Consider the following 55,350-nt stretch of genomic DNA (forward strand, 5'->3'; position numbering starts at 1 on the left):
CAGTAACTCCTTTAAAAAGCTCAAATTCGCATGCTTTTATTGTAACAGAAAGGCAGGACCAAAAAAAGGCCAGGACGCTTTGCCCGGACCCTTTTTCTCTTACTCTTCCGCCTGAAATTCAGGCTCCGCTTTTTGCGTATCAAATTGAATGCCGACAATATGAATATTCACTTCAGACGCTTCCAGGGCTGTCATATTGAGCAAAGCCTGGCGGATATTATCCTGGACTTCCTGGGCAACTGCCGGAATGGAAACGCCAAAATTCATGGTGCAATAGACATCGACTTTAATGCCGTCATCATTCAGTTCCACTTTTACGCCTTTTCCGTGGTTTTTCCTTCCAAGGCGCTCCACAACGCCGCTTGCGAAATTGCCGCGCATTTGGGCAACCCCCTCGACTTCGGAAGCAGCAATGCCCGCAATAACTTCAATCACCTCAGGGGCAATTTCCACTTTTCCGAGGCCGTCTTCATCATGATGCATCTCCAACATTTGGTTATCTTCTGCCATCTTCAACACCTCCTCTATTTACACGTTATTTCATTACATCATATTTTTCAAGGAATTTCGTGTTGAAATCCCCTTCGACAAAAACTTCATGCTCGAGGAGGCGCTGATGGAACGGAATCGTTGTGTGGACGCCTTCCACGGCAAATTCGCTGAGCGCGCGCCTCATGCGGGCAATTGCCTCATCGCGCGTCGCCCCGTAGGCAATGAGCTTGGCAATCATGGAATCATAATACGGCGGAATGCTGTAACCCGGATATACGGCCGATTCCACGCGGATGCCGATCCCGCCCGGCGGCAGATAAAAATTAATTTTGCCCGCAGACGGCATAAAATTCTTTTCAGGATTTTCGGCATTGATTCGGCATTCGATTGCCCAGCCGCTCCATGTGACCTCATCCTGCTTTAAGGATAACGGTTCACCGGATGCCACAAGGATCTGTTCTTTGACGAGATCCACGCCGGTGACCATTTCTGTAACCGGGTGTTCCACCTGGATGCGGGTATTCATTTCCATAAAGTAAAACTTCTGGTTGCGGTGGTCGAAAATAAACTCGATTGTGCCGGCCCCCGTATAGTCAACAGCTTTTGCCGCTTTCACGGCAGCCTGCCCCATTTCTTCGCGCATTTCGCTCGATAGCGCCGGGGACGGGGATTCTTCAAGCAGTTTTTGCAGCCGCCGCTGGATGGTGCAATCCCGTTCGCCCAGGTGGATCACATTGCCGAATTTGTCAGCCATGACCTGGATTTCAACATGGCGGAAGTCTTCAATATATTTTTCAAGGTAAACACCCGGGTTGCCGAAAGCAGTCGCGGCTTCCTGCTGGGTGATGTGGATGCCTTTTACAAGCTCTTCATCATTCAAGGCCACGCGGATCCCTTTGCCGCCGCCGCCGGCCGTTGCCTTAATAATCACCGGATAGCCGATTCTTTGTGCGACTACTTTTGCTTCTTCTGCATCTTTTACAAGCCCGTCCGAACCCGGGACAATCGGCACGCCCGCTTTTTTCATGGTTTCGCGTGCCACATCTTTCGCGCCCATTTTCGCAATGGCTTCCGGGCTTGGCCCGATAAACTCAATATTGCATTCTCGGCAAAGCTCGGCAAAATCGGCATTTTCGGCAAGGAATCCGTAACCGGGATGGATCGCGTCACAGCCTGTCAAAGTTGCTGCGCTGATGATGTTGGCAAAATTTAAATAACTGTCTTTCGATGCTTTCGGGCCGATGCAGTACGCTTCATCGGCAAGCTGGACATGCAGCGCATTTTTGTCCGCTTCCGAATAAACGGCAACGGCTTCGATCCCGAGGTCGCGGCAGGCACGAATAATCCGGACCGCAATTTCGCCCCGGTTTGCAATCAAAACTTTTTTAATCATGAAAGTCCGCTCCTTACTTTGTCTTTACCAAAAATAACGGCTGGCCAAATTCAACCAGCTGCCCGTCTTTGACGAGGATATCTACAATTTCGCCTTCCACTTCCGCTTCGATTTCGTTAAACAGCTTCATCGCTTCAATCATGCATACAACCGTATTCGGGCTGACTTTGGAGCCGATTTGCACATACGGTTCATCTTCCGGGGAACCCGCCTGGTAAAAGGTGCCGACCATCGGCGACACGATTTTATGCAGATTTTCGTCGGCTGCTTGCGCCGGGGCTTCAGGCTGCAGGTTTTCTGCAAGCTGGCGGGGCTCAGCAGGCATTTGCGGGGGTGCGGAAACCTGGGCCATTTCGCGCACCGGGCGTTCAATGACTTGAACGCCGGTGTTTTTCTTCATTTTGATGACGGTCCCGTCATTTTCAAATTCAAATTCATCGAGGTTTGAACGGTCCACAAGCTCGATCAAAGCCTGGATTTCCTCTACTTTTAGCATATATGACACTCCTTCGTTTTTTCAGCTTCCAAAATTGTTAACAATTTATGAATAACTATCCATATCATACGATAACCGGAGGCAAAAATTCAATGATTTGTATAAAAAACGGATTTCCGGCACGTTGCAAAAATGCCCTTCCCTGCTTGGAGCAAAAGGAATGAAGCGTTTTACGGAAATTTAAAATCACGCGCAAATCTATTTTTCAATCATTTTTTAAATATAGAAAAAAGCCCGGCAAAAAAGCGGGGCCCCCTTGTTATTCCGCACAGAAAAAAGGGCTGTAACCGCCCCCTATTCTGGCTTTTCTTAATTTGTCTGAAATTCCACAGCCAGTTTTGGCGTATTGCCCAACTCCTGGTTCACAAGCTTGACAATCTCATTTGCAGCCGCTTTATCATGCTTTTTCGATTTGACGGTTACGACCACTTCATCGCCGTCCGCCTGAACGAGCGCATCCTCATATCCTTTTGCTTTGATCAGGCTTTCTAAAACCTGTTCTTTATTCGCCGTCTCCGTCAATTTTTTCATTTCATCCATCGCCTTGCTTTTTTCATCCGGCGTCAGGTCGGTCGATGCAAGTTTATTGGTCAGTTCTTCCTGCTTTTTGCTCATTTCATCCTGCCGCTCAAGGCGGAGCGTCTCAAACACTTCATCACTGGCAGACTTTGTTGTCAGTTTGATTTTTTGCGAACCGGAAGCCTTTTCCTTTGTTGCCGCCGATTCCTTTTCTTTCTCTTGCCGGGTAACCTGATTCGTTGTTTTCGGTTCCGCCGTCACATAGTACACGGACAAAACCACAACAAGGCTTAACATGGTCAACAGCCAGACTGTTTGTTTTTTCAAAAGCATACCCATCCTCCTCATTCTTTTTTTGGCATGACGGAAACACGGTAACTTGCGATGTCAAGGGCGCTTGCAACAGCTTCTTTTACCGATTTTTGGATGGAGACATCGCCGCCGCCGCTGCAAACGACTAACACCCCTGTGATCTCTGGCTTCCTTGTTTCCGTTACAAGGGGCACTTCCTTGTCCCCGTTTTGGACGATGACGACTTTATCATCCTTTGAAATGCTGTCAATTTTCCGTTCCCCGCCGTTTTTATCTGTTTCGGTTGTTGTTTCATTCCGGATGGTGGCGTTTTTCTCATACACTTTGCTTTCTGATGCGGCCACATTCACCCGTACGTTTACGGAGCCGACGCCCTTGATTTGTTCCAGAATGCTTTTCAGTTCTTTCTCATATTGGTTTTCGTACGTGGAGATCGATTTTGATTTTTTGGAAGTGCCTGCACCGAATGCGGCTGTCCCTTTTCCGCCTGCCGTTTTTACGGGTGAAGATGCAGTCAGCGCTTCGTTTTTTTCGCTTGAATGTCCGAAAAGGTCATTGATAAACATCATCCCGAGACCGGAAATCAGTAGTACGGTTAACAGCACAAGCTTTTTCTTTTTATCAGGCGGGCCAGATGGCAGCCATTTTTCTTTCAGTTTTTTGAACGGTCCCTGGTTACGATCCATTTTCGTTTTCAAGCCCCCCTTCGAAACGGAGATCAATTTTTTCTTTATTGATTTTCCAGCGGTTCGACAACATGGCAATGATCGATTGCTGCTCGCGTGTGCTTTGTTTTTCTGTTTGTTTATCCGCCCCGATTTCAACCGGTTTAACGGCAGCAACAGCTTCTTTTTCGTTTTGCGCTTTCAGATAGACACGGACTTTTTTTACATCCGAAGCTTTTAAAGCGGTAAGATCCCCGCTTTTGGCCCCGTCTTTCCACTCGACCGTGATTTTTGAAATTGATTTTCCAAACGCTTCCTCTACCTCCCCTTCCGCATCTTGCTTCAGTTGGACAGCCATTTGTTGTAATGTATATTCCTGCTGTATGGCATTTATTTCTTTTTTCTTCGTTTCAAGCGCATTTTCTTCCGCAGACGGGCTTGAAATTCCGGAATTCCCCAATTTTTCCATCCAAATGGCAGGATCGGCGGAAAAAAGCCGGAATATCGGTGTGACAATAATGGCAATGAGCAAAAGCCCGGTCACAAGCTTTGTATATTTCCGCATCCCGGAGTCGGGCAGAAGCATGTCCGTTATGGCCGCCAAAAGGATAAAAATGATGATGTTCAGCACCCATTTTGTCAAAACGTCCACAAGGTCTCCCCCCTTAACGCATCATCATCGTAAGATTGCCCGCCGTAACGATGATCGTAATGCTGAGAAAAAACATGATGGTCACAATCGCGAGGGCGGCAAATACGTACAGCATGTTTTTGCTGATGATATCAAGGCAGCTGATGACCGGCCCCCCGCCGAGCGGCTGCAAAAGGGCGGAAGCAAGCTTGAACATGAACGACATGGCGAAAATTTTGATGGCTGGAAACGCCGCAATGAGCAGCACAATGGCAACCCCGGCAATGCCGAGCGTATTTTTCAAAAGGACGGAAGCGCTGATCACCGTATCGGCGGCATCCGTCAGCATCCGCCCGACAACCGGGACAAAATTGCCGGTCACAAATTTTGCGGTACGGACCGCAAGCCCGTCCATCACCGCCGTTGCCGTCCCCTGAACGGACAAGGCGCCTAAAAACACAGCCATAAAAGCGCCGAGTATGCCGATCCCGATATTGCGCAACAGACCGGCCAGCTGTGTTGCTTTATGCTGTTCCGAGAGGGTGCTGACGACGCCTAAGAGTGTTGAAAGCAGCAGAAGCGGCAGCACGATGATCTCGACCAGCATGCCGCTTGTGCTGGAGAGAAAAATAATGGCCGGGTGAAAAAAGGCTGCCGAGCCGGCGCCGCCTGATGTGGAAAGCACAGCCAGCAAGAGCGGCATCAGCGCCAGGATAAAACCTTTCATTGTCCGGATCGCCTCAAGCGCGTATTGAAGGGCGACATGAAAACTGTTCAGGGCAATAATGACGAGCACCATGAAAACAACCGCGTACGCAATTTTGCTGATCGTCCCTTGCTGGAATGAATGATGCAGGTTTTCCAGCAGGATGCTTAAAATCGTAAGGATGATAAGGGAGCCTAATAGTTTTGCGTTGATCAGCAGCTCCTGGAAAATATACGAAAGCAGCCCTTTCAGCCAGGCTTGCAAGGAAAAATGCTTCTCGCCTTTCATAAAATCCATAAAGCTCCCTTTCTGGCTTTCCGGCAAGTATCCGCCGTATTTGCTGACAATGTCGTCCCAGTAGTTTTTCAGTTCTGATAAGTCCAATTGATTCAATTGTTCATCGACCATTTTTTCCGGAATATTCTCCTGTTTGTCCGTATTTTCCGAAGCGGCGGATGCCGACTGTGCGAAGAAACAGAAGGCAAACAGAATGAAAAGTGCGATGCATATTTTTTTGTGCCCCATATCCTCAACTCCCTGCACGCGGAACGAGATTGACAATCGTTTCGATCAGCACGGTAAGAATGGGGATGGCCATTGTCAAAATAATGATTTTGCCGGCCAGCTCCACCTTTGCCGCAAGTGCCCCCTGCCCGGCATCTTTTGTAATATTGGCTGCAAAATCGGCAATATAAGCGACGCCGATGATTTTCAGGATCGTTTCGATATACATCGTGTCGACATTCCCTTTTTGGGCAATTTTTTGCAGCAGGTGGATGATTTCGTATATCTTGTCCACCAGAAAAAGAAAAATAAAACAGCCGGCAAAAAGCGTCAGCAAAAAGGCAAAATTCGGTTTCTGCTCTTTTAATATGAGCGCAAGGAAAGTCGTGATGAGCGCCACACCCGCAATTTGCAAAATTTCAATGGGAAATCCCCCCTTTTTTCCCGGCTTATTGAAAAAGAAAGACCGTTTTGATTTTGGAAAACAAATCCCCTACGATGGATGCCACTAAAAACAAAATGTAAAGAAAACCGAGAAGCGTGACCCATTGCGCATATTCTTTTTTGCCGACCTGGTCCAGAATCGTGTGGAGAAATGCCACAACAATCCCGACCCCGGCAATTTTAAAAATGATGTCCACATCAATGCCCATTGCTTTTCCCCCAATATGATCCGTGAGACTTTAGATCAGTAAAATAGCGATCAGTAAACCCGTGAGGACGCCAAGGCTTTTTGCCATTTTTTCATAGCGGAGCTGCCTTTCGTGCGCTTCTTTTTCTTCCCTTTCTAAATGTGAAAGGGTCAGGAGCAGCTGCTTTTGCTCGGTATAGCGGTCATGTTTGCCCAGGTTTTCCCCGAGCTGCCGCAATACTTCATACTCGTTTTCTTTCAGGGCCGTCAGTTTCCAAATTCCGTCAAGGCTTTTTTCCCACGCTTCTTTGACCGTTGTTTCCAATGTGGTCAACTGGCTGGCAAAGGAACGGAAGAAGGCGGCAGCCGGATCCGGGAGCTGGCCTGATAGTTTTCTTGCCGCTTCATGCAGCGGGGTATGCCCGTACATGATTTCCACTTCCAGTGCCTGAAGCGCGTTTTGAAAAATTCTCAGCTGGCGGGGGCGTTCGCTTAACCGTTTTGCTGCCTCAAAGCCGATGAAACTGGTGGCGAGCACAATCAGTGCTGCTCCAAAAAGTTTAAGCACGGGAAACACCTTCACCGGTACGGATGATGTTCCCTTCCGCATCGCGGACCGCTGTTACCCTTCCCGGCCGGCTCCCCCGCGACAGTTCGAGAAAGCGGTCAAACGCATACGATTCGAGGATTTTCTTTAAAATCGGGCGTTTTTGGATATCCCGGAAGTTTTCCCCGTGCGTTGTCATGACGAGCGAAATGCCCGCATTTACCGCCTCCATAATCGCCGCCGCATCTTCTTCGCGGCCGATCTCATCCACGACAATGACATCCGGGCTCATCGACCGGATCAGCATCATCATCCCTTCCGCTTTCGGACAGGCATCCAGCACATCGACCCTTGGCCCGAAATGGAGTTGCGGGATGCCGTGGACGCAGCCGGCAATTTCAGACCGTTCGTCGACAATCCCCACTTTGGCAGGCGAAATCCCGCGTTCCGGGATGCCGCTTGAAATCAGCCGCGCGATATCCCTTAAAAAAGTCGTTTTTCCGGTCTGGGGCGCCCCGATGATCATCGCGGACAGCCAGCGCCCGTTGTGAAGGGCGAAAAGATAAGGATCCGCAGTCCCGATTTTTTCCCGGGCAATCCGGATATTAAAAGATGAAAAATAGCGGATCGCCTTTACTTGTCCATTTTCAAGAATGACTTTCCCCGCGAATCCGACACGGTGCCCGCCGCTGATCGTGACGTATCCCTTTTTCAGCTCTTCTTCAAGGGCGTAAAAAGAGAAATTCGCAAGCCGGTTGATCAGCTGCTCAGCATCGCTCTCCGTTGGCGTATAGCGCAAAAAATGCGGGATTCCTTTTGAAGTAATTTCAAGCGGGCGGTTTACGCGGATGCGGATTTCTTCCACATCTTCGAGCATGTCCCCCAACTTTTCCAGCTGTTTGGATAAGGTTTTCGGCAAAATGCCCAGCAAATCTTCCATCTTCATCCCTGCTTTCAAAACATACAGTTTGGTTCATGGATAGTACAATCTATTCGCCGGGTTTGAAAACTATGACAAAGAAGCGAGGCAGATGCTGAAAGTTTAAGTTATTTATAACATTATTATGTAAACTTATTTTTGCCTGTCTCTTGCCGGAAAAGCAAAAAAGCTTGGCGCCGTTTGGGACGCCAAGCTTTTTTCAAAGAAATCAGGCACGGGACACGTATGAACCGTCCGTTGTATTGATGATCACTTTATCGCCTTCATTGACAAAGAAAGGCACCTGTACCGTCAGGCCGGTTTCAAGCGTGGCCGGTTTGGACCCGCCTGTTGCCGTATCGCCCTTTACCCCCGGTTCCGTATGGGTAACTGTCAGTGTGACCGTATTGGGGAGTTCAATGCCGAGCGTTTCTCCCTGGTACATGATCATTTGCACTTCCATGTTTTCCAGCAAGTATTGCAGCTCATCTTTAATTTGGGCGCTGCTCAGCTCGATTTGTTCATACGTTTCCGTATCCATAAATACGTGCTGGTCGCCGTTTGCATATAAATACTGCATTCTCCGGTTGTCGATCTGTGCCCTTTCAACTTTTTCGCCGGCACGGAACGTTTTTTCCTGGATAGCGCCGGTACGCAAATTGCGAAGCTTCGAGCGCACAAAAGCGGCGCCTTTTCCCGGCTTAACATGCTGGAAATCGAGGACGCGCCAGATGCCGCCGTCCACTTCAATCGTTAAGCCGGTGCGAAAATCGTTTACTGAAATCATATTTTTCCTCCTACATGTTCATTCGATCCCCTGTTGAGGGCTGTAACTATTATAATATAATCAGTTCTTTTGCGGAATGCGTCAGCAATTCATTCGAATTTTCGGTAATCACCGTATCGTCTTCAATCCGGACGCCGCCGACACCCGGCACATAAATGCCCGGTTCGATGGTGACAACCATGCCCGGTTCCAAAGTATAGGCCGAGCGCATGGAAAGATTCGGGCCTTCGTGGATTTCAAGGCCGATCCCGTGCCCAAGGGAATGGCCGAACGCATCGCCATAACCTTCCCGGGCGATATAATCGCGGGAAATGGCGTCTGCTTCAATACCGGACATGCCCGGTTTGATGTTTTGGACGGCAAGCAGCTGCGATTCCAGCACAATATTGTAGATTTTCTTCAATTGCCCGGAAGGCTCGCCGACCGCAACCGTCCTTGTAATATCCGAACAATAGCCTTTATAGAGCGCGCCGTAATCCATCGTAACCAAATCGCCTTTTTCGATCACCTTGTCCGTCGCCACCCCGTGCGGCATGGCAGAGCGGAGGCCGGATGCGACAATGGTATCAAATGAAGAAGCAGTCGCGCCGCATTTCCTCATGAAAAATTCCAGTTCATTGGAAACTTCCAATTCCGTGACGCCCGGTTTTAAGAAGTCAAGGATATGTTTAAAGGCAGCATCCGCAATATCCGCAGCCTCTTTTAATATCTTAATTTCCGCATCTGTTTTGATCAAGCGCAAATTTTCAACAAGGCCGGAAACCGGGACCAGTTCCGCATCGAGCAGCCCTTCATACGTTTTAAAAAGCGCATAGCTCATATGGTCCTGCTCAAACCCGAGCCGTTTGATCCCCATTGCTTCCACCTGTTTGGCCACTTCCTGTTCCACCGGCCCCTGATGCTGGACGATTTCGTAGCCTTCACACTCTTTCGATGCCTGCTCGACATAGCGGAAGTCCGTAATAAATTTTGCCGCTTCCCCGGATATAAGGACAATCCCGGTAGTCCCCGTAAAATTGGACATATAGCGGCGGTTATACGGGCTTGTAATGAGCAAGCCGTCAATACCGGCCTGCGGAAATGTTTCTCTCAGTTTCTCCAGTTTTAACATCTTTCTTCCTCTCCCTTTTCTGCCTCAAGCAAGGCCATGAGGGCAAGCTCATAGCCGAACAGCCCGAAGCCTGCAATTTGCCCCTGCGCAACAGCCGCCGTTACAGAATGGTGGCGGAATTCCTCGCGGGCATGGATGTTCGAAATATGAACTTCAATCACCGGTAGGCGGATGGCACTGATCGCGTCCCGCAAAGCATAGCTGTAATGCGTGAACGCGCCCGGATTGAAAATAATCCCTGCAAAGCCTTCATCCCCGGCAGCGTGCAGCTTGTCAATCAGGGCGCCTTCATGGTTGGATTGAAAAAAACCGATGGCGACGCCGTGCTTTCGGGCCGCCGCTTCCATGCGCGCCATCAGGGTTTTTAACGAATCTTTCCCGTAAGTGCCGGGTTCCCTTTGCCCGAGCAAATTCAGATTTGGGCCGTTTAATACGAGGTATTTTTTCATTTCAAGCACCTTTTTCCCATATTTAACGTGCCCATTTTACCATAAATTGAAGAAAATTTCTATTTTTTAACTTTCCGGCCGGCACCCGCCCGTTTCGATTTATGGGAGCGGGTTCGACTGCCTCTCCAGTTTTCTTTTAAAAACCCGGCTTCTTTCATACTCAAAAGAAATCGAATAACCGATAAACACCCCGTAGAGAATGTAAATGCAACAGCAGGTAATGATCGTATTGGCATCCAGTTTGAGAAAAGGTTTCATGCCGGGAAAAATCGGATTCAGCACAATCAGGACGGCTGCGCACAGGCAAAGCCCGTAGATCGCGCCCACCCACATCGATTTCAATTTTTTAAAGAAAAGATAATAGACAAGGGCGCAGCCGGTAGAAAACAATCCGTATGCCAATATGGAAACGATTTTTCCGATCCACATTTTGCGCCAAGATCCTACTGTAAATGGTTCAAGCAGGACATTCGGTTCAATCGCCGTAAAATGAAAAGAAAAGCATAAATAGGCAACCAGGCTCCAAATGATCCCGCCCGCAAATCCGGTCACAAGCACCATTTGAAAAAAGGTCATGGAATGCTCCTGGTTTTTTAATACTTTGCTGCCATTTTCCATATTTTCCACCCCTTCACATGTGACGGCATGCATCTTTTCTTTCTTATCTTTCCCACAAGTCTTTCCCCTAGTCGTATTTAAAATGATTTAGTAAAATAAGAGTGAATATCGTTTCGGAAATCCACTCCGTTTTCAGGTTAAACGGGAAAGAAGCATTTGAAGTTCAGGTTTGGGGGAAAAGAAATTGACAAAACCAGCTTATGGCGGCCAGGCAGTCGTGGAAGGGGTCATGTTCGGCGGAAAGCGGCATTCGGTCACTGCCATCCGCCGCAAAAACAACCGGATTGACTTCTTTTATCTGCCAAAAGAGACGCGCCCGTCCATTCAAAAATTGAAAAAAATTCCGTTTTTGCGCGGGATCATTGCCATCATTGAATCATCCGCAAACGGAGCAAAGCATTTGAATTTTGCAAGCGAGCGGTATGATGTTGACCCGGAAGAAGACGAAAAACGGCAGGAAGCAGCCCCCGCAAGAACAACGGTGGTGCTCGGCGTGGCTGCTGCCGGCGTCTTGTCCTTTTTGTTTGCCAAATTTTTCATGACGCTTATTCCCGTCTTTCTGGCAGAACTGGCAAGGCCGTTTTTTCCCGGGGATGCCGCGCAAATTCTCATTGAAGGCGCGTTTAAACTGCTGCTCGTGCTTTCGTATATTTATTTGATTTCTTTAACGCCGTTTATCAAGCGGGTATTCCAATACCACGGGGCTGAACATAAAGTCATCAATACATTTGAAAACGGGCTTGCCCTGACCGTTGAAAACGTCCGCTCGCAATCGAGGCTGCATTACCGGTGCGGCAGCAGTTTTATTCTGTTTACCGTGATTGTGAGCGTCCTGATTTATACGCTTGTCCCGACAGATCCGCTCTGGCTCCGCATCACCGACCGGATTTTGCTCATTCCGGTCGTGCTCGGCACGGCGTTTGAAGTCCTTCAGCTGACCAATAAAGTCCGCCATATTCCGGTTCTGAAGTATCTTGGCTATCCGGGCCTGTGGCTGCAGCTGTTAACGACAAAAGAGCCGGATGACAAGCAAATTGAAGTCGCGATTTCCTCCTTTCAGGCGCTGCTTGAACTGGAATCGGGTGATACGGCTTCTGCCGCCCGTTAAAAACGGCGTTTGAAATTTCCAGCGCATGGGAATACATTTACTATCACAAGCTTGTTTGTGCGACGGGGAATCAACCTCAAAATAAAAACGGCCGGATCCGTATAAACTGATAGAATGATGGAAAAAATGGTTGGGAAAACATGTGGAGGTGGCTTTTGTTGAAGACGCGTCAATGGATCATCGCCGGCATTTTTCTTTTGGCCCTGGTCGGCCTGGGTTCCTCTTTGTTTCATGAGCCGGTTGTATTCTTGAAAAGGGTGTTGATAGCCTTCATTTTTGCGGCAGTGCTTTTGGCTGGCATGCGTTTCCTGCTCAAGAGAAGCACGAATGTTTCCAACCAGGAACAAAAAGCATTTTTAAAAGCCGCCCGCAAATCCAGGAAAAGAATGAAAAAAAGGAATATGAAGGTCCATACTGTCCACACGGCTAAATTTTCAAAACGGCCGCTGCGCAAAAAATCCAATGTCCAGTTAACCGTGATTGAAGGCAAAAAGGGCAAAAAGAAAAATCGAGCTGTCTACTAAGCTCGATTCTTTTTTATTAATAGGACCACGTTTTCAGAAACGTTTCTGTTTTTTTCCGGCCCGCCTCGATTAAGGCTGCTTTTTGTGCGGCGGAAAGCTGAAAATCTGTAGCAGTCACGCCATCTGCAGCGATAAAAATAATGTCTTTTTCCAGTTTTCTTGAAATATAGCGGGCATCATGGGCGTCTTTCATCGTCTTGAACAGGGCATCGAACAGCTGGATCGCATTTTTTATCTCCACATCCGGCTCTTCCTGTGGTTTCGGGCTGAGCGTAATGCCGAGCACCGGCCGCGCCTTTTTTTCTTCCGGTTTGACAAACAACCACATCGGAAAATTGCTTAATACCCCGCCGTCTACAATGAGGCTTGTGCCTTCCAGCGAGCGCAACCGTACCGGTTCGAAAAAATATGGAATGCTGCAGCTCATCCGAATGGCCTTTGCCACCGGAAAGGTTTGCCATGGAACCCCGTAACGTTCCAGGTCATCCGGCAAAACAACAAGCCGGTTATGGGTAAGATCGGATGCCGTGAAATAAAGGGAGCCTTTTGGAACATCTTTGAACGTGTACACACCTTTAGATGCGAGTTTTTCCCCGATCCATTCCTCAAACGCGGTGCCCCTGTACAACCCGAGCCGCCAATACAGCAGCAGCCATTTCGCAAACGGCACCGGCAGCAGCGGTTTTCGCTGGTCAAGAAACGCGGCCGTGTCTGTTTCCGCAAGCATTTGCTTCATTTCGCCGCTTGTATAGCCTGCAGCCCGCAGCCCTGCAAAAACGGAGCCGACGCTTGTGCCGGCCAGCCGTTTAAACGTAAATCCTTTTTTTTCCAAAACTTCCAATGCCCCGATGAGCGCAAGGCCTTTTATGCCTCCGCCGGAAAACACCGCGTCAATCTCCATGGAAATCCACCCTTGGATTTGCACCGGGCGTTTCGGTTTGTTGGTCAGAAAAAATGCGGAATGTTGGCAGGATGCCCCGCTTGAACGAAAGATGAAAAAAATGCTTTTTTATTATTTTAGCGCATAAGGAAAGGAATTAGAACAAAGAGTTCATACGGGATTATAACCGCGCCATGCTCCTGGTTAGCACAGCCCGTGCTTCTTTTACCATTTCTTCTAATAATTGGGCAACAGACGGGCAGTCCTCAATAAGGCCGGCAATTTGGCCCCCTACAAAAAGCGGTTTCAACCTTGCCAGTTTTTCCGGCGTAGTATCGGGGCGGGGATGCTCATCCCGGATGACAGATACGGATTCCCCCTTCTGATCCGTATACACGACAGGCACGATTTCATCTTGAAAGCGGTTTGCTTCCATGGCCGCTTTCGCCCTCATTTGGCTCGTAAAAGCAAAGGCATCCTGCGCTTCCCGGCTGATGTGGAATTGCTTTGCGACATTTTCCGCTGTTTCCGGCATGCTGTCTGTCCCGTACATTTTCTTCAATTTTTCATTTACAAATCTCCATCCGATCGTTGTGTCAAACATTTCCAGATTTCCCCTCGGATAGCCGTTTTCCGGCACTGCCTCGATGATCACATCTTCAGAACCGGCTACTGCCGGCAAATCAACGGTATATTCGATATTTGCCTTTATCCTTTCAGCGTCTGCCCCGTTGATTTTCCCCCTCTCCAGCCCTTTTTCCATGTCGGATCCGATTATGTTTTCCGCTTGATGCAGGATGTCAGGCCGGACATCTACCAGCCTGACTTTGAAACCGCCGAGTGCGGCCGGATCGAGATAAACTTTTGCGCTTGCAATGGCTGTCGCTGCTTCTCCAAATCCCGTGGCGATCAGCTTTACCTTGCCGTCAAACGTTGTTACATCACCCGCCGCAAATATGCCTTCGATGTTTGTCCGCATCGCCGAATCTACGACAATCGCATTCTTATCAAAATTCAATCCAATCTTTTTCATCACGTTTTTGCTGTCAATATTCGAATTAAAGTTTTTTAACCATTTTTCCGATTATTCTTTTAACCGGTGTTTTGTAAGCAGAAAAAAACGGAGCATCGCTTTGCTCCGTTTTTTCTCAACTATTCCGTTTACAAGCCGCATTTTAATTGCGCGCCGCAGTTATCGCATGTATTGCAGCCGCCGATTTCCTTCACTTTCCCTTTCCGGCAGATCGGGCAGGTATCGCCGATTTCGTTGCCGTATGTGACGTTTGTTGACCGGATATCCGGGATTGTATCAACCAGGACGACATGCTGTTTCGCATGTTTCACTTCCGCTTTTTCCTGTTTTTCTTCCTGCGGTTCTTCTGCTTTCAATGTCAGGACTTGCGAATCCCGGCTGCCGTCCACATAAACGGTTCCGCCTTTCGCGCCGCCCTTATACAGGCGTTCGTACACTTTTTCCACCTGTTCAACCGTGTAACCGCGCGGGGCGTTGACCGTTTTCGAAATCGAGCTGTCCACCCAGCGCTGGATGACGCATTGGACATCGGCATGGGCTTCCGGTGCAAGATCCATCGCGGTTACAAACCAGTTCGGCAGATGGTCTTTGTCCGCTTCAGGATGCTGATCCAGATATTCCTGGACGATGTCCGCATTGACCTCGATAAATTTGCCGAGGCGCCCGCTGCGGAAATAGGAAAAGGAAAAATACGGCTCAAGCCCGGTGGAAACGCCAACCATGGTGCCGGTGGATCCGGTTGGTGCAACGGTCAGCAAATGGGAGTTCCGGATGCCGTGTTTTAAAATTGCCTTGCGGATGTCTTCCGGCATGTTTTTCATATAACCGGTTTCCGTGAATGCACGGCGCAGGCGGTTTGTCTCTTCTTCGGTTTCCCCCGTTAAAAATGGGAAGCTCCCTTTTTCTTTTGCGATCTCAATGGATGCACGGTATGCTTCGGTCGCGATTGTTTCAAACACTTTGTCGACAAGTTTGTTGCCTTCTTCGGATCCGTATTCTTTTTCCATATAAATGAGAAGGTCGGCTAAGCCCATAACGCCAAGGCCGACACGCCGTTCCCCGAGCGCCTGTTTTTTGTTTTCTTTCAGGAAGTACGGGGTCGCGTCAATGACATTGTCCTGCATGCGGACGCCGGTATGGACGGTTTGTTTCAATTGATCCCAGCGCACTTCTTTCGTTTCTTTGTCGACCATTTTTGCAAGATTGACCGCTGCGAGGTTGCAGACGGAATAGGGCGCGAGCGGTTGCTCTCCGCAAGGATTCGTTGCGACGACTTTCTGGCCGTATGCTTTTGCGTTTGTCATGTCGTTGGCGTTGTCGATAAAGAAGACGCCCGGTTCCGCCGAGTAAGTCGCGCAGATGTTAATCAAATTCCAAAGTTCTTTTGCTTTGATTTTGCGGTAGACGCGCACTTTGCGGCCGAGTTTTTCCCATTCGCGCACATCGCCGATTTTATGCCATTCTTCATTATATATGCGCATTTCTTCTTCGCTGTAATTTTCCACATCCGGAAATTTCAGTTCGAATTCCGCGTCTTGTTCAACTGCTTCCATAAATTCTTTTGTGAGGCAGACGGAAATATTGGCGCCGGTTAAAAATTCCGGATTATGGACGGTGTAATGCCCGCCTGTTGCCAGTTTTTCTTCCGCCTCTTTCATGACTTCGTCCGTAAAGCCGCCCTGTCCCGGAATATGTTTGTAGTTCACAATCCCATGGTACATTTGCCTTTCCATTTCGGAAAGCGGCGTGAATTTCAATTTGTCGTGGGCTAGCTTGCGGATCCACTCATCGTTCGTATTTTCGATCAGGAAACGCAAAATCTGCGGATTCTGCATTTTCGAAATGATAAATTCGACAATGTCCGGATGCCAGACAGCCAGCATGATCATTTGTGCTCCCCTGCGACTGCCGCCCTGTTCGACCAGGTGCGTGAGTTTGGCGATGTCATCGAGCCATGAGACAGAGCCGCTTGATTTGCCGTTGACGCCCCTTGCCAGCGTATTGCGCGGGCGCAGCGTCGAACCGTTTGTCCCAACCCCGCCGCCGCGGCTCATAATTTCCATCACTTGTTTGCGGTGTTCGGAAATGCCTTCCCGCGAATCCGGTACAAACGGCATCACATAACAATTAAAATAAGTAACTTCCGTTTCCGACCCTGCGCCGTAGAGGACGCGGCCTGCCGGGATGAAGTTTAAGTTTACCAGTTCATTGTAAAACTTCCCAAACCATTCTTTCCGTTTCTCTTCTGTTTTTTCCACTGCCGCTAAGCCGGTTGCATTCCGTTTTGCGATTTGTTCGTAGTAGACTTCAAGCGGCTTCTCAATGATATCAAGCGGCCTTTTGATGACCCCTGTTTCTCTTTCATCCGGGTGTTCCAGCGCCTGGCGGTAATCTTCTTCAATTAAGACTTCCGCTTCATTTTTTTCCCAGTCGATTTCTTTGATGACGCCGAGCCCCCTGGCCGGAAATTTCGGGTCTTCTTTAATCGTGAGGACAACAAAATCGCCCTTGCCCAATGTGACTTTTTCCGTGTCTTTAAACGCGTATCTGTCAATCATGACAAGCCTTGAAACGCCTTTGTACGTGATGTTCATATCCGGTGTAATCGGATGGACCTGCGGAAATAAGCGGATATCTTCGTTCAGCTTCTCCACATCCCATAATTTTTCTGTCGAAGCAACAGACATAACGACAACTCCTTCTCTATTTCTCCATGCAAATTCTCTGGTGGTTCTGCCTCCTTTAAAATAGCACACCGCAGGCAAAAATTGCAAGCAAAAACACTAGATATTGTATTGATATTTTGTTTTTATATACTATATATTGTAGTTAGGTCAAACCTCTTTCTTTTTGTCAAATAAAAAAAAGAATAAGACATGCTGAAAATGCGAGAAATCCCCCGAAAAAGCAGGCAAATCCGGGCATAACGAAAAAATTTGCCGCTTGCATCAAAAAAGCAGCCATAAAAAGCGCGGCACAAAAGGAAATAGCGAAAAAGCATGCCTCTGGCCGCTAAAAAAACAAATGTTCATTTATCTCTTAAAATTCCATTCATCCGACCTGTACCGCCTGTCTGCCAGTTCTTCCACATACGCCTGTTGCGCCGGCGTCAAGGTGTACGGTTCCAGCCGGATGCCGAGCCCTTCTTCAAACCCCTTATGGAAAGCCTCTTTTGCTTCCCCGTATGTGACGGGAACGGTGCGTAGTTCATTGATTGCAACCGCCTTCTGCTTAAAACTCCGCTGCATTCTTTCCCTCACCCTGTCACTCGGATATTTAAACAGGCTGAACAGCTTCTCCTCATCCATATCGAGCAAAATCGAGCCGTGCTGCAAAATGACGCCTTTCTGCCGCGTCTGCGCGCTGCCGGCGACTTTTCTCCCTTCCACGACCAGTTCGTACCAGCTCGGCGTATCAAAACAAACCGAAGAATGCGGGGATCTTAGCGCCTCCCGTTCTGCTTCCGTCCGCGGCACCGCAAAATACGCCTCAAGGCCGAGCGCACGAAATCCCCTGACAAGCCCTTCCGAAATCACACGGTAGGCTTCCGTGACCGTTTTCGGCATATCCGGATGCGCTTCCGATACGATCACGCTGTAGGTCAGCTCGTGCTCGTGCAAAACAGCCCTTCCCCCTGTCGGACGCCGGACAAAGCCGAGCCCGTATCGTTTTACCGCTTCGAGATCGATTTCCTGTTTTGCCCGCTGGAAATACCCGATTGAAAGGGTGGCCGGATCCCAGCCGTAAAAGCGGATGGCGGGCGGGATCTCCCCTTTGCTGTGCCAGTCGAGCAGGGCCTCATCCAGCGCCATGTTAAAAAACGGCGGACAGTGGCCTGAATCTACAAACAACCAGGTTTCTTTTCCCATATGAACCCCTCTTCTTAAAAATATCACTTTACCAGTTTACCAAAAAACGACGAAAAACGGCAAAGCCCCGCTCACGTTTGTGCCGGTTTTTCCGCTAACATTAAAAACTCAAGGGCTACAGGCTTTTCAGGCGGAAAAACTGAAAAAATAGCGGTGACATGGCTTTCTGAAAAAAAGATTTTGATTCAGAAGCGCAACACGAATATAATAGTAGATAGCGCATCAGGTAAGAAAGGGGGCATGCAGATGTCACAATCGTGGTACACAGTCATCATTGTTATTGTTGCGGTAGCGGCGTATACACTCGCCAGATACTACCGGCAGAAAAAAATCCTGAAAAGCTTGACGGAAGAAGAATTCAAGGCGGGTTACCGCAAAGCGCAGCTCATTGATGTGCGCGAACCGAATGAATTTGCAAACGGACATATTTTAGGCGCCCGCAATATTCCGCTGTCTCAGCTGAAAATGAGATTAAAAGAGATCCGGACCGATAAACCGGTTTATTTATATTGCCAGAACGGGACGCGCACCGGGCGCGCCGCTGAAATGCTTTATAAAAACGGCTGCCGCGACCTTTACCAGTTGAAAGGCGGCTTTAAAAACTGGACAGGCAAAATCAAATCAGGGAACTAAAAAAATGCCGCGGCTTTGCCGCGGCATTTTTCCTTTTATTTTTTCACATAACGCAAAACCGGTTTTCGCGCCGCCCGCGTTTCATCCAGGCGTTTGACAATGGTTGTATGCGGGGCTTCCTGGACGATTTCCGGATTTTCCTCCGCTTCTTTTGCGATTTGGATCATCGCATCAATAAAGGCATCCAGCGTTTCCTTCGACTCGGTTTCCGTCGGCTCAATCATCATGCACTCTTCCACGTTGAGCGGAAAATACACGGTTGGCGGATGGAAGCCAAAATCAAGCAGCCGCTTGGCGATATCAAACGTCCGCACCCCGAGTTTTTTCTGGCGCCTGCCGCTTAACACAAATTCATGCTTACAATGGCGGTCATATGGTAGGTCGTAGTACGGCGCCAGCTTCCGCATCATATAATTGGCATTGATCACCGCATTCTCGGTCACTTCCCGCAAGCCGTCCGGCCCCATTGAACGGATATACGTATAGGCCCGGACATTGATGCCGAAATTGCCGTAAAACGGCTTCACCCTGCCGATTGATTGCGGCCGGTCTTCATCCAGATAATAGCGGCCGCCTTTTTTCGCAACAACCGGCACCGGCAAAAACGGGACCAGCTCTTTTTTGACGCCGACCGGACCCGAACCCGGGCCGCCGCCGCCGTGCGGGCCTGTAAATGTTTTATGAAGATTCAGGTGAACAACATCGAATCCCATATCGCCCGGGCGCGCCTTCGCAAGCACGGCATTCAGGTTGGCGCCGTCATAATACAGTTTGCCGCCCGCCTCATGGATAATTTCTGCAATTTCAAGAATATGCGCTTCAAACAGCCCGAGCGTATTCGGATTGGTAAGCATGAGCGCTGCGGTATCTTCCCCGGCAATTTTTCTTAAGTCGTCGAGATCCACAAGCCCTTCTTCATTCGACTTCACAGTGACCGTTTCGAAGCCGGCAACGGTCGCGGAAGCCGGGTTGGTGCCGTGGGCGGAGTCGGGAATGATCACTTTTGTCCGCTTTGTATCCCCGTTTGCTTCATGGAAAGCGCGGATCAGCATCAGCCCGGTCCATTCCCCGTGGGCGCCGGCAGCAGGCTGCAAGGTCACTTCATCCATGCCGGTAATCTCTTTTAAATGTTCCTGCAGGTCATACATCAGCCCGAGCGCCCCCTGGACGGTGCTTTCATCCTGAAGCGGATGGATATGGGCAAATCCCGGAAAGCGCGCAACCGTTTCATTGATTTTCGGATTGTATTTCATCGTGCAGGATCCGAGCGGGTAAAAACCGGAATCGACGCCGTGGTTGTTTTCTGACAGCTTTGTGTAGTGCCGCATTAAATCCAGTTCCGACACTTCCGGCAGTTCCGCATCCTGTTTGCGGATGTATTCAGGCGGAAAAAGGCCAGCAGCATCCACTTCCGGCACGTCCATTTCCGGCAGGCTATACGCGATCCGGCCTGGTTTGGACCGTTCAAAAATCAGCGACATTTCTTCATTTGCCATAGCACACGACCCCCATTTCTTCAGCCAATTGGTCAATCTCTTCTTTTGACCGCAATTCCGTCACGGCAATAAGCATGCAACCGGCAAATTCCGGGTAATCCTTGCCCGCATCATAGCCGCCGATGATTTTTTTCTGTAATAAATGTTCATTTACTTCTTGAACGCTTTTTGGCAATTTCACGGGAAACTCATTGAAAAAAGGAGACGAAAACGGGATTTCAAACCCTTTTTCCGCCAATTTCCTTTTCGCGTACTGTGCTTTTGCAATATTGGCCAGTGCCATTTCTTTTACGCCCTTTTTGCCGAGGGCGCTCATTGCCACCGATGCGGCAAGGGCATTGAGCGCCTGGTTTGAGCAAATATTGGACGTCGCTTTGTCGCGGCGGATATGCTGTTCGCGCGCCTGGAGCGTCAGCACATACCCCCTTTTCCCGTCCTCATCGACTGTTTCGCCAACAAGCCGGCCGGGTATTTTCCGCATCAGTTTTGACGTTGTCGCAAAGTAGCCGCAATGCGGGCCGCCGAATGCAGCCGGAATGCCGAAGACCTGGCAGTCGCCGGTTGTGATATCGGCGCCGAAATCGCCCGGCGGCGCAAGCACCCCTAAGGCAAGCAGATTGGCGGATACAACAAACAAAGCTTTTTCGCCATGGGCCAGTTCGCCGATTTCTTTTAACCGTTCAAGCGAACCGAAAAAGTTCGGGTATTGGACGATGACGGCAGCTGTCCCGCCGTCTATTTGTTTTTTGGCCGCTTCCAGGTCGGTACAGCCGTCTGCGAGCGGTATTTCTTCCACGGTGATGCCCTGTCCCCTGGCATACGTATGTAAAACGGCCCGGTATTCCGGATGGACAGCTTTTGAAACCAATATTTTCTTCCTCTTCGTCTGCCCGGCCGCAAGCATGGCCGCTTCAGCCATGGACGTGCCGCCGTCATACATCGAGGAATTGGCCACATCCATGCCGGTCAGCCCGCAAATCATCGTCTGGAATTCAAAGATGGCCTGCAGTTCCCCTTGCGAGATTTCCGGCTGGTAAGGGGTATAGGCCGTATAAAATTCGGATCTTGAGATCACATGGTCCACGACCGTTGGAATATAGTGGTCATAAACCCCCGCCCCCAAAAAAGAGGCATATTCTTTTAAATTGGCATTTTTCCCGGCAAGTTCTGACAGTTCTTTTAACAGCGCCGTTTCCGATTTTGCTTTTTTGATCCGGTAATCCCCTTTAAACCGCACTTTTTCGGGGATGTCGGAAAACAGTTCCCCGGCACTTCGGACCCCGATCGCATCCAGCATCTCGCGTTTATCTTCTTCCGTCATCGGCAGGTAACGGTGCATCACTTTTCCCCCTCCCCGTTTTTTTGCTTTTTATAGAACGGTGTTTGGACAACGACGGCTTTGATCTTTTTGGAACGGACATCCACTTCTACTTCGGTGCCGGGCGCGTCCCACGGTACACGCAAAAGGGCAAGGCCGATATTTTTCTTTAAAGTCGGCGACTGTGTCCCGGTTGTCACCATGCCAATCCGCTCATCCCCTGCATAAACGCTGTATCCGTGGCGCGGAATGCCGCGGCCGGTCATTTCGATGCCGGCAAGGCGCCGTTTCAGGCCTTCTGCTTTCTGTGCAAGGAGCGCCTGTTTCCCGATAAAATCCGCTTCTTTCTTAAGCTTTACAGCAAACCCGATGCCGGCTTCAAGCGGGGAAATGTCTTCTGCCAATTCCTGGCCGTAAAGGCAGAGCCCGGCTTCAAAGCGGAGCGTATCCCTCGCCCCGAGCCCGCACGGCAAAACGCCTTTTTCCCGGCCCTTCGCCAATATTTCGTCCCATAGCTTTGGCGCATCTTCACTGCGGCAGTAAATTTCAAAGCCGTCTTCGCCCGTGTAACCGGTTCTCGAAAGCAGCACTTGAAACCCTTCAACATTTGCGTTTTCAATAAATGAAAACGATGGAATGGTAAAAACATCCGCTTCTGGCGCAAGTTTTTGCATTACTTCCGCAGCAAGCGGCCCCTGGAGCGCGAGCTGGGCAACGTTTACGCTGATGTCCGTTATAGAAACATCCTCCGTCCGGTGTGAAACAAGCCATTTGTAATCTTTTTCCGTATTGGCGGCATTCACCACGAGCCAATACCGGTTTTCGCCCAATTGGTAAACCAGCAAATCATCGACTGTGCCGCCGGCTTCATTGCACATGGCGGTATATTGGGCAGCACCCGGCTTCAATTTGGACACATCGTTCGTCATCATTTTTTGAAGGAAGCCAAGGCTTTCCGGCCCCTCCACCAGGATTTCGCCCATATGCGAAACATCAAACAGGCCTGCCCGTGTGCGGACGGCTTCGTGTTCGGCTTTAATGCCCGAAAATTGCACCGGCAGTTCCCAACCGCCGAAACCGGTCGTTTTTGCGCCGTATTTCCGGTATACATCATATAATGGCGTCCGTTTTAATTCCGGCATTAGTACCCCTCCATTCTGTTTTTTATCCGGATGTGGATCCGGGAGCAAAAAAACAGGGAATATTCCGCCTGCTTCACGAAATATTCCCTGTCCTTGCACCTGAAAGTTTACCGAAAAACGGTTTTCCCCTTTGGTGGCTTCCCGAAAAAAGAAGCGCTCTCCAGAGATGCGTCAAATTAAGAGTCTTTTTGCCTGAGAGATTCACGTTTCCGCTTGCTCCGTCGGCGCTACAAAAAATGCAGTCTCTCCTCTTATTCTCATCCGCCAATATTCAGTTCAAAATCGGGCATACTAAAGTTAAAATGCCTGATGCAGGCTGTTCCATACGATTTTCCCTGTAAACCCTGTAAAAACTCTTGGTCAGTTTCATCGTATCATGACACCATTCTGAAAATCAATTGAATTTTTTAAAATAAAAAGCGGCTGTAAGAAATGGAAAACGATGCATCGGGGACGATTGGAAAAGGAGTGCAGGTAGCATGGAAGTCAACATTGAATTTGACCGCTCGTGGGAAACGGAATTGATGGAACGCTATCAGGAGGACGGGCCGTGGGGAAAATGGGAACTTTATAAGCTTGCAGTGGAAATGGAAAAACGGCTGGTCATTCCGGAATTTGAAGGGTTGCAGGCGCCAAAGCATCTGGCCAATGTCAAACCGCTTGCGCACCAGCTGGAAGCGGCCCGCCAGGTGGTTGAAAAGATGAACGGCAAAGCCATTTTGGCGGATGAAGTCGGGCTTGGAAAAACGATTGAAGCCGGCCTTATTTTAAAAGAATATATGATTCGCGGGCTTGCAAAAAAAGTGCTCATTTTGGTCCCGGCATCGCTCGTGTCGCAATGGGTCGCGGAACTGAACAGCAAATTCCATATTCCCGCTGTCGGGCAGAAGAAAAGTTATATGTGGGAGCAGTATGACTGTGTTGTCTCTTCCATTGACACCGCAAAAAGAAGCCCGCACCGCGACATCATTTACAATCAGCAGTACGACATGATTATTATTGACGAGGCGCACAAGCTGAAAAATCCGAATACAAAAAACTACGCATTTGTCCAGGGCTTAAAGAAGAAATTCTGCCTGCTTTTGACGGCGACACCGATCCAAAACCGGATCGATGAAATCTTCCACCTTGTCTCCCTGCTGAAACCCGGCCATTTAGGCAGCGAATCGAATTTCAGCAAAAAATATAAAAATGGGGACAGGCAGGTGAAAGAAGACGAACATTTGCGGAAGCTGGTCAGCAAAGTGATGATCCGGAACCGGCGCACAAACACCGGGGTGGAATGGACAAAACGGCGCGTTGAAACGGTGCTGATTGACTTCAGCAAAGAAGAGCGCGAATTGTATGACGCGCTGCAAACGATCCGCAGAGGCAGCGAATCGTACAGCCGCGCCGGCTTCTCGCTATTGACGCTGCAGCGCGAGGCGTGTTCGAGCCGGGAAGCCGTTTTTGTAACCTTAAAAAACCTGCTGAAAAAAACGGAACAGCCCTCGCCCGTTTTAGAAGAAACCGTTGCTGCGCTGATCCAGAAAATTGAAGCGATAAAAACCAATTCAAAAGCGGAAAAAGCGCTCGAGCTTATCCAAAACATTGATGATAAAGTGATCATTTTTACGGAATACCGGGCAACACAGCTTTACCTGCAATGGTTTTTAAAACAACACGGCATTTCATCCGTCCCGTTCCGCGGCGGCTTTAAGCGCGGCAAAAAAGACTGGATGCGGCAGCTGTTTGAAAACCGCGCCCAGGTGCTCATTGCGACAGAAGCGGGCGGTGAAGGGATCAACCTGCAATTTTGCCACCATATGATCAATTTTGACCTGCCGTGGAACCCGATGCGGCTCGAGCAAAGGATCGGGCGTGTCCACCGCCTTGGCCAGGAAAAGGATGTGCATATTTATAATTTCGCAACCAAAAATACGGTTGAAGAACATATCATGAAACTGTTGTACGAAAAAATCCATTTGTTTGAGCGGGTAATCGGGGAACTCGATGAAATTCTGACCCGGCTCGAATTCGGAAAACTGGAAGACCACCTGCTGGATGTCTTCCAAAACTCGCAATCGGAAGGCGAAATGAACATCAAAATGGAAAATCTCACCCAAATGATCGAATTTGCGGAAGCGGTACGGAAAGAGGAGGGAAATGCGGATGCTGCAGGAAGAAATACATCAATATCTTGAACGCTTTTTTGAAGCAAACGGCGCTGTATTGGTTGAAAACCGCCCCGGCTGGATGACGGTGCAGCTGACGATTGAACTGGATAAGGCGTTAATGAACCGGCCGTTTTACTGGTCCTATCTTGAAAAAACAGGCGGCATCCCGAATCCGATGACCGTCACGTTCATTACGGACCGGGAAAAAGCACCGGATACGGTAAAAGGGGAACCGGTCCATTTTGGAAGCCCCCGTCTGAACCAGATTTTCGAGACGGCAAAGCAGTTTTCCCGCTATATCCGCCTGTTTGAAGACGTCCGCCCCGGGCAAAAACAGGTGCCACTTTACCCTTGGCTTGGGATGAACGCCAAAATTTCGTACCGCTGTGATTTAAAAAAAGATGTATTCCGCTCGATCGGGTTGAATTTAATCCACGGCACAATGGCTGAAAATTTTCAGGACTGGCTGGAACAACGGGCACTGACGCCGAAAATTCCGGATTATTGTTTTACACTGACGCCGATTATCATGCCGAAAAGCGCCGTCAAAAGGATTGAACAGTATATCCGGCAAGGCCTGTCGAAAGAACCGCATCATTGGGCGGAAGAAGCGGTAAAACGGTGGCACCAGGATCTCGCGCTGTTGGACCATTTTTACGAAGATATGGAAGAGCGCCCGGAATCGTATGAAATTGAAAAACAGGCGCTGAAGGAACAGTATGAGCCGAAAATTACCGTTCATGTCCTAAACGGCGGCCTCTTTTATTTAAAAGATGCGTTTATATAAATCAGGCAGCCCCAAAAAGGCTGCCTGATTCTGCTACTGTTTTCTTTTGAAAAAGAGAAAAAAATAAGGAAGAATGCCGAACCATCTTTCGGCAAAAGGCGGCATCTCTTCCTTTTTCTCGTTCCGCTTTTTCTGCCGCTCGCTTTTTGGCGTGCTCATATGCTGCATCCATGTTTGTGCCAGCAATTTGACATAATCATTTGTCGACATTGGCGCCACCATCCTTACAGGCGCCAGTATAACCGAAAGCTTCCGTTTTTATGCGGCCGGAAATTTCCGCAACAATCTCCGCAACCGGTTTTCCCGTCGTATCAATAACCAAATCGGCACACGAAAGGTAAAACGGCCGCCTTTTTTTGTAAAGGGCGATGATCTCCTCCTTTGTCCTTCCTGTTGCGACAGGCCTTGAGGGGTCATTTTGAATGCGTGAAACTAGGATTTCCGGATCGCAATCCAGAAAAACCGTCACGCCGTCCCGTTTTAATAGACAGGCGTTCTCTTCCCGCATGACAATCCCCCCGCCTGTCATGATCACCCCTGCAAGCGATGCGGCCCGTTTCAGCATTTCTGTTTCTTTCCGGCGAAAATAGGCTTCCCCTTTTACAGCAAAAATGGCAGCGGGCGGCATTCCTTCCTCATCTTCAATCCAGCGGTCCAAGTCCGTCGCCCTACTTCCCAAAAGCGAGGCGAGCGCATGGCCGACAGTCGTTTTTCCGGCACCCATAAACCCGGTCAAATAGATCCTTTTGTTCATTGTTCCTCCCATTGAAGCACCTTTTTTTCTGCCTGATTATATCGTATCGTACTTTTAAACAGTTCACCACTGCCATTTTCCGCAGTTAAGGAAATCACTGCAGTATCCCCGTCCTGTTTGATATTGTAAGACACCAATCCGTCTGAAAAACGGAGTTCACCCGGGCTTTTGTCGCCTTTTTCCAATTTTTGCGCCGCCTCCCTGATGGCGAAAAGCGACATGGTATTCCGCAAATAATATTCCTTCACCAGCACGGCATATTTCTTTTCGCCTAGGTAAATATTTGTTCCCGAAATGACCATACTGCATGCGGCAAGCGCCAAAAACAGCACTACCGGCAAAATAAACCCTTTTTGCCTGTTCATCGGGCATTGCCCTCCGTTTGGCCGAAGAGCGCATGGCGGGAAAGAAAGGTCATTTCCGCTGTTTTTTCCGCACCATTCGGATAAACAGCGGACACTTTGACCCCGTTTCCTGTTGCCGCAAATTGGATGGACCGCACATTTTGGAGCACAATTTGATGCCCCTCACCGTCCACTCTCCGCCGCAAACTGTTCCGGTACGGTTCATACGTAACCGTCCTTCCTGCCTCGTTCAGTTTCAAAGTATTTTGGGCTGCCTGGCACGAGCTGCTCACCCGGATTTCTTTGCGCAACTGCATGAGAAAAAGATTCCACTCTTCATCTTCTTCCGGCCGGAATGCTTCCCCGGCTGTCCCGAATGTTTTCACTGCCAGGGGAAAAAGCGAGAACAAGGAAGTGACGAGAAACAGCACGCACACGCTTTCAAGCAGCGTAAAGCCTTTTTCATTGCCGAAGCGAAACACAAGTCTTGTTTTGCTCATGTTTGACACATGCCTTTCTGCCATTGTCTTTGATTTGAAATGTCCACGTGGCCCCGCCGGCCTTTTTTTCTTTTTCAACGACTTTTCCGGTAAAAGTCCATTCCTCCGTTTTTTCGTATAAAAAACGGGCTGCCTCCATCTCCTGTTTTGTCTCTTTGATCTGGCCAAGCATATGGAGAAACGGCGGGAACAGGCAGGCCGCCATCAGGCAAAATACGGCAAACGCAGCGATGACTTCCGGAAAAGTAAAGCCCCGTTCACTCTTCGACATAAAACCGCCCGCTTCCAATATGCGTAACCAGCTTGATTTGTTCTCCGCCGGACTGGAAATAGAGCGTGCCGAACTGGGTAACATTCCCGTCCGGCCCGATCGTATAGGAATGAAAGCTGCCGTTTTCGAACATTTTGATGCCTTCCGGAAGCTTTCTTTTTACAATCGCCGCATTTTTCCTCGCCTCAAAAATGGAATACATATTGTTCTGGCGGAAAAATTGGACGTATACGTTCGTCTGGCGGGAAATCGCGTCCGTTTGCGCCAGGTACAAATCATTTTCAAGCTGGTTGATGAACATTTTTTTGACGGTCGTATGTTTCACCGGCTTAAATCCGGCAAACGCAAGGGCGGTGATCACGGATACAATCAACAAAACAACGAGCATTTCCGGAAAGGTAAAACCGGCTTCGTTTTTTGGCCGCTTCACTTTGCAACCTCCGTTACTTTCCCGTCCGCCCCGATGTTCACTCCGTTTCCATTTGGGCAGCTCGTTTTCGATACATAGCCGCCGTCTTTTAACTGGCTGATGGATGACGGATATTCATTGTGGTCCATTTCATACGCCTGCACCTGTCCCTGCACCATGGCAATGAACGCATCGCAGCCTTTATTATTGATCGCATCGGTATGCTTGGAAATGTTCGGAATCATCAAAAACAAGAGAACCGTAATGACGAGCAAAACAATCAGCATTTCGATCAGCGTAAAACCTTTTTCATTTTTGATAAAAGACATGGACAATTTCTCCTTTCTTTTTTTGTGGGAAGGCTTGAAGCCCCGCCATCCGGCACGCCTTCCCCGGTTAAACCGCGTCAATCATCTGGAACATCGGCAGCATGATCGACAAATAAATGGCGACCAAAAAGAAACCGATGAAAATAAACACAACCGGTTGAATCAGCCCGAACAGGCTTTGGATTTTCTCTTCCATTCTTTTCAAGCTAATTTGGCTGTAATAATAGAGCTCCTGATCAAGGCGCCCGTTTTTCTCCCCGTGGCGGACCAAAATGACCAGCTGTGGCTCGATAAACGGGACAGAAGCCAGGGCCCGGGAGAACGTCTCACCAGCAAGCAGTTTTTCGCGCAAATATTTTGCAGTATCGCGCCAAAGCGGCTTAAAATTTTGCGATTCCATGACATGCAAAATTTCATAGACGGAAAAACCGCTTTTCAGCATAAAGCTCCATTCTCTTGCCAAAAACTGGCTGTAATAGCTGGTATAGTAAAAGCGGGATACCGGCAGCCGCGAAAGCCACGCCGCCTGCCTCAGCGGTTTTTTTCGTTTAAAATAGAGAAAAAAGAGTGTGAAAAATAGGAAGAGAAAAATACTTGAAACCAGGATAACATGCGGGGCCTGTTCCATGATGGTAAGGAACAGCCGGAGATTTCGCGAAGGTTTGTAGTCCATTGCGACATACATATGTTCAAATTGCGGCAGCAGCACGTTTCTCACAAAAGCCGTGGCGATAAACAGCGCGGCTGCCAATATGAGCGGATAACGGATCAGTTTCCAAAAGGCAAGGGCATCCTCATGTTTTTTCAATAAGTAGGCGCCCGCCTCTTTAAGGGCAGCAACCATCTCCCCGTGCCGTCCGGCAAAATAAATTTGCATGCATGCATTGGCATCAAACCGGTGTTTCAGCAGCACGTCATGGAGCGATGTTCCGTTTTGCAGCTGTTTGTTCATGGAACGCGCATTCAGTTCGCCGTCCACATGCCCGAGAAAATCGATGGCATCCGCAATCGGAAATCCGTTTTCGAGCATTTCACCGACCCGGGTAAGAAAGCGCCCCTGCAGTTTGAGGCTTATCCGCTTCTTCCTCTTCGGCAATCCAGCGGTGATACTCTTCTTCAGAAATGTATCCAAGCACAATCCCCTTTCTGAGCCATTCTTTCAGTGTCGGATAATGATAGTAGACTTGTTCCCCCTTTGCTTCTTTCAACACTCGCTGCAAATTTTTCCCGTACAGCAGCTCATATACCGCGGTTTGCCGCTTTTCTCGGCTGCGTGGGCAATCTTGCGAATCATGCGGACAGCGGATCCCACCGCATACCGGGCATCGCAATGTAATCAGCCGCTGTGCGCTGACTGCGAGCAAAGTCTGCTCCATTTCGTGGATGCTCACGCCGAATTCCATCATCCTGTAGATCGCGCCCTTTGCGTCACGCGTATGCAATGTCGTCAGCACGAGATGGCCGGTGAGCGATGCGCGGACCGCAATTCTTGCTGTTTCGGCATCGCGGATTTCCCCCACCAGGATAATATCCGGATCATGGCGCAAAATTGCTTTCAGCCCTGTGCTATAAGTAATGCCTGCTTTTTCATTCACCTGCACCTGCAAAAACGAATCGCTTTGTTTTTCAACAGGGTCTTCCAGTGTAATTACATTCCGTAAAAACCGTTTTGCGCAGTGCTCAACAAGCGTATACATCGTCGTCGACTTGCCGCTTCCGGTCGGACCGCTGAAAATCAGCATGCCGTGCGAATGGTTTAATAGCGCCATTAATTTTTTCGTGCTCGATGGAAAAAGTGAAATTTGGCTGAGCTGGAATTGTTCTTCGTGGGGCAAAATCCGGATGACGAGGCTCTCTTTGGAAAGAGAGGTTGGCAGCGTCGAAATCCTTAAGGAGATCGTCTGCTGCAAAACGTTCATGGCAAACGACCCGCTTTGGGGTTTCCGTTTTTCACTGATATCCATGGAAGACATAAATTTCAAATGGGATATCAGCCTTTCCCCGGCTTTCGCGGAAAGGTTGCGGTGGGGGTACAGCCTTCCGTACTGCCGGAACTGGACATGGTAATGCTTTTCTTTCGGAACGATATGGACATCGGTCACATTGTTTTTTACCGCCTGTCCGATCAAAAGTTCCGCAATTTTTTCAACTGACATAATCCATCACATACCACCTTTCTTTTTGGGATATTCTCTCATTTCGACACGGCTTTCAAAATTCCTGCTTTAAAACAAAAATTTTTTCGCTATTTTTTCTCTTAGCGACAAAAAAGTGTGTGATTTTTGTCACAAATTTTGGCGTTGTTATCATTTATAATATAGATAGGATAAAAAATATAGAGGTGTTTAATATGGAACCAACATTAAAAGTGATCAACGCCCTTTCTGACCCGACCCGCTACTCGATTTACCAATTTGTACTGAAGAAACGGAGCGAAGTATCCGTCCAGGAAGTGGCCAATGAATTTCATATTCATCCAAATGTGGCAAGGCTCCATTTGTCGAAGCTCGAAGATGTAAAGATAATTTCATCCGAACTGAACAAAACCGGAAAAGGCGGGCGCCCGGCAAGGCTGTATAAAAGCTCTGAACAAGTGGTGGAACTTTCCTTCCCGCACCGTGAATACAAATTGCTGTCCAACATTTTGCTTGAAGCCATCAACAAAATGAAACTGGCAGATGCAGGCCTTTTGAAAGAGATCGGCCGGGAGTACGGAAAACGGATCATCGAAAACATCTTAAAAAACATGAATAAAACAAAAGACCAGCTGACATTTAATGAAAAATTATCTGTGCTCGCAAGCGTGTCCACCGTGGACGGATACTGCATCGAAACGCTGGAAACAACAGACAAGAACGAACTCGATTACCATGTATACAACTGTCCGTTCCGGGAATTAATCCATCACTCGGCGGATGTTTGCGAGGTGCATGTTGCTTATATTCACGGGTTGTTTGAAGCGTTGTTTGACGATTTCGACATCAACCAGCAGGAAACCATGCTTCATGATTGCAGCGAATGCATTTATCATGTGAAAGTTGCTAAAGTTGCGAATTAAGTACCGGTTGTGTTTACACCCCTTCTTTGTTCCTTTATAATATAACTTGATGGACATAAAAAGAAGGGGTGGTTCATTTGGATCGTATGTACCGCGTATTGGGTTTCTGGACTGGTGTAATGGCAGTCATGTTTTTCCTTGGCGGCATGAAAGAAACCGCTTTACTGTTTCTGGCCCAGACCGGTTTCTTTGTGCTTGTCAGCTACTTGAAACTGTCCGAACGCATGTATATGTACATCTTTGGGGCTTATTTAACAATTTTCTTCGCCGGCTTTACGTACTACACCACGTTTATACTCACACCCGGCTTCGGCGAATAACCTGTTCCTCTTAAAAGTCTGCTTGCTCTTTCCTTGCACTAAAAAAACCGGCATTCGCTGCCGGTTTTTTTATCCCCCCAAAAACGGGTTGGAACTTTTTTCGGCCCCGATCGTTGTCTGCGGCCCGTGTCCCGGGAACACGATTGTATCCGGGTGCAAAACCAGTAACTTTGTATGAATGCTTTCCTGCAAAACGCCATGGTTCCCGCCCGGAAGATCGGTCCGCCCAATGCTGCCGGAAAAAAGGGCGTCCCCTGAAAAGACAATGTTGTGATCAGGCAGCCAGTACGAAACGCTCCCCGGGGAGTGGCCCGGCGTTTCCAGCACTTGAAGCGAAAAAGAGCCGATTTTCAACATGTCTTCCCCGGCGATAAGCTTTTCCGCCCCGCGCGCGCTGATTTCTCCCATCCCGAAAAAATGGGAGCCGTTTTGCCCTGGATCCCCGAGCCACATCTCTTCCTTTTGATGGATATAGGCCGGGATTTTGTACGCATCCCTTACCGCATCAAGGGCGCCAATATGGTCAAAATGGGCATGCGTTAAAAGCACCGCAAGCGGGTTCAGCGCATTTTCCCCGATAAAAGCGTGCAGCCTTTCAAATTCCGCTCCGGGGTCAAATATCAAACAGTCTTTTTCGTGGTTCCACAGGATATAGCAATTCGTCTGAATGGGCCCGACCGGCAATTGTTTCCATTTCATTCGTATCCCTCCTCCCTTATTGTATCATGTTTTCATCCGTAAAAAATGCCTGTTCATTTACTCGACAAATCACCAGACCGGTTGTAAAATAAAGATAATTGAATACCTTTTCATTATAAGGGGGATGTCATGGGTACAGTCATTATTTTCAGTCTCGTCTCCATACTGTCACTGATTGGTTTCATTACTGCGGCCAAAAACAAAAATATCCTCGGATTTATTTTCGGCATCATTTCTTTTGCCCTTTTCGGCTGGTTTGCCATCATGACCGTCATCCATTCGGGCTACCCGGCCTTTACTTAATGCTGAAAAAGCGGCGCCATGCCGCTTTTTTTCATCTCATTATATCGCTGTTTGTAGTATGCCAAAATCAGCGCGTATCATGGAAGGGGGCGCCCCGCTTAAATTTTATTTAACGCCAGCCACGCTGCCCCGAGCACGCCGGCATCGTTTCCCAATGTGGCAAGTTCCAGTTTTGTCGATTTGCCGACCGTGTTGAACGCGTATTTCAAAAAATAAGCGCGCACCGGGTTTAAGAGCGTTTCGCCTGCTTTTGACACCCCGCCCCCCAACACGATTTTTTCCGGATTTAACGTATTGGCCACACTTGCCAGCGCAAGCCCGAGGTATTTTGCCGTTTCGTCAACAATTTCGTGGGAAAGGGCATCTCCCGCTTTCGCAAAGTCAAACACGTCTTTGGCGCTTACCGATCCGCTTCGGGCATACAAATCTTTTAACGGGGACGCGCCGCTAAATGCAGCCAGTTTCGCTATGGCTGTCCTGACCACGCCTGTTGCGGAAGCGACTGTTTCAAGGCAGCCGGTTTTCCCGCAGTTGCATCGTGCCCCGCCTTCCGGGATGACGGTAATATGGCCGATTTCGCCTGCCGCCCCTTTTACGCCGTGGACGATATCCCCGCCTGTAATGATGCCGCCGCCGACACCGGTGCCAAGCGTAACGAAGACCATTTCCCCGGAACCTTTCCCGGCGCCTTTCCACATTTCACCGAGTGCCGCAACATTTGCATCATTATCGATCACCACTTTTAACCCCGCCAATTTTTGCAATGTCCCGGCAACCGGATAATGCTGCGCCCAGCCGATATTGACGGACTCATAAATCACGCCGGCTTCCATATCAACCGGCCCCGGTACGCCGAGGCCGATCCCTGTGATCTCTTTTTTCTCCCGCTTTGCCCGGGCCAATTCGTCCTCAATCGATTTTGCGATATTCGGAAGGATCGCTTTCCCCTCGTTAGCCGTCACAGTCGGGATCTCCCATCTGTGTACAATATCGCCTGCTTCATTCACAAATGCCAGTTTTGTGGAGGTGCCCCCCAAATCAATGCCAATGATCCACTTCTCAGCCATTTCGCTCACCCTCCATTTTTTTCTCTTTTTCCAACCGTTTTTCCTGCCTGATGATCAACAGGGCGGTTTCGTATTCGCGGTTTTCCAGCACCCTTGCCTGGTACAACTGCCTCAGTTCCAATTCCATCAGCTCGAGATCGGCAAGCCGGTCCCCGATATAGACAATAATTCCGAATTTTTTCAAAAGCTGTTGCACATCATAAAGCGTTCTCATTTCGACCCAGCTTTCATTTATAAAAAATCTGTTCCAATAAAAGTATAGTCGATTGTGCAACTTCTAACAAGCATCAAATTGCGGAAATTTGCTGGATCATTTGGCCGCCCGGCGTGGAAGTGCGCCGTGAAACCTTGCCCGGTGCATTTTTTGAAGGATAGCCGCGGAAACCCGCGGCGCCCCTATATACCGGCGCGCTTCCCCCGGCCCTAAAGAGAGAAATTTTTATCCCGGCACGATCCGTCCCCCGAAAGGCCCGCACTTGCACGCCAAAGAAGCGGACCGGAACCGAAACGGGGGCATGCTTATTAGTCTGCCGGGTGAATGCCGCGCAGGCCCATATAAACGAGGAAAGCGGCAATAAGAAGAGCCGGAAGCTGCACACCGATGCGCTTCCGTTTCGGAAAGTGGACGATGCATGCTGCAAGAAAGCCGCCGAAAAGCCCGCCAAGATGCCCGAAATTGTCAATGCCGGAAACGGAAAAACCGAAAACGAGATTAATGATGATGAGCGTAATGACACTCGATCCCATTGTCCGGAAAAAAAGATCTCGGTAAGCCGTCCCGATGTAAAGAAGCGCGCCGAACAAGCCAAAAATCGCACCGCTTGCGCCAGCAGAAAGGCTTGGTGAAAACAGGAAGCTGGCCAGGCAGCCTGTAAACCCGGCGAACAAATAAATCAGGGCAAAGCGCGCCTTGCCGTAAATCCGTTCGACAAGCGGTCCGATATAGTATAAAGAGAGCGAATTCATAAAAAGGTGCATGATCCCGATATGAATAAAAACGGGCATAATCAGCCGCCAATATTGCCCTTCCATAATCAGCGGATTGTACTTGGCGCCGAAACGGATCAGGTTTTGCGTATTCTGCGTCCCGCCGGTAAGCGACATAACAATAAACACGGCAATCTGTACGGCCAGAAAGACGTATGTAAAAAACGGCCTGCCCGCGTCAAACAGCTGCCGTTCCTCCTCTTCCCGGCGCGCCTCGGCTTCGAACACCGTCCGCTGTAATGCATAGGCGTCCCCGCTCATCGTTTCAGGCGCAATGGCAAGCCGGCTTTCCGTGAACGGACGCAGCTTACTGATCCCGGGACCAGGATTCTCCCCTTCAATCAATACGCTGCGGAGTTCCGTTTTTCCGCCATTGATATGCATCGGTTCATCCAAATAGATTTCATAATCGTCAACCGGCGCATACTCGCTTACGTAAATATTGAGTACGCGCGGAGCAAGCCGCTTTATTTGTTTGCATAAATCTTCAGCCTGTGCGCAACAATCGCGGATGTCGCGGTATAACCAGTTGCCCCAGTCGATGTCATACCGCAAAAGACGCACAAGCGGCAAATTCTTCTTTTTTGTATTGGCAAGCCACATTTCATCCCGGTTTTCACTCAAAAACAGGATCCGGTACTCCTGTTCCACGACAAAATGGCGGCTGATTGCCCAAAACAAAACATCTGCCCTACTGTTCACGATTTCCCCTGCCTTTTTCCATCCATTTTATCCTAACTATATCGAAAAAAAGAGCGGAGTGTAAAGCGTTTGGCCTTTTACACCCGCCCTTTTTTCACCGTTATTGAAAAACCTGGCCCATGACGCGCGACCGTAATCCGGGAATCCGCATTGCCGCCGTGACCGCCAATTTTCTCGCAGGGCCGTACCCAAATACAGTGTTTAATACCCGGTAACGGTTCCGGTAAGCTGCTGAAAACAGAAGCAGCACCGCCATCCACTTCACCCATCTGTTCATGGCGATTCCTCCCCCGAAAAATTTTCTGCAACTCATTTCTATTTTTCCTGCCGGGGGAGAAATTATCCGCTAACGCTGTGGCAAAAGAAAAAACAGCAGGAAAACGCCTGCTGTTTACTTTGTTTCGCGATGTACGGTTGCACGTTTGTCCCGCGGGCAATATTTTTTCAATTCAATACGGTCCGGGGTCGTACGTTTATTTTTTGTTGTAATATAGTTACGCTCACCGCATTCCGTGCAAGCCAGTGTAATGTTTACACGCATGTTTCATCCCTCCATCTTTCTCAATCGATCGTGCATACGACTTTTCTATCATAGCATTTTTCACGTACGATTGCCAGTATGTTTTTTCAAACAAAACCGTTCTTCCCACCGGCTGCCGATATATGTGAAATTTTCACTTGAATGGGGCAAGCAAGCCCGCCGGTCCCGCTTTGCTGGCACGAATTGGCCCCCTCTTGCCGGATAGGCGGTACACTTCACAGGAAAATCATGATATAACTAACAATAGTACTTTGCAATGAAAAAGGAGAGAACTGGATGGTTATGACGCTGATTGTGTTACTGGCGCTTTCTGTGGTATTGTTTCTTATTTCGTTTTTCCGCCAGGACCACGCACATCTGGTAGAACAGGAACTGGAAGATTTGTCTTTAAAATTTTTCCAGGAAACGTACCAGATCAAAAAAAGATTGCAGACGCTCGAAGAAGAATTTATGATGCCCGGAGCCGATCCGCTTCTTCCGGATCCGTCCGGCAAAAGTCCGGTCAATGAAATTGTAAAAAACCAGGTGCTCGCTTTGTTCCGGCAGGGCCTTTCATTCGAACAGATCGCAAGGCAGTCCGCCCTCCCCGTAAACGAAGTGAAACGCATCATTTCCGGTGCCATGCAAACACCAGAATAGATTTATACAGAAAACGGATAACAGGGTTCCCCCTGTTATCCGTTTTTTCCTCAGCCGGAGACGGCCTAGTTGGCATTTGCAACTGTCTTTTCCGGCGTATTTGTTGCTTTGCTCTCCTCTTTTTTCTTCAGATCAAAATAGGCTTTAAACACACGGTTTGCAATTTTTAAATTCGTGTGCGGGTCGGATGCTCCCCCCATATAGGACCATGGCACGACGACCGAGATGGCAATTTCCGGATGATTGTACGGCGCATAGCCGACAAAAGTGGAATTCCATGCATTGCTCCAGAGAGAAGGATGTGTTCTTCCTGCGGCGTCGTATTTTTCCACCAGTTCACCGCCATAAACAGCCTGGGCTGTCCCGGTTTTCCCTGCCACTTTCAGGCTGGAATCAATCCGCCCGTAAGCTGTTCCGTGGGGAACGTTCACCACATTATAGAAACCTTGTTTGACGCGGTTGATGTATGATTCTTTCATATCCACACGGTTTAAGACCGTCGTGCCGACTTCTTTCTCGACAGGCCCGAGTGTCTTGCCGTCCGGGCTTGGTTCACGGATTTCCTTCGCAAGATGCGGCTGCACACGGTAACCGCCGTTTGCGATCGTGGAAACATACTGGCAAAGCTGCAGCGGCGTATACGTGTCAAACTGCCCGATCCCAAAGTCGAGCACGTTCCCGCTGTTCGGCGGAACTTCCGTTTGGTAGCCGCCGACTTCGCCCGGAAGGTCAATACCGGTTTTGACGCCAAGCCCGAACTGGGCAAAATATTTGCGCAATGTCCGGATCGTTTTCATTTTGTCAATCCTGAGCGGGCCATTTGGCACATAATTGTGCTGCCCGCCGATCGCCATCACCGTCCGGAACATATATACGTTAGATGAAACCTGCAGGGCCCTTAAGTCGTTAATCGCCCCAAAACCGTTGGCAACCCACGATTTTTTCACAGGGGTGCCGGCAAAATGGAGCGGCTGGTCGACATATACACTTCCGGGCGAAATGGCCCCGGTCTGGAACCCGGTCAAAACAGTCGCACCTTTTACCGCAGAACCCGAAGGATAAGCAGTTGTCATATTCCCGAGCGCAAAGTCCTTGATTTTCGCAGACCCGTTTTTTGTGACCACCTGTTTGCCGGCCATTGTCAGCACTTCTCCGGTATTCGGGTTCATGACGGTAACAAAGGCACGGTCAACAAGCGGATTGCTTGCGCGGGCCGCTTTGATTTCATCGGTAATAATTTTCTCCACTTCTTTTTGCAGGTCAATGTCAATAGACAGGACAAGGTCGCTGCCCGGCTTCCCTTTGCTGATCACTTTTGAAGAGATGACATTCCCTTTTTTATCCTGTTTCGCTTCCACTTTTTCTTTTTCGCCGCTCAAGACATCTTCATACTGCTGTTCAATGTAGCTTTTCCCGACGCGGTCATTGCGGCTGTATCCACGGGCCGTGTAGTACTGCTCCTTGTCGGCAGGCAAGCCTTCTTTTTCGGTTGTCACATCGCCGAGGATTGACCCTAAAACCGAATCGTTGCTGTTTGCCTCTTTGAACACATAGTTCCGTTCCCAGTCGGTTGTAATGTCCACGCCCGGCAGCGCTGAAAGATTCTCGCTCACAGTCGCATACTCTTTATTTGTCACGCCCGTGTTTTTGATAATTTGCGGGGACAGCACATAGCCGGCCGACATTTTGCTGTAGATCGCGAGCACATTGAGATCTTCCGGCGACATTGAATCCAGATCCTGTTTCGTAATCCGCTTCAGCTGCAACTTGTATATTTTGTCGCTGTCGTTGTCGAGCTTTGCCTGTTCTGCTTTGGAAACGAGCTGTTTTGCCGCTTTCGGATGGGTCAGGATCCAAAAGTCTTTTTTATCCCGGTCCGTCAGCCGTTTCACATCCGCATCCGGCACTTTGATGATTTCCCCGAGTTTCCTTGCCACTTTCAGCATTTTTTTGTTATCATCCGCCTGGGTTCTCGTATATGTGATCGCCTTCAGCGCTTTATTGCCCACAATCACTTTATAGTTCCGGTCAAGAATTCTTCCTCTTGGAACAGAAGTATGGATCGTCTTGTCTTCCGTCTGTTCAAGTTCTTTTTTGTAATCCTGGCCGTAGACAATCTGCACAATGCCCAGACGCACGACTAAGACCGAAAAAAGCACAAAAACAGCAAAGAACAGCATATTCATTCTAAATGGAATATGCGACCGCTTTTTCCGCTTCTTTTTTTTCAACCTTTTTCTGCTCCTCCCTTCGCCATCGGCTATACATTCCATTTTAGCGAAAAAATGCGGACATGGCTATAAAAAATACCGCCATTTTTGGAAACGGCGGCCCTACATATCCCCAATCCGGATATTCCTTGTAAAAAGCGAAATGCACAAATGCCCTGCCCCAATGACTAGCATCAGCACGCGGATGCTCACCTGGCTGTTGAAAAAAGTGACGGCTGCAATGAAAAGTAAAATCGAAGCAACTCTGCCGGCATTGGTAAATATTTCAAGCACGACAACATACTCAATCCGTGCTTCCGCTGCTTTCCATGCCCTGCCGATCACATCGTATGTCATCGAATTATACGGGACAAGCAGAAGCGGGTAAGCAATCGCAATCGTTGCGGCATAAAGCAGCATTCTCGGATAGGTGACTTCAAAAACAAACAAAAACACGGCCGCATACAGAAGCAGCCCGCCCCAAAAAATCGAGCGCTGGCGGTGCTTGATTTTAATATAACGGGCAACGAGCGTGTACCCGAGAAACTGCAAGCAGGAATTGATCAGCCCGAACGTGCCGAGAGAAAGCTCGCTCCCCGTAGAAAGGAACACGAAAACGGAAATCATAAACACAAACGTGCCATCCCTTAAACCTTGGACAAAATGGGCGCTTGTAATCCGTTTCCAATTCGGGTTGTGATGCCGTTCTTTTACGATTTGCTTAAACAAATAACGGCCGTGTGCAGGGCGCGGCGCAATAAAAAAACTGAGGACGACGGCAAGGGCAAACAGGATCAGGGAGAGGGCAAAAACGACCGTATAACCGGTTTTTCCGATTGCTGAAATGATCAGCCCTGCGGCAAACGGCCCGGCCATGCCGCCGATGGAGCCGAATGCCCCCATAAAGCCGTTAAAAAAATCCCTCGTCTCAGGCTCCGTAATTTCAAACGTCAGTACGTTGTAGGCGAGCCAGTAAAAGCCGTAGCCGATCCCGAGCAGCCCGCCAAGCAAAACGATAAAATCGCCGGCATGCCCCCGCGAAAACAGCACGCATAAATAAAACAGCGCCAAAAAGGCAACCCCGATCCTGAACACCATAACCCTGTCCACTTTTTTTGCCCATCTTCCCGCGATGATAAAAGTGAGCGGCTGCAGGATGACAACCGATAAATTATATACCGCCAGATCTATGTACTTCCCTGTCTGCTTCCATAAATATATGTTAACGAAAGAATTGGACAGCGAAACGCTTAAAGAATAAAGCCCGCCGATCGCAAGTAGCAGCAGCAGATCTTTTGACAATTCTATATCTCCGAACCATTTTTGCACACGCTTCATAAATCAAAACTCCCCCCATTCCCCTATATTGTTTTGAAAAACGGGGGCGTTTATGCACGGGCGCATGCAAAAAGGGCATGCACGCAAATTGCGCGGCACGCCCTTTTTTAAATGGAGCACGATTATTTCGCTGCTTCGTACAGTTTTTCCACTTCGTCCCAGTTTACAACATTCCAGAATGCAGAAATATATTCCGGACGGCGGTTTTGGTATTTCAAATAGTAAGCATGTTCCCAAACATCAAGGCCAAGAACCGGTTTTTTGCCTTCGGAAAGCGGGTTGTCCTGGTTCGGGGTGCTCATAATTTCGAGCTCGCCGTTATGGACAACAAGCCATGCCCAGCCGGAACCGAAACGGCCTGCTGCAGCAGCTGCAAATTGTTCTTTGAAATTTTCAAAGCTGCCGAATTTGCTGTTGATCGCGTCAAGCAGCGCGCCTTTAGGTTCGCCGCCGCCATTTGGCGAAAGCAGCGTCCAGAACAGCGAGTGGTTGGCATGCCCCCCGCCGTTGTTGCGAACCGCTGTACGGATTTCTTCCGGAACCGCATTCAAATCCGAAATTAAGTCCTCAACGGATTTGGAAGCAAGATCGTCATGGCCTTCCAGCGCTTTGTTCAAGTTGGTGACATAAGTATTATGGTGCTTCGTATGGTGGATGTTCATCGTTTCCTTGTCAATATAAGGCTCCAGTGCATCATACGCATACGGCAATTGCGGTAAAGTGTACGTCATATCTTTATTCCTCCTTTATGTAATGTTTTGAACCGGAAAGATTCAAAGATTTGTCATATTTAATGTACCAAAACCGGTTGATAGATGGCAAATTTTACGCCTGCATTTTTCAGAATCCCCCCGGGTTCTAATTGCAGCATACCGGCATATACTGGTAGCACTCATAAAGGAGGGAATGTCCATGTTGAAAAAAATCGCTGTGCTCTTTTTCGCTGCCCTTATCTCTTACTGCATCTACTACGATCTCCACGCAGGCACAATCCCGACGAATGCAAAAGAAACAGCCGGAAAAACCGTTGCCGTACAACCGCAAACAACGCACCGCCCGTATGTCACAGCCAAAGTCCATTCCGGTGACACGGTGCTTACGATTATCAAACAAATATCGGGCGGGCCGGCGCCTTCGATTGAAAAAGCGATCCGTGATTTCAGCAAACTGAACGGCGGAATTGCACCGGAAGACATCCAGATCGGACAAACGTACCGATTTCCCATTTACGGCGAATCCCGGTAAAATGCGGACAATGGCTTGTCAATCGGGGCAGTCAATTGTTAAAATGTAAGTTGGTAAAATGTTTATGGACTGACAGATCATTAAAGGAGCGAATATCCTTGGGTGAGATCATACACCGTACAAAAACGCGCCCTGTCAAGGTCGGAAACTTGACGATCGGGGGCAGCAATGAACTATTCATTCAAAGTATGACGACGACGAAAACACATGATGCCGATGCAACCGTCCGCCAGATTGAGCGGCTTGAAGAAGCAGGCTGCCAGATCGTGCGCGTTGCTGTCCCGGATGAACGGGCGGCAAGGGCTATTCCCGACATAAAAAAAAGAATCCATATCCCGCTTGTCGCGGATATCCACTTTGATTACCGGCTTGCGTTAATCGCGATTGAAGGCGGTGTCGATAAAATCCGGATTAATCCGGGCAATATCGGCAAGCGTGAAAAAGTCGAAGCGGTCGTGAAAGCGGCAAAAGAGCGCGGCATCCCAATCCGGATCGGCGTCAATGCAGGAAGCCTTGAAAAACCAATTTTGCAAAAATACGGATACCCTACAGCAGACGGCATGGTCGAAAGCGCCCTGCACCATATCCGGATTCTCGAAGACCTGGATTTTCACGACATTATCGTTTCCATGAAAGCCTCGGACGTCCGCCTTGCCATCGAAGCGTACGAGAAAGCGGCAAGGACATTTGACTACCCGCTCCATCTCGGCATTACCGAATCCGGGACGCTGTTTTCCGGCACCATCAAAAGTGCCGCAGGGATTGGGGCGCTTTTAAATATGGGAATCGGCAACACGCTCCGCATTTCTTTAAGCGCCGACCCGGTGGAAGAAGTGAAAGTCGCGCGCGAGCTGCTGAAAATATTCGGGCTTTCCTCCAATGCCCCAACGCTCGTTTCGTGCCCGACTTGCGGCCGGATTGCGATCGATTTGATCAGCATCGCAAACGAAGTCGAAGAATATTTACAGACCATTAAAGCGCCGATTAAAGTTTCTGTCCTCGGCTGCGCCGTCAACGGCCCCGGCGAAGCAAGAGAAGCGGATATCGGCATCGCCGGCGCACGCGGGGAAGGCCTCCTGTTCCGCAAAGGGAAAATCATACGGAAAGTGCCGGAAGATCAAATGGTGGAAGAACTGAAAAAAGAAATCGACATGCTTGCCGAAGCGTATTACCAAAAACAGGCTGCGCAAAACGCGAACCCCGTCTGACCGAAACACCGGCGTAAAACAAGCCGGTGTTTCTTCATGCGCGGCAATGTTTATCCTGCCGGCCCGGCCCTTGCAAACGGGCCCGGGTAACAGGCAGCACGATCGCTTCACATTCAAAACACAAAGGAGGCGCACCATGGTGAAAAAATACCGTTTCGGCATTGACATTGACGGGACTGTGACAGACCCTGAAACGCTTATTCCGTTCATTAACGATGCCTTTCACATTGGCCTGAAATATGAAGACTTAACGAAGTATGAGATCACAGATGTCGTCGATATTCCTGCCGGGACATTTGCCGACTGGTTTATCCGCTCGGAGCCTGTGATCTATGCAAAATCCCCGGTTGCAAAAGGGGCAAAAGAAGTGTTAAACAAATGGGCAGACCGGTTTGAGCTGTATTTTATCAGCGCACGCGCATCCTATCTCTTTGATGTGACCAAAAACTGGTTTACAAAACAACAGCTGAAATACCATCATATCGAGCTGATCGGCACGCATCATAAAGTGGAAACCGCAAAAAAGTACAACGTTGATTTGTTTTTGGAAGACAAACATGACAATGCGGCTGCCATTGCACAAACCCTTGGCATCCCCGTCCTTCTGTTTGACACCCCGTACAACCGGGATCCCGTCCCGGAAAATGTGTACCGGGTGAAAAACTGGAAAGAAGCGGACGACTGGGTCAGGCGCTGGATCACCCAATCCGGCCGCGCCGCACACGATTAAAGGGCTCCTTCTTTCTGTAAGGGGCAGGCCGGATTGGGGGTGCGCTTTTTGCGGGTGACCTGTGCGCCGCCCGCTTGGCTTATTTCTTGAAAATGCATGTGTGAAAATTTCCAAGTATTTAACAAACCCTGCCGGAAGCAGGGTTTGTTAAATATTTTGCCGCGTTTCATCTGCCATGCATTCCGGGCACGTGCCGTAAATTTCAAACTTATGGCCGGAAATGGCATACCCTTCCAAACCGCTCACCATTGGCATCGGGCAATCCGGGATTTCTTTCGTCTTCCCGCACGCCAGGCAAATAAAATGGTGATGGTGGTGGTTTGTCGAGCATTTGAAACGGAAATGCTTTTCACCGGACAGCTCTGTCACTTCCAGTATGCCAAGTTCAGCAAAAAGCGATAAATTCCTGTAGATCGTATCAAAACTGAGGCCCGGATACGCATCTTTCATCCATTCGAGCACGTCTTTTGCCGTCAAATACTTATTGCTCTCCGAAAACAAATCGAGCATTTTTTCCCTTTTTCCTGTATGCTTATAGCCGTTTTCCTTCAAGATTTCAATTGCCTCATCCAAAAGCATGTTCACACCTTCTTTTTGTTCAAACCGGCACCGGGCCGGAATCGTTTCATATAAACCGCCAAAAGCAAAATGACGATGGAAATCACCACAATTGTACCACCGGGCGGCAAATTCAGATAAAATGCCGTAACCAGCCCGCCCAAAACGGAAATTTCGCCAAAAAGAACGGAAAACAAAATGGTCTGTTTAAATCCCCGGCTGATGCGGATGCTGGCCGCTACCGGGAGCGTAATCAGCGCGGATACAAGCATAATCCCCACGATCCGCATCGCAGCCGAAATCACAAGCGCAATCAGCACCATAAACAGCAAATGGATCGTTTTCGCAGGAATACCGGACACTTTTGCATATTCTTCATCAAAAGAAAGCAGGAAAAGTTCCTTATACAGCAAAAGGATCACAGCCGCCACAATGACGGCAATCCCCAGAATGAGCCAAAGATCAGCCTGGCTTACCGCGCTTACGCTGCCGAACAGGTAATTCATCAAATCTACATTATACCCTCCGGCCACAGAAATAAAGATCAGCCCGATGCCAATCCCGCCCGACATGATAATCGGAATCGCAAGTTCTTCATAATGCCGGTAAACCCCGCGCAACCGCTCGATCAGCACGGATCCGAGCACGGAAAAGCCGGTGCCAATATAAAGCGGGTTCAACCCGGCAAGAATAGAAAGCTTGCTGCTTAAAAACAGGCTGATCGCAATCCCGGACAATGTGACATGGCTGAGCGCATCCGCAATCAGCGACAAACGGCGTACGACAATAAAACTACCGATCAAAGGGGCAATCAGGCCGATTAAAATGCCGGCCAAAAATGTATTTTGTAAAAAATGATAATGAAAAAGTGCAGCAATCATTCGGTTTCTCCTTCTCACCCATGTTCATGCGCCAGCAACCGGACATCGTGGGCATACCAGGATGAACGTTTTTCTTTATCCAACTGCTGAAACGCGTGGATGTCGCCATGGAAATATAAATGCTGGTTCAAGCATGCAACATGCGTCACTTTGTCGGAAACGGCGCCGATATCATGTGTGACAAGAATCAGGGTAATGCCCCATTCCCTGTTCAGCTGCTCCAGCATTTCGTAAAAAGACCGGACATGGCGCTGGTCCACACCAACTGTCGGCTCATCCAGCATCAAAATCTCCGGCTTGCTGACAATGGCCCGCGCGATAAACACACGCTGCTGCTGGCCGCCACTTAGCTCGCCAATATTTTGATGGGCGTACGCCTCCATCCCGACTGAGCGGATCGCTTCCATTGCTTCTTTTCTGGCGCCGGGGCCAAGGAAACGGAACAGGCCGGTTTTTTTCACCAGGCCGCTTTCGACCACTTCTAAAACGGTCGCAGGATAACCAGTATTAAATGCATTGGCTTTTTGCGAGACAAAACCGATCCGGCTCCAGTCTTTAAAGCGGCTGAGCGGCGTGCCGAAAAGGCGGATTTCCCCTTCCTGCGGTTTTAACAGCCCGAGCATGAGCTTTAGCAGGGTTGATTTTCCGGAACCGTTCGGGCCAATGATGCCGAGAAACGCTCCCTTTGGTATGTTTAAATCGATCTGTTCCAGCACATTCTTCCGGTCATAACGGAAAGAGAGGCCTGAAACTTCCACAATGTATTCTTCCATACGCAACTCCTCAATCAGAATCATTCCGATTTAAACATTATACCCGCTTTCCGGAAGATTGTAAAGGGTGGCGGTTCGCGGTGAAATGCCGGCGGTTGCCGCCTTCTTGCCGCTTTTCTGCTTCCGGCGCAATGCCCCATCCGAAACATTTCTTCCCGGCCCGCATATACATGAAACGGGGAGAGTGATGGATATTGAAACTGATTCAAAATATGGTCAATTATAAGGTGAATATCATTACCGGCGCGGAACTTTTTAAATACGCGCGGCAGTTTAACGTGAAAATCAGCCGCGAAGATGCGGAAAAAATCGCGGATTATGTGCGGGGAAAACAATTGGACATCTTTGATGACCAGGCCCGCAGCAAAGCGCTGAAGGACATTGCAAAAATTACGAGCCCGCTCACCGCAAAAGAAATCAACCGGGTGTTTGTCTTATTGGCAAAATAGAAAAGAACCGGCCGAAAAACAGCTTTTCGGCCGGTTCTTCCTTATTTCACTACACGCCTGACAACGCCATTAAAGCACTTTTTCCAGTAGCCGCTGCTCATGTTGTCAATGGAAACGCCATCTGAACTGTTGCAATCAAGAAATTTGCCGCCGCCCAGGTAAATGCCGACATGGCCGTTGTACTTATAAGTATCAAAGAAGACGAGGTCCCCCCGTTTCATTTGCGAAGCACTAACCACCTGTCCAAGACCGGCAAGCGTATCCGTATTCGCGCCGGAGCCGCCCAGATCCACGCCTGCCTGCGCATATGCCCAATGAACAAAGGAGGAGCAGTCAAAAATCCCGTTTGCAATGTCGCTTTTCGTCCTTCCGCCGCCCATTTTATAGGAGGTATGCCCGATTAAAGCCGAACCGGCGCTGATCGCTTTTTCAACCGTTCCGGAAGCGTTATTTGAAGAGCGGCCGGAATCAGAAAAGGAAGATACGCGCGCAACATGTTTTGCGCGGGATCCGGGCTTTGCCTTTTCCTTCTGTGTATGTGCCGCGGTTTTTCCGTTTGAACCATCCGGGCCTCTTCCGGCGCCCGTGCCGGAAGAGGCGGAATCCTCTTGCTCCCGGTCTTGAGGAGCGGAAGGTTTTGCCGCATCAGATGGCGCGGCCGCGGCCTGCTTGCTTTCAAGTTCAGCGAGCGCTGCTTTTTCCTCTGCGTTTAAGGAAGCTTCTTTGTCTTTCAGCCTGGCCAACTCAGCTGCAACAGCCTGTTTTTGCTCCTTGAGCGCTGCTTTCAGGCTTTTCTGGTCTGCAAACCGGTATTTGTTTTCTTCTTTCAGCTCCTGCAGCTCGGATAAATCCGACTGCACTTTCTGAAGCTTCTTTTCCACTTCAGCTTTTGCTGCATTTAATGTTTGGCTGTCTTTTTCCTGCGCTTTTAAAATGGCGCGGTCTGCTTGGACAAACGTCGTTAACGCCGCTGCTCGCCTGACAAAATCGCTCAGGCTGCCGGATTCAAGCAGCACATTCAGGTAACTGTCCAGCCCGCCGTTTTGCTGAATGTCACGCGCGCGTCGGGCAAGTACGTTGTTGCGTTCATCTATTCTTTTTTTCGTTTCTTTCATTTTTGCATTTAACGATGCAACTTCGTCTTGCGCATTTGACACTTCCTGCGTTTTTTCACTGATTTTCTGATTGGTCTGACGGATCTTAGCCGAAATTTTATTCATATCCGACTGAAGCTGTTTCTCGTTTTCTGCAATCTTCGCAATCTCGTTTTGCTTGCCGGAAATGCTTTCCTGCACGGCCGACTCCTCGTTTTGAATGCTTTTGGCAGCGGTTTCTGCGGATGCTTTGCTAAGCGGGACGAAAGCGCTGCCTGCGATAAATGCAGCAGCGGTTAACAACAAAAACTTCCTGTTCACCTTAACGCCTCCATTGCTATGTACCGGCTTTTCCCCATTATGTAAAGCTCCCGTTCTATTAATCTATTGATATTTCTGATTATAGCATTCATTCTTTGGCAAATAGATTACAGTTTTATTTCATTTTGAAAATGGAGGTTTATTTTTAAAAAATCCAGGCAAAACCAAAAGCTTTGAAACGGTATAGATGCAAAAAAAAACAGCGGGGCACGATGAATGGTGGTGTCCCGCCGTTTTTATGTTTTTATTTGGCCTTTTTCAGCGGCTTTAAAACCAGGCCGGGATTCAAACGGGCTGTTCCACAATTTTGGCCAGCAGATTTTCGTCAAATTCCCTGTTTCTAAGCATGGCGATTTCGTATTTGTACGGCGGCTTGCGGTTCTTTTTGTCTTCGCCGACATAAGGGGTTTCCAAAATTTTCGGGATGTCAGAAAGCGCCGGGTGATGCACGATATAGTCAAGGGCTTCAAATCCGATATGGCCAAACCCGATATTCTCATGCCGGTCTTTGTGCGAGCCGGCTTCATTTTTGCTGTCATTGATATGCAGTACTTTCAGGCGACCGATGCCGATGATCCGGTCAAATTCATCCAGCACTTCATCAAACCGGTTTTTCACATCATAGCCGGCATCATGGGTATGGCAAGTGTCAAAGCAAATGGAAAGCTTGTCATTGTATTTGACGCCGTCTATGATTTCCGCCAGTTCCTCAAACGTCCTGCCGCATTCGGATCCTTTGCCGGCCATCGTTTCAAGCGCAATCTGGGCGGTTTGCCCCGGAACGAGCACCTCATTCAGCCCTTCAATGATTTTTTTGATCGCTTTTTCCGGCCCTGCTCCAACATGGGCGCCCGGATGCAAAACGATCTGCTTCGCCCCGATTGCCTCCGTCCGCTCAATTTCCGACTGCAAAAAACGGACACCGAGTTCAAATGTCGCAGGATTTGTTGTGTTGCCGATATTGATAATATACGGCGCATGGACGACAATCTCCTCTATGCCATGTTCTTTCATATGGGCAAGGCCTGCTTCAATGTTCAAGTCTTCAATTTTCTTCCGCCTTGTATTTTGCGGTGCGCCGGTATAAATCATAAATGTGTTGGCGCCGTATGAAACCGCCTCTTCACTTGACGCAAGCAGCATTTTTTTGCCGCTCATCGAGACATGTGAACCAATTTTAAGCATGGTGTTTCTCCCCTTTTATTTCCGTTTTTGCAATTTCCTTTGCCGTTTTTTCAGCATTTCGATCTGCCGTTCCATTTTCTTTTTATAGCCCGGCTTCACTTTTTTCGGCCTGCCGATTGCCTTTCTCGCCGCGGTTTCCGTTTTATCCGCTTTTTTCACACGCTTTTTGCGGCGGTTCCGGTCGCCCAGTTCCACCCATTCGCCGCGGCGCACATCACGGTAGATGAAGGCAATCCCCATTTTCTCAAGCTGCGTGAGGGCAAACTCATCGGAAGGTTCGTAAATGGTTGCGCATATGCCCGATAGATCGGCGCGGGCCGTTCTGCCGGCGCGGTGGACGTAAAACGTCAAATCTTTTGGCAGCTCGTAGTTTACGACATGGCTGACCCCTTCGATATCAATCCCGCGCGCGGCCAGATCAGTGGCAATGATATACCGGTATTCCAGGTTTTTGATTTGTTTCATCGTTTTCGCCCGTTCCCGCGGCGAGAGGTCTCCGTGGATACGGGCCGTTTTCATCCCTTTTGCCGAGAGCCCTGCAGCAATTTCTTCCACCATCGCTTTTGTGTTTGCAAATACAATCGCCAAGTACGGGTTAAACGCCTCGAGGGCATCATGCAACACGTCAATTTTCTCCCGCGCGCGTTTCGGGATCAGAATATGTTCAATTTTTTCTGCTGCGATTTGCCGCGGCGCTACCTGCTCGAATTTCGGATTTTCCATATACTTTTTTAAAAACGGCTTTAATTTTTCGGGAATGGTTGCCGAAAACACGAGCATTTGCAGTTTTTCAGGCATCCTCCCCGCAATTTGGTCGACATCCACGATAAAGCCCATATCGAGCATAATATCCGCTTCATCGACAACAAACGTTTTTGCTGTATGGACAAACAACGCCTGCTCTTTCACAAGATCATTCACCCTGCCCGGCGTGCCGACTACAATTTGCGGCTGTTTTTTCAGTTTGCTGATATCACGCTGCTTGTCCGTTCCGCCGATAAACAGTTTGGCGGTTATCCGGCCTGTTTCTTCCCATTTTAATACTTCCTGAATTTCATGGTAAATCTGTGCCGCCAGTTCCCGCGTCGGGGCCGTAATCACCGCCTGGACTTCCGCAAGAGACGGGTCTGTTTTTTGCAAGAGCGGTAGCACATAAGCATGTGTTTTCCCCGTTCCCGTCTGCGACTGTCCAATGGCACTTTCCCCACGCAAAACAAGCGGGATCATTTTTCGCTGTATTTCCGTCGGTTCGGCAAAGCCTTTATGTTCGATCGCTTTTTCGATAAATGGTTTAAAACCGAAATCTTTCCATTTTGTTCCGTTCATGTTTCCACTCCTTCTCTCATGCAGCAGAACGTCTTGTTATTATAATCAACATCCGAGAAAAATGCCAATTTCCGCATGCCCCGGTATGCAAATGGAAATTTTTGTGCCGTTTACGGGCAGAAAGAAACTTTTTTTGCATGCCAGACGTTTCCGTTTGGCCTGCATATTGTAATATTGAACGCAAAAGCCAAACAGAAAGGGGGTCAAATGGATGCCGCCAAGAAATATGCCGCCGGTTTTCGGCCGGCAAAACCCGCCCCCGTTCGGCGGAATGCAGCGTAGTCTGTTTGCCGGGAACCGCCTGGGCGGGCCGGGCATGCCCGGGCAATTCAGAGCCGGAGGGCAAATGCCGGGATTTCCGGGCCGAGCGGGCGCAACTGCAGGACGGGGCGGAGGGTTTTTATCCAGACTGTTCCAAAGGGGCGGACAAACAGCAGCCGCCAACCCGGCAGCCGCCTTCCAGCGGGGTACCGCCGGGGGAGGCGGATCACTTTTCAAATCCATCACAAATCCTTCTTCGATCAGTTCGTTTTTAAACAATACACAAAACGTCCTGAAAACCGCGCAACAGGTCGGCCCGATGATCCAGCAGATCCAGCAGGTCGGCCCGCTCGTCAAAAATCTGCCGGCGATGTGGAAATTGTACCGCGGCCTGAAAAATGCCCCGGAAGAGGAGGGGCAGGAGAACCGCGAATTAAGCAGCAAAGAGAAAAAACCTGAACCGGCAAAAGAGAAAAAAAGCAACCGGCAGGCGGGTCGTAACGCATCATCTCAACCCGCAGAAAGCACAAATGGCGAAAAACGCCCGGAAAAAGGGGCTTCCGTGCCGAAATTGTTTATTTAAGGCGCCAAAACCGTTTGTACCCGCGTGCAGACGGTTTTTTCTGTGGCCAGCTACAATTCGGCCTCCGGCACGCCAAAAGTTTGCGCCCGCGTGCAGACGGTTTTTTCTATTAAAAGCTGGCACCGGCCCGTGCGTTTCCATCCTTCCGGGGAAGCGCGCCCTATTTCAGGCACGGCCGGCTGTGCAAAAACCCGTTTTGTATTCTTTGCCGCATTCCGATATAATACAAATGTAATAGACTCATTTCCCAGCCCGGATGCCGGCGTTCCGGCACCCTGTTAGGAGGATCGCGATGGAAGTGCTGAAAATTTCCCCCAGGGGTTACTGCTACGGCGTTGTTGACGCAATGGTCATTGCCCGCAACGCCGCAATGGATAAAACTTTGCCGCGTCCCATCTATATCCTTGGCATGATCGTCCACAACCAGCATGTGACGGATGCCTTTAAAGAAGACGGGATCCTTACGCTCGACGGCAAAAACCGCAAAGAAATTCTCGAAAAGGTGGAAAAAGGCACCGTTATTTTTACCGCGCACGGCGTCTCCCCCGAAGTGCGCGAACTTGCCCGGAAAAAAGGCTTGACGGCCATTGATGCCACATGCCCGGACGTGGCGAAAACCCATGATTTAATCCGCGAAAAAGAAAAAGAAGGCTATGATGTCATTTATATCGGAAAAAAAGGCCATCCGGAACCCGAGGGGGCAGCCGGTGTCGCACCCGCGATTGTCCATCTCGTCGAAACGGAAGCAGACGTGGAAGCCCTCGATATCCGCAATGATAAAATTATTGTAACAAACCAGACGACGATGAGCCAATGGGACGTGGCGGATTTGATGGAACACATCCAAAAGAAATACCCGCATGCGGAAACGTACAATGAAATCTGCCATGCCACGCAAATTCGCCAGGAAGCCGTTGCCAGGCAGGCCGGGGAGGCCGATTTGCTGCTTGTAGTCGGCGACCCGCGCAGCAACAATTCAAACCGCCTCGCGCAAGTATCGGAAGAAATCGCCGGCACAAAAGCATACCGGATTGCCGATGTCGAAGAAATTGAGCTGGCATGGCTTGAAGGTGTACAAAAAGTTGCCGTAACGGCAGGGGCATCGACGCCGACGCCGATCGTGCGTGAAGTCATTGCATTTCTTGAGAAATTCGACCCGGAAGACGAATCAACCTGGGAACGAAAGCGGAACGTACCATTAAACAAAATTTTGCCGAAAGTCAAAGCGCCGCACCCTTCTTCCGGCCAAAAAGCATAAAAACCCGGTTGGAACGCTTCCGGCCGGAAAAGTAATAAAGGCAAAAGGGCGGAGTCCGGTGGGCATCCGCCCTTTTGCCTTTAACTATCCATGCTGGAACGACTGCAGCACCGGAATGAAAATGAATACCCGTTGGCACGTATTTTCAGGAAGGCATCCATACGGGATGCAACGGGGCACCGGCAAAAAGAATGAAAATGAGCCATCGCAATCTTTAAAGGATAACGCGGCCCGGGTTAAAAAAGGCCGCCTTTTCCCTGCTTTCAGCGGCCCCGGCGTTTTCTTAAAGAAACTGAAACGGGTCTGTGTTTACTTCGGATGCAATAAAGCGGACATCGAGCTGATGCTCCCTGCATGCTTTTCGCATATAGGCCGCAACCCCTTTTTTCATCACCTTCTCCACGTTATGCCCGGGGTCTACGACATTCAGCCCGAGCGCCAGTGCATCGTGTGCGTTATGGTAATAAAAATCCCCGGTGACAAACACATCGGCCCCCGCCCTTTTTGCCTCAGCAAAATATTTGTTGCCGTCTCCGCCGAGAACAGCCACTTTTTTCACTTTTTCGTCCAAATTTCCGACGACGCGCAATGCCGGAACTTCGAGCGTTTTTTTTACATGTTCCGCAAATTCCCGCAGTGCCATTTCCCGTTCGATTTCGCCGATCCGGCCCAGCCCGAACTTCCGGCCTTCATTTACGACCGGATAAATATCATAGGCAACCTCTTCATACGGGTGCGCCTCAAACATGCTGGCGAGCACCTGTTTTTCAATCGATGCGGGATAAATCGTTTCAACCCTTGTTTCACTTGCTGCCTCGAGTTTGCCCGCTTCCCCGAGGAACGGGTTTGTCCCTTTCCCCGGCAGAAAACGGCCGGTACCGCGGGCGGAGAAAGAACAATGGCTGTAATTCCCGATCGCCCCCGCGCCGGCATTCCCAAGCGCCGTTCTTACAGCCTCTTCATGGGATACCGGGACAAAAACAACCAGTTTCCTCAATTTGTCTTCAAAAAGGGGCGATAATACTTCCGTATCGCGGAGCCCGAGCGCCTCCGTCAGCAAGTCGTTCACACCCCCTTCTGCAATATCAAGGTTCGTATGGGCGGCATATACAGCAATTCCGTGGCGGATGCATTTTTCAATCAGCCGGCCCTGGGGGGTATCCGTCGCCATGTTTTTTAACGGCCGGTAAACGGCAGGATGGTGGGCGATAATGAGCTGGGCATCCTTTTCAATCGCTTCATCCACCACATCTTCCAAAACATCAAGCGCCACCAGCACATTTTTCACCGGCCCGTTTAACTGCCCGATTTGGAGCCCGACCGGATCCCCGTCCATTGCAAACTTTTTCGGTGCAAACTGCTCAAATAGCTGGATGACATCATGCCCGTTCGCATGCTTCATGTTAAAACCTCCTCTACCAAAGCAATCAAATGGCGATAGACGCCCTTTTTTTCTTCAATTTCCGGGCTTGCGCCTGCCTGCTCCAGATGGCTGAGCACGGATTGCCATTTTTTGATTTCATTGCGCCATTTTTTCCGGAAAGCTTCATTTTGGTTTTTGATTAAAACCGGGCCCACCAGGCGTTCCGCTTCCGTGAGCGCCACAAGCGCGCCCGCATATTCTGCCGCAATAATTTCATATATTTTTCCGTCTTCCTCGAGAATGTCTTCTCCTGTAATGGCCCATCCGTTTTCCGCCAGCCATCCGCGGACAATGTGCGATCCGGTATTCGGCTGCAGGATGAGCGTTTCTTTGCCGTTTAGTTTTGCTTTTCCGCGATCAAGGATGGAGGCAATCAACGCGCCGCCCATCCCGGCAATCGTAATGCACCCCGCTTCCCCTGGAGCCAGGATTTCAAGCCCGTCTCCTTTCCGGACGCTGATTTTTCCGGCCAGCCCTGCTTTTTCCACTTGTTTTTGCGCCGAATGATACGGCCCTTCCGCCACTTCCCCGGCAACCGCCTCTGCTACGCTGCCGCACTTCACGCAAAATACAGGCAAATAAGCGTGATCAGACCCGATATCTGCCAATACAGTGCCGGCCGGAATAAAAGCCGCCACCGACTCAAGCCTTTTTGAAAGTTTCCCACTGTTCATTTCTTCACCACTTTACATGTGATACTTCTATTGTAGCCACTTTTTGCCATAAAAAAAAGGGGGATGCCCCCCGTACGGCGAACCTGCCTCTTATTTTAGCTTTGATACCCAGTCCGCCATTTCATCAATATGGTCCTCTTCGACAAGTCCGGCCGGCATGCCACCGCTCGTGCCGTTCCTGAGTACATCTTTAATCTTATCTTTGGGCAATTTCTTGCCGATGCCATGGAGATTCGGCCCGGCCCCGCCTTGCAAATTGTTCCCGTGGCAGGTCACGCAAGTCTTTTTGGCAAAGCTCTCCGGATCAAACTTTTCCGAGGAAGCGGTTTCGGTTTGCTTTGGATGCTCCTTTTCTTTGGCCACTTCCTTCGCATCCCCGATCCCTTTCACGGAAAGAAAAAAGATAAGGGCAAGCCCGAATACCATAATCAGCACATATGGGATGACAGGATTTCTTTTCAATGCGTTCCCCCCCTTGTTTTTCCGCTTCTCCAGCGTATTTACCGCGCCCATCTCTTTCATTTTAACTGAAAATTCTTTTAAAAGAAAGCCTTCCCATCCAAAAATAACACCTTGAATGCGCTTTCATCTTATATTATAATAAAAGCAGCAAAAATTCAATAAAATGATACAATTGCTGGCAGCCGGAAAAAAGCAGCAGGAAAACTGAAAATTATATATTATATTACAATAGAGACCAGCAAGATGGCAAGACCGAGAAGCCCCGACAGGGTAAAATACAGCAGTTTGTATGCCTTTCCGGCGGCAAGCCAGAGCCCGCAGTTGGCAAAAAGCAGCAAATATAAAGTATAGCGGTGATTTCCAAATAACTTTTCATTCAAAAACACACTGAAAAGAAGCAAAATAAGCGCAGCGCCAACAAAGAAAACCGGGTAAAAAATTTCTTTATTAGCATAATGAATTCCCAGAAAAAGTAAGCATCCGACAAAAGCTGTCAAAATCCCTGTTTGCAAAATAAAATGTAATTCAGTAAAATAAATGACAAATACAGCGATTGCAACGAGTGCAAGAATGAAAGCAGAAACCGCAGCTTGTTTTTTAACGGATTTCCCTGCGCCGTTTTGTTTGCGGGTATTGCCTTCAGTTCCCTCCGTATAGATCGCGAGCAGAAAATCGCAGTATTCTTGTGGAATCATTTTGGTCTCTTTCCACATTTTAATTTC

The 55,350-nt window shown here is 49.1% G+C and carries 64 protein-coding genes, 2 pseudogenes and 1 riboswitch (1 of these 67 cut by a window edge); of the genes and pseudogenes, 15 read left to right on the forward strand and 51 right to left on the reverse strand.

The annotated features are described in order from the left end of the window. Positions 1–99 precede the first annotated feature (99 nt). The 15 genes from NST20_RS08735 to NST20_RS08805 all read right to left on the reverse strand — a co-directional run bounded on the left by NST20_RS08735 (position 100) and on the right by NST20_RS08805 (position 10,780). Complete coding sequence (locus NST20_RS08735; RefSeq protein WP_013859610.1) at positions 100–510, reverse strand: Asp23/Gls24 family envelope stress response protein; 411 nt, start codon at positions 508–510, stop codon at positions 100–102. 25 nt (positions 511–535) lie between these two features. Next, entirely contained in the window at positions 536–1,885 is a 1,350-nt protein-coding gene (gene accC / locus NST20_RS08740) for an acetyl-CoA carboxylase biotin carboxylase subunit (protein ID WP_017553536.1), read from the reverse strand. 13 nt (positions 1,886–1,898) lie between these two features. Next, positions 1,899–2,381 (reverse strand): acetyl-CoA carboxylase biotin carboxyl carrier protein, encoded by a 483-nt coding sequence (accB, locus tag NST20_RS08745; protein WP_017553537.1) that lies wholly within the window; start codon positions 2,379–2,381, stop codon positions 1,899–1,901. A gap of 309 nt (positions 2,382–2,690) precedes the next feature. Further along, the gene (locus NST20_RS08750; RefSeq protein ID WP_013859613.1) at positions 2,691–3,233 is read right to left on the reverse strand and encodes a SpoIIIAH-like family protein; all 543 of its coding nucleotides are present in this window, start codon (positions 3,231–3,233) and stop codon (positions 2,691–2,693) included. Positions 3,234–3,244: 11 nt separating this feature from the next. Then, entirely contained in the window at positions 3,245–3,898 is a 654-nt protein-coding gene (spoIIIAG, locus tag NST20_RS08755; RefSeq protein WP_013859614.1) for a stage III sporulation protein AG, read from the reverse strand. Next, the gene (gene spoIIIAF / locus NST20_RS08760) at positions 3,888–4,529 is read right to left on the reverse strand and encodes a stage III sporulation protein AF (protein ID WP_029142200.1); all 642 of its coding nucleotides are present in this window, start codon (positions 4,527–4,529) and stop codon (positions 3,888–3,890) included. Before spoIIIAF ends, spoIIIAG begins: the two co-directional genes overlap by 11 nt. A gap of 13 nt (positions 4,530–4,542) precedes the next feature. Next, positions 4,543–5,739 carry a stage III sporulation protein AE gene (gene spoIIIAE / locus NST20_RS08765; protein WP_328194432.1) on the reverse strand — a complete coding sequence of 399 codons (1,197 nt, stop codon included), beginning with the start codon at positions 5,737–5,739 and terminating at the stop codon, positions 4,543–4,545. A gap of 4 nt (positions 5,740–5,743) precedes the next feature. Beyond that, positions 5,744–6,133: a stage III sporulation protein AD gene (spoIIIAD, locus tag NST20_RS08770; RefSeq protein ID WP_017553540.1), complete on the reverse strand. Its 390-nt coding sequence runs from the start codon at positions 6,131–6,133 to the stop codon at positions 5,744–5,746. 34 nt (positions 6,134–6,167) lie between these two features. Then, entirely contained in the window at positions 6,168–6,371 is a 204-nt protein-coding gene (spoIIIAC, locus tag NST20_RS08775) for a stage III sporulation protein AC (RefSeq protein ID WP_013859618.1), read from the reverse strand. A gap of 30 nt (positions 6,372–6,401) precedes the next feature. Next, a complete protein-coding gene (gene spoIIIAB / locus NST20_RS08780; protein ID WP_017553541.1) occupies positions 6,402–6,917 on the reverse strand; it encodes a stage III sporulation protein SpoIIIAB in 516 nt (171 codons plus the stop codon). Next, a complete protein-coding gene (gene spoIIIAA, locus NST20_RS08785) occupies positions 6,910–7,836 on the reverse strand; it encodes a stage III sporulation protein AA (protein WP_118497731.1) in 927 nt (308 codons plus the stop codon). Before spoIIIAA ends, spoIIIAB begins: the two co-directional genes overlap by 8 nt. Positions 7,837–8,044: 208 nt before the next feature. After that, a complete protein-coding gene (gene efp / locus NST20_RS08790; RefSeq protein WP_013859621.1) occupies positions 8,045–8,602 on the reverse strand; it encodes an elongation factor P in 558 nt (185 codons plus the stop codon). Positions 8,603–8,651: 49 nt separating this feature from the next. Then, entirely contained in the window at positions 8,652–9,713 is a 1,062-nt protein-coding gene (locus NST20_RS08795) for a Xaa-Pro peptidase family protein (protein ID WP_061566229.1), read from the reverse strand. Beyond that, positions 9,707–10,162, reverse strand: a complete 456-nt coding sequence (gene aroQ / locus NST20_RS08800) for a type II 3-dehydroquinate dehydratase (protein ID WP_328004592.1) — start codon at positions 10,160–10,162, stop codon at positions 9,707–9,709. The genes NST20_RS08795 and aroQ overlap by 7 nt, the downstream gene beginning before the upstream one ends. A 99-nt stretch (positions 10,163–10,261) precedes the next feature. Continuing rightward, positions 10,262–10,780 (reverse strand): YqhR family membrane protein, encoded by a 519-nt coding sequence (locus NST20_RS08805; RefSeq protein ID WP_029142194.1) that lies wholly within the window; start codon positions 10,778–10,780, stop codon positions 10,262–10,264. A gap of 184 nt (positions 10,781–10,964) precedes the next feature. Here NST20_RS08805 and NST20_RS08810 point away from each other — a divergent pair, with 184 nt between their 5' ends. Both NST20_RS08810 and NST20_RS08815 read left to right on the forward strand, forming a co-directional pair. Further along, on the forward strand, positions 10,965–11,888 hold the full coding sequence (locus tag NST20_RS08810) for a DUF1385 domain-containing protein (protein ID WP_061566230.1): 924 nt from the start codon (positions 10,965–10,967) through the stop codon (positions 11,886–11,888). Between the two features lie 158 nt (positions 11,889–12,046). After that, positions 12,047–12,412: an SA1362 family protein gene (locus tag NST20_RS08815; RefSeq protein ID WP_235601555.1), complete on the forward strand. Its 366-nt coding sequence runs from the start codon at positions 12,047–12,049 to the stop codon at positions 12,410–12,412. Between the two features lie 16 nt (positions 12,413–12,428). On the opposite strand, the gene NST20_RS08820 is transcribed toward NST20_RS08815, so the two are convergent. The 5 genes and pseudogenes from NST20_RS08820 to NST20_RS08840 form a co-directional block, all read right to left on the reverse strand. Then, complete coding sequence (locus NST20_RS08820) at positions 12,429–13,313, reverse strand: patatin-like phospholipase family protein (protein ID WP_118497734.1); 885 nt, start codon at positions 13,311–13,313, stop codon at positions 12,429–12,431. 274 nt (positions 13,314–13,587) lie between these two features. Further along, positions 13,588–13,917, reverse strand: a pseudogene (locus NST20_RS08825) (acetyl-CoA acetyltransferase); the annotation flags it as partial. 15 nt (positions 13,918–13,932) lie between these two features. Beyond that, positions 13,933–14,325 (reverse strand): annotated as a pseudogene (locus NST20_RS08830) (FAD-dependent oxidoreductase); the annotation flags it as partial. A 128-nt stretch (positions 14,326–14,453) separates the two neighbouring features. Beyond that, the gene (locus NST20_RS08835; protein WP_013859631.1) at positions 14,454–17,012 is read right to left on the reverse strand and encodes a vitamin B12-dependent ribonucleotide reductase; all 2,559 of its coding nucleotides are present in this window, start codon (positions 17,010–17,012) and stop codon (positions 14,454–14,456) included. Positions 17,013–17,357: 345 nt separating this feature from the next. After that, positions 17,358–18,194 carry a biotin/lipoate A/B protein ligase family protein gene (locus NST20_RS08840; protein WP_017553551.1) on the reverse strand — a complete coding sequence of 279 codons (837 nt, stop codon included), beginning with the start codon at positions 18,192–18,194 and terminating at the stop codon, positions 17,358–17,360. Positions 18,195–18,440: 246 nt separating this feature from the next. Here NST20_RS08840 and NST20_RS08845 point away from each other — a divergent pair, with 246 nt between their 5' ends. Then, positions 18,441–18,827 (forward strand): rhodanese-like domain-containing protein, encoded by a 387-nt coding sequence (locus NST20_RS08845; RefSeq protein WP_013859633.1) that lies wholly within the window; start codon positions 18,441–18,443, stop codon positions 18,825–18,827. Positions 18,828–18,862: 35 nt separating this feature from the next. Here the strand turns inward: NST20_RS08845 and gcvPB are convergent, their stop codons facing one another. From gcvPB to gcvT, 3 genes are read right to left on the reverse strand one after another with little or no spacing between them, the layout of a single operon-like run. Further along, positions 18,863–20,323: an aminomethyl-transferring glycine dehydrogenase subunit GcvPB gene (gcvPB, locus tag NST20_RS08850; protein ID WP_013859634.1), complete on the reverse strand. Its 1,461-nt coding sequence runs from the start codon at positions 20,321–20,323 to the stop codon at positions 18,863–18,865. Beyond that, the gene (gene gcvPA, locus NST20_RS08855; RefSeq protein ID WP_029141284.1) at positions 20,313–21,665 is read right to left on the reverse strand and encodes an aminomethyl-transferring glycine dehydrogenase subunit GcvPA; all 1,353 of its coding nucleotides are present in this window, start codon (positions 21,663–21,665) and stop codon (positions 20,313–20,315) included. Before gcvPA ends, gcvPB begins: the two co-directional genes overlap by 11 nt. Further along, complete coding sequence (gcvT, locus tag NST20_RS08860; RefSeq protein WP_013859636.1) at positions 21,662–22,783, reverse strand: glycine cleavage system aminomethyltransferase GcvT; 1,122 nt, start codon at positions 22,781–22,783, stop codon at positions 21,662–21,664. Before gcvT ends, gcvPA begins: the two co-directional genes overlap by 4 nt. A gap of 170 nt (positions 22,784–22,953) precedes the next feature. Continuing rightward, positions 22,954–23,044, reverse strand: a riboswitch (glycine riboswitch). 218 nt (positions 23,045–23,262) lie between these two features. Here gcvT and NST20_RS08865 point away from each other — a divergent pair. Both NST20_RS08865 and NST20_RS08870 read left to right on the forward strand, forming a co-directional pair. Further along, the gene (locus NST20_RS08865) at positions 23,263–24,966 is read left to right on the forward strand and encodes an SNF2-related protein (RefSeq protein WP_342399299.1); all 1,704 of its coding nucleotides are present in this window, start codon (positions 23,263–23,265) and stop codon (positions 24,964–24,966) included. After that, positions 24,935–25,726, forward strand: coding sequence for a YqhG family protein (locus NST20_RS08870; protein WP_342399300.1), 792 nt, complete (start codon positions 24,935–24,937; stop codon positions 25,724–25,726). The genes NST20_RS08865 and NST20_RS08870 overlap by 32 nt, the downstream gene beginning before the upstream one ends. 33 nt (positions 25,727–25,759) lie before the next feature. On the opposite strand, the gene NST20_RS08875 is transcribed toward NST20_RS08870, so the two are convergent. The 9 genes from NST20_RS08875 to comGA all read right to left on the reverse strand — a co-directional run bounded on the left by NST20_RS08875 (position 25,760) and on the right by comGA (position 30,489). Beyond that, entirely contained in the window at positions 25,760–25,936 is a 177-nt protein-coding gene (locus NST20_RS08875) for a YqzE family protein (RefSeq protein ID WP_064485109.1), read from the reverse strand. Beyond that, positions 25,923–26,480, reverse strand: coding sequence for a shikimate kinase (locus tag NST20_RS08880; protein WP_342399301.1), 558 nt, complete (start codon positions 26,478–26,480; stop codon positions 25,923–25,925). The genes NST20_RS08875 and NST20_RS08880 overlap by 14 nt, the downstream gene beginning before the upstream one ends. Then, positions 26,477–26,845 (reverse strand): competence type IV pilus minor pilin ComGG, encoded by a 369-nt coding sequence (comGG, locus tag NST20_RS08885; protein ID WP_029142070.1) that lies wholly within the window; start codon positions 26,843–26,845, stop codon positions 26,477–26,479. The genes NST20_RS08880 and comGG overlap by 4 nt, the downstream gene beginning before the upstream one ends. After that, the gene (gene comGF / locus NST20_RS08890; protein WP_342399302.1) at positions 26,842–27,324 is read right to left on the reverse strand and encodes a competence type IV pilus minor pilin ComGF; all 483 of its coding nucleotides are present in this window, start codon (positions 27,322–27,324) and stop codon (positions 26,842–26,844) included. The genes comGG and comGF overlap by 4 nt, the downstream gene beginning before the upstream one ends. Further along, complete coding sequence (locus NST20_RS08895) at positions 27,287–27,595, reverse strand: type II secretion system protein (RefSeq protein ID WP_029142068.1); 309 nt, start codon at positions 27,593–27,595, stop codon at positions 27,287–27,289. Before NST20_RS08895 ends, comGF begins: the two co-directional genes overlap by 38 nt. Then, positions 27,582–28,025 carry a competence type IV pilus minor pilin ComGD gene (comGD, locus tag NST20_RS08900; RefSeq protein WP_029142067.1) on the reverse strand — a complete coding sequence of 148 codons (444 nt, stop codon included), beginning with the start codon at positions 28,023–28,025 and terminating at the stop codon, positions 27,582–27,584. The genes NST20_RS08895 and comGD overlap by 14 nt, the downstream gene beginning before the upstream one ends. Then, positions 28,022–28,333, reverse strand: a complete 312-nt coding sequence (comGC, locus tag NST20_RS08905) for a competence type IV pilus major pilin ComGC (RefSeq protein WP_013859645.1) — start codon at positions 28,331–28,333, stop codon at positions 28,022–28,024. The genes comGD and comGC overlap by 4 nt, the downstream gene beginning before the upstream one ends. A gap of 67 nt (positions 28,334–28,400) precedes the next feature. Beyond that, positions 28,401–29,465 (reverse strand): competence type IV pilus assembly protein ComGB, encoded by a 1,065-nt coding sequence (comGB, locus tag NST20_RS08910; RefSeq protein ID WP_342399303.1) that lies wholly within the window; start codon positions 29,463–29,465, stop codon positions 28,401–28,403. Further along, the gene (gene comGA, locus NST20_RS08915) at positions 29,365–30,489 is read right to left on the reverse strand and encodes a competence type IV pilus ATPase ComGA (RefSeq protein ID WP_013859647.1); all 1,125 of its coding nucleotides are present in this window, start codon (positions 30,487–30,489) and stop codon (positions 29,365–29,367) included. Before comGA ends, comGB begins: the two co-directional genes overlap by 101 nt. 194 nt (positions 30,490–30,683) lie before the next feature. Here comGA and NST20_RS08920 point away from each other — a divergent pair, with 194 nt between their 5' ends. Both NST20_RS08920 and NST20_RS08925 read left to right on the forward strand, forming a co-directional pair. Beyond that, positions 30,684–31,391, forward strand: a complete 708-nt coding sequence (locus tag NST20_RS08920) for a helix-turn-helix domain-containing protein (RefSeq protein ID WP_258921440.1) — start codon at positions 30,684–30,686, stop codon at positions 31,389–31,391. A 77-nt stretch (positions 31,392–31,468) separates the two neighbouring features. Beyond that, entirely contained in the window at positions 31,469–31,711 is a 243-nt protein-coding gene (locus NST20_RS08925) for a DUF2626 domain-containing protein (protein ID WP_014098019.1), read from the forward strand. A 69-nt stretch (positions 31,712–31,780) separates the two neighbouring features. On the opposite strand, the gene NST20_RS08930 is transcribed toward NST20_RS08925, so the two are convergent. Next, positions 31,781–32,410 carry an MBL fold metallo-hydrolase gene (locus tag NST20_RS08930; protein WP_013859649.1) on the reverse strand — a complete coding sequence of 210 codons (630 nt, stop codon included), beginning with the start codon at positions 32,408–32,410 and terminating at the stop codon, positions 31,781–31,783. A gap of 129 nt (positions 32,411–32,539) precedes the next feature. Here NST20_RS08930 and NST20_RS08935 point away from each other — a divergent pair, with 129 nt between their 5' ends. After that, positions 32,540–32,713, forward strand: coding sequence for a DUF2759 domain-containing protein (locus NST20_RS08935; protein ID WP_019720590.1), 174 nt, complete (start codon positions 32,540–32,542; stop codon positions 32,711–32,713). Between the two features lie 98 nt (positions 32,714–32,811). Here NST20_RS08935 and NST20_RS08940 read toward each other — a convergent pair whose 3' ends face one another. The 5 genes from NST20_RS08940 to rpmG form a co-directional block, all read right to left on the reverse strand. Continuing rightward, positions 32,812–33,780 carry an ROK family glucokinase gene (locus NST20_RS08940; protein WP_342399304.1) on the reverse strand — a complete coding sequence of 323 codons (969 nt, stop codon included), beginning with the start codon at positions 33,778–33,780 and terminating at the stop codon, positions 32,812–32,814. Then, positions 33,773–33,994: a YqgQ family protein gene (locus NST20_RS08945; RefSeq protein ID WP_342399305.1), complete on the reverse strand. Its 222-nt coding sequence runs from the start codon at positions 33,992–33,994 to the stop codon at positions 33,773–33,775. The genes NST20_RS08940 and NST20_RS08945 overlap by 8 nt, the downstream gene beginning before the upstream one ends. Positions 33,995–34,302: 308 nt before the next feature. Continuing rightward, complete coding sequence (locus tag NST20_RS08950; protein ID WP_041819143.1) at positions 34,303–35,469, reverse strand: rhomboid family intramembrane serine protease; 1,167 nt, start codon at positions 35,467–35,469, stop codon at positions 34,303–34,305. Between the two features lie 100 nt (positions 35,470–35,569). Then, positions 35,570–35,746 (reverse strand): hypothetical protein, encoded by a 177-nt coding sequence (locus NST20_RS08955; RefSeq protein ID WP_017554330.1) that lies wholly within the window; start codon positions 35,744–35,746, stop codon positions 35,570–35,572. 114 nt (positions 35,747–35,860) lie between these two features. Beyond that, entirely contained in the window at positions 35,861–36,010 is a 150-nt protein-coding gene (rpmG, locus tag NST20_RS08960; protein ID WP_014098013.1) for a 50S ribosomal protein L33, read from the reverse strand. 276 nt (positions 36,011–36,286) lie between these two features. Here rpmG and NST20_RS08965 point away from each other — a divergent pair, with 276 nt between their 5' ends. Beyond that, entirely contained in the window at positions 36,287–36,649 is a 363-nt protein-coding gene (locus NST20_RS08965; RefSeq protein ID WP_237348206.1) for a hypothetical protein, read from the forward strand. A 65-nt stretch (positions 36,650–36,714) separates the two neighbouring features. Here NST20_RS08965 and NST20_RS08970 read toward each other — a convergent pair whose 3' ends face one another. The 3 genes from NST20_RS08970 to sodA form a co-directional block, all read right to left on the reverse strand. Continuing rightward, positions 36,715–38,880, reverse strand: coding sequence for a penicillin-binding protein 2 (locus NST20_RS08970; protein ID WP_342399306.1), 2,166 nt, complete (start codon positions 38,878–38,880; stop codon positions 36,715–36,717). A 102-nt stretch (positions 38,881–38,982) separates the two neighbouring features. After that, positions 38,983–40,197, reverse strand: a complete 1,215-nt coding sequence (locus NST20_RS08975; protein ID WP_207368170.1) for an MFS transporter — start codon at positions 40,195–40,197, stop codon at positions 38,983–38,985. Positions 40,198–40,319: 122 nt separating this feature from the next. After that, on the reverse strand, positions 40,320–40,928 hold the full coding sequence (gene sodA, locus NST20_RS08980; protein ID WP_342399307.1) for a superoxide dismutase SodA: 609 nt from the start codon (positions 40,926–40,928) through the stop codon (positions 40,320–40,322). A gap of 181 nt (positions 40,929–41,109) precedes the next feature. On the opposite strand from sodA, the gene NST20_RS08985 reads away from it, so the two are divergent. The 3 genes from NST20_RS08985 (at position 41,110) to NST20_RS08995 (ending at position 43,380) form a co-directional block, all read left to right on the forward strand. Continuing rightward, positions 41,110–41,442 (forward strand): hypothetical protein, encoded by a 333-nt coding sequence (locus NST20_RS08985; protein WP_029142057.1) that lies wholly within the window; start codon positions 41,110–41,112, stop codon positions 41,440–41,442. A 107-nt stretch (positions 41,443–41,549) separates the two neighbouring features. Further along, the gene (ispG, locus tag NST20_RS08990) at positions 41,550–42,650 is read left to right on the forward strand and encodes a flavodoxin-dependent (E)-4-hydroxy-3-methylbut-2-enyl-diphosphate synthase (protein ID WP_142236779.1); all 1,101 of its coding nucleotides are present in this window, start codon (positions 41,550–41,552) and stop codon (positions 42,648–42,650) included. A 136-nt stretch (positions 42,651–42,786) separates the two neighbouring features. Further along, on the forward strand, positions 42,787–43,380 hold the full coding sequence (locus tag NST20_RS08995) for a hypothetical protein (protein ID WP_342399308.1): 594 nt from the start codon (positions 42,787–42,789) through the stop codon (positions 43,378–43,380). 147 nt (positions 43,381–43,527) lie between these two features. Here the strand turns inward: NST20_RS08995 and NST20_RS09000 are convergent, their stop codons facing one another. The 3 genes from NST20_RS09000 to NST20_RS09010 are packed head-to-tail and all read right to left on the reverse strand — an operon-like array spanning position 43,528 to position 45,592. Then, positions 43,528–43,959, reverse strand: a complete 432-nt coding sequence (locus NST20_RS09000) for a Fur family transcriptional regulator (protein WP_014098005.1) — start codon at positions 43,957–43,959, stop codon at positions 43,528–43,530. Positions 43,960–43,961: 2 nt separating this feature from the next. Further along, entirely contained in the window at positions 43,962–44,819 is an 858-nt protein-coding gene (locus NST20_RS09005; RefSeq protein ID WP_014098004.1) for a metal ABC transporter permease, read from the reverse strand. Between the two features lie 14 nt (positions 44,820–44,833). Further along, on the reverse strand, positions 44,834–45,592 hold the full coding sequence (locus tag NST20_RS09010; protein ID WP_342399309.1) for an ABC transporter ATP-binding protein: 759 nt from the start codon (positions 45,590–45,592) through the stop codon (positions 44,834–44,836). 194 nt (positions 45,593–45,786) lie between these two features. Between NST20_RS09010 and NST20_RS09015 the strand changes: the two genes are divergently transcribed. Beyond that, positions 45,787–46,041: a DUF2624 domain-containing protein gene (locus NST20_RS09015; RefSeq protein ID WP_013859666.1), complete on the forward strand. Its 255-nt coding sequence runs from the start codon at positions 45,787–45,789 to the stop codon at positions 46,039–46,041. A gap of 41 nt (positions 46,042–46,082) precedes the next feature. Here the strand turns inward: NST20_RS09015 and NST20_RS09020 are convergent, their stop codons facing one another. From NST20_RS09020 to NST20_RS09030, 3 genes are all read right to left on the reverse strand, one after another. Then, entirely contained in the window at positions 46,083–47,456 is a 1,374-nt protein-coding gene (locus NST20_RS09020; protein ID WP_342399310.1) for an NlpC/P60 family protein, read from the reverse strand. Between the two features lie 285 nt (positions 47,457–47,741). Beyond that, the gene (locus tag NST20_RS09025) at positions 47,742–48,641 is read right to left on the reverse strand and encodes a deoxyribonuclease IV (protein ID WP_195850658.1); all 900 of its coding nucleotides are present in this window, start codon (positions 48,639–48,641) and stop codon (positions 47,742–47,744) included. 15 nt (positions 48,642–48,656) lie between these two features. After that, positions 48,657–49,967, reverse strand: coding sequence for a DEAD/DEAH box helicase (locus NST20_RS09030; protein ID WP_013859669.1), 1,311 nt, complete (start codon positions 49,965–49,967; stop codon positions 48,657–48,659). Between the two features lie 211 nt (positions 49,968–50,178). Here NST20_RS09030 and vrrA point away from each other — a divergent pair, with 211 nt between their 5' ends. Next, a complete protein-coding gene (gene vrrA, locus NST20_RS09035) occupies positions 50,179–50,811 on the forward strand; it encodes a VrrA/YqfQ family protein (protein ID WP_328013674.1) in 633 nt (210 codons plus the stop codon). Between the two features lie 292 nt (positions 50,812–51,103). Then, positions 51,104–52,069, forward strand: a complete 966-nt coding sequence (locus tag NST20_RS09040; RefSeq protein WP_029142051.1) for a 4-hydroxy-3-methylbut-2-enyl diphosphate reductase — start codon at positions 51,104–51,106, stop codon at positions 52,067–52,069. 283 nt (positions 52,070–52,352) lie between these two features. On the opposite strand, the gene NST20_RS09045 is transcribed toward NST20_RS09040, so the two are convergent. The 4 genes from NST20_RS09045 to NST20_RS09060 form a co-directional block, all read right to left on the reverse strand. Next, on the reverse strand, positions 52,353–53,471 hold the full coding sequence (locus tag NST20_RS09045) for a Nif3-like dinuclear metal center hexameric protein (protein ID WP_342399311.1): 1,119 nt from the start codon (positions 53,469–53,471) through the stop codon (positions 52,353–52,355). Then, the gene (locus NST20_RS09050; protein WP_013859674.1) at positions 53,468–54,166 is read right to left on the reverse strand and encodes a tRNA (adenine(22)-N(1))-methyltransferase TrmK; all 699 of its coding nucleotides are present in this window, start codon (positions 54,164–54,166) and stop codon (positions 53,468–53,470) included. Before NST20_RS09050 ends, NST20_RS09045 begins: the two co-directional genes overlap by 4 nt. Positions 54,167–54,256: 90 nt before the next feature. Beyond that, the gene (cccA, locus tag NST20_RS09055) at positions 54,257–54,628 is read right to left on the reverse strand and encodes a cytochrome c550 (RefSeq protein WP_328013672.1); all 372 of its coding nucleotides are present in this window, start codon (positions 54,626–54,628) and stop codon (positions 54,257–54,259) included. Between the two features lie 218 nt (positions 54,629–54,846). Next, positions 54,847–55,350 carry the 3' portion of a hypothetical protein gene (locus tag NST20_RS09060; protein WP_035180437.1) on the reverse strand. The gene runs 33 nt beyond the window's last position, so only the last 504 of its 537 coding nucleotides appear in the window; its start codon lies beyond the right edge, outside the window; its stop codon occupies positions 54,847–54,849.

The sequence above is a fragment of the Weizmannia sp. FSL W8-0676 genome (assembly GCF_038593015.1).
Taxonomy (GTDB): Bacteria; Bacillota; Bacilli; order Bacillales; family Bacillaceae_C; genus Weizmannia; species Weizmannia coagulans.

Coding starts and splice junctions, on each gene's coding strand:
- NST20_RS09010 (WP_342399309.1), bottom strand. CDS start 45,592: ATGGAAGAATACATTGTGGAAGTTTCAGGCCTCTCTTTCCGTTATGAC.
- comGG (WP_029142070.1), bottom strand. CDS start 26,845: ATGAACAGGCAAAAAGGGTTTATTTTGCCGGTAGTGCTGTTTTTGGCG.
- spoIIIAA (WP_118497731.1), bottom strand. CDS start 7,836: ATGGAAGATTTGCTGGGCATTTTGCCGAAAACCTTATCCAAACAGCTG.
- NST20_RS08840 (WP_017553551.1), bottom strand. CDS start 18,194: ATGGGAAAAGAAACCTGGTTGTTTGTAGATTCAGGCCACTGTCCGCCG.
- NST20_RS08750 (WP_013859613.1), bottom strand. CDS start 3,233: ATGCTTTTGAAAAAACAAACAGTCTGGCTGTTGACCATGTTAAGCCTT.
- NST20_RS08795 (WP_061566229.1), bottom strand. CDS start 9,713: ATGTTAAAACTGGAGAAACTGAGAGAAACATTTCCGCAGGCCGGTATT.
- sodA (WP_342399307.1), bottom strand. CDS start 40,928: ATGACGTACACTTTACCGCAATTGCCGTATGCGTATGATGCACTGGAG.
- accC (WP_017553536.1), bottom strand. CDS start 1,885: ATGATTAAAAAAGTTTTGATTGCAAACCGGGGCGAAATTGCGGTCCGG.
- spoIIIAC (WP_013859618.1), bottom strand. CDS start 6,371: ATGGGCATTGATGTGGACATCATTTTTAAAATTGCCGGGGTCGGGATT.
- NST20_RS09050 (WP_013859674.1), bottom strand. CDS start 54,166: ATGAACAGTGGGAAACTTTCAAAAAGGCTTGAGTCGGTGGCGGCTTTT.
- spoIIIAG (WP_013859614.1), bottom strand. CDS start 3,898: ATGGATCGTAACCAGGGACCGTTCAAAAAACTGAAAGAAAAATGGCTG.
- rpmG (WP_014098013.1), bottom strand. CDS start 36,010: ATGCGTGTAAACATTACACTGGCTTGCACGGAATGCGGTGAGCGTAAC.
- NST20_RS08845 (WP_013859633.1), top strand. CDS start 18,441: ATGTCACAATCGTGGTACACAGTCATCATTGTTATTGTTGCGGTAGCG.
- NST20_RS08985 (WP_029142057.1), top strand. CDS start 41,110: ATGTTGAAAAAAATCGCTGTGCTCTTTTTCGCTGCCCTTATCTCTTAC.
- aroQ (WP_328004592.1), bottom strand. CDS start 10,162: ATGAAAAAATACCTCGTATTAAACGGCCCAAATCTGAATTTGCTCGGG.
- NST20_RS09000 (WP_014098005.1), bottom strand. CDS start 43,959: ATGCTTTTGGATGAGGCAATTGAAATCTTGAAGGAAAACGGCTATAAG.
- spoIIIAE (WP_328194432.1), bottom strand. CDS start 5,739: ATGGGGCACAAAAAAATATGCATCGCACTTTTCATTCTGTTTGCCTTC.
- comGA (WP_013859647.1), bottom strand. CDS start 30,489: ATGTCAGTTGAAAAAATTGCGGAACTTTTGATCGGACAGGCGGTAAAA.
- gcvT (WP_013859636.1), bottom strand. CDS start 22,783: ATGCCGGAATTAAAACGGACGCCATTATATGATGTATACCGGAAATAC.
- efp (WP_013859621.1), bottom strand. CDS start 8,602: ATGATTTCAGTAAACGATTTTCGCACCGGCTTAACGATTGAAGTGGAC.
- NST20_RS09025 (WP_195850658.1), bottom strand. CDS start 48,641: ATGCTTAAAATTGGTTCACATGTCTCGATGAGCGGCAAAAAAATGCTG.
- NST20_RS08930 (WP_013859649.1), bottom strand. CDS start 32,410: ATGAAATGGAAACAATTGCCGGTCGGGCCCATTCAGACGAATTGCTAT.
- NST20_RS08945 (WP_342399305.1), bottom strand. CDS start 33,994: ATGAGAACGCTTTATGATGTGCAACAGCTTTTGAAAAAATTCGGAATT.
- NST20_RS09030 (WP_013859669.1), bottom strand. CDS start 49,967: ATGAACGGAACAAAATGGAAAGATTTCGGTTTTAAACCATTTATCGAA.
- NST20_RS08880 (WP_342399301.1), bottom strand. CDS start 26,480: ATGAACAAAAGGATCTATTTGACCGGGTTTATGGGTGCCGGAAAAACG.
- NST20_RS08975 (WP_207368170.1), bottom strand. CDS start 40,197: ATGAAGCGTGTGCAAAAATGGTTCGGAGATATAGAATTGTCAAAAGAT.
- accB (WP_017553537.1), bottom strand. CDS start 2,381: ATGCTAAAAGTAGAGGAAATCCAGGCTTTGATCGAGCTTGTGGACCGT.
- NST20_RS09005 (WP_014098004.1), bottom strand. CDS start 44,819: ATGATTGCTGCACTTTTTCATTATCATTTTTTACAAAATACATTTTTG.
- NST20_RS08820 (WP_118497734.1), bottom strand. CDS start 13,313: ATGGAGATTGACGCGGTGTTTTCCGGCGGAGGCATAAAAGGCCTTGCG.
- NST20_RS08895 (WP_029142068.1), bottom strand. CDS start 27,595: ATGTCGAAGAGTGAACGGGGCTTTACTTTTCCGGAAGTCATCGCTGCG.
- NST20_RS08955 (WP_017554330.1), bottom strand. CDS start 35,746: ATGAACAGATGGGTGAAGTGGATGGCGGTGCTGCTTCTGTTTTCAGCA.
- comGC (WP_013859645.1), bottom strand. CDS start 28,333: ATGTCTTTTATCAAAAATGAAAAAGGTTTTACGCTGATCGAAATGCTG.
- NST20_RS08735 (WP_013859610.1), bottom strand. CDS start 510: ATGGCAGAAGATAACCAAATGTTGGAGATGCATCATGATGAAGACGGC.
- NST20_RS08835 (WP_013859631.1), bottom strand. CDS start 17,012: ATGTCTGTTGCTTCGACAGAAAAATTATGGGATGTGGAGAAGCTGAAC.
- NST20_RS08920 (WP_258921440.1), top strand. CDS start 30,684: ATGGAACCAACATTAAAAGTGATCAACGCCCTTTCTGACCCGACCCGC.
- NST20_RS08870 (WP_342399300.1), top strand. CDS start 24,935: ATGCTGCAGGAAGAAATACATCAATATCTTGAACGCTTTTTTGAAGCA.
- NST20_RS08865 (WP_342399299.1), top strand. CDS start 23,263: ATGGAAGTCAACATTGAATTTGACCGCTCGTGGGAAACGGAATTGATG.
- vrrA (WP_328013674.1), top strand. CDS start 50,179: ATGCCGCCAAGAAATATGCCGCCGGTTTTCGGCCGGCAAAACCCGCCC.
- gcvPB (WP_013859634.1), bottom strand. CDS start 20,323: ATGGCAAATGAAGAAATGTCGCTGATTTTTGAACGGTCCAAACCAGGC.
- comGF (WP_342399302.1), bottom strand. CDS start 27,324: ATGAGCAAAACAAGACTTGTGTTTCGCTTCGGCAATGAAAAAGGCTTT.
- NST20_RS08935 (WP_019720590.1), top strand. CDS start 32,540: ATGGGTACAGTCATTATTTTCAGTCTCGTCTCCATACTGTCACTGATT.
- NST20_RS09040 (WP_029142051.1), top strand. CDS start 51,104: ATGGAAGTGCTGAAAATTTCCCCCAGGGGTTACTGCTACGGCGTTGTT.
- NST20_RS08805 (WP_029142194.1), bottom strand. CDS start 10,780: ATGGAAAATGGCAGCAAAGTATTAAAAAACCAGGAGCATTCCATGACC.
- NST20_RS08940 (WP_342399304.1), bottom strand. CDS start 33,780: ATGGCTGAGAAGTGGATCATTGGCATTGATTTGGGGGGCACCTCCACA.
- NST20_RS09045 (WP_342399311.1), bottom strand. CDS start 53,471: ATGAAGCATGCGAACGGGCATGATGTCATCCAGCTATTTGAGCAGTTT.
- NST20_RS08875 (WP_064485109.1), bottom strand. CDS start 25,936: ATGTCGACAAATGATTATGTCAAATTGCTGGCACAAACATGGATGCAG.
- NST20_RS08995 (WP_342399308.1), top strand. CDS start 42,787: ATGGTGAAAAAATACCGTTTCGGCATTGACATTGACGGGACTGTGACA.
- NST20_RS08965 (WP_237348206.1), top strand. CDS start 36,287: ATGGTTATGACGCTGATTGTGTTACTGGCGCTTTCTGTGGTATTGTTT.